The 57,671-nt window shown below is 48.3% G+C and carries 52 protein-coding genes, 1 other RNA gene and 1 riboswitch; of the genes, 35 read left to right on the top strand and 18 right to left on the bottom strand.

The genetic code is table 11. The annotated features are described in order from the left end of the window. Positions 1–65 precede the first annotated feature (65 nt). Both FGT79_RS27965 and FGT79_RS27960 read left to right on the top strand, forming a co-directional pair. Entirely contained in the window at positions 66–359 is a 294-nt protein-coding gene (locus tag FGT79_RS27965; RefSeq protein ID WP_138756130.1) for a hypothetical protein, read from the top strand. 129 nt (positions 360–488) lie between these two features. Beyond that, on the top strand, positions 489–1,724 hold the full coding sequence (locus tag FGT79_RS27960; protein WP_138756129.1) for an EAL domain-containing protein: 1,236 nt from the start codon (positions 489–491) through the stop codon (positions 1,722–1,724). A 4-nt stretch (positions 1,725–1,728) separates the two neighbouring features. On the opposite strand, the gene FGT79_RS27955 is transcribed toward FGT79_RS27960, so the two are convergent. Then, on the bottom strand, positions 1,729–2,241 hold the full coding sequence (locus FGT79_RS27955) for a GNAT family N-acetyltransferase (protein ID WP_138756128.1): 513 nt from the start codon (positions 2,239–2,241) through the stop codon (positions 1,729–1,731). Between the two features lie 107 nt (positions 2,242–2,348). On the opposite strand from FGT79_RS27955, the gene FGT79_RS27950 reads away from it, so the two are divergent. After that, positions 2,349–3,584, top strand: coding sequence for an MFS transporter (locus FGT79_RS27950; RefSeq protein WP_138756127.1), 1,236 nt, complete (start codon positions 2,349–2,351; stop codon positions 3,582–3,584). Positions 3,585–3,721: 137 nt separating this feature from the next. Here the strand turns inward: FGT79_RS27950 and FGT79_RS27945 are convergent, their stop codons facing one another. The 9 genes from FGT79_RS27945 to FGT79_RS27905 all read right to left on the bottom strand — a co-directional run bounded on the left by FGT79_RS27945 (position 3,722) and on the right by FGT79_RS27905 (position 14,172). Further along, on the bottom strand, positions 3,722–5,065 hold the full coding sequence (locus tag FGT79_RS27945; protein ID WP_138756126.1) for an FAD-binding domain-containing protein: 1,344 nt from the start codon (positions 5,063–5,065) through the stop codon (positions 3,722–3,724). Between the two features lie 158 nt (positions 5,066–5,223). After that, entirely contained in the window at positions 5,224–5,700 is a 477-nt protein-coding gene (locus FGT79_RS27940; RefSeq protein ID WP_138756125.1) for a C40 family peptidase, read from the bottom strand. Between the two features lie 3 nt (positions 5,701–5,703). Continuing rightward, positions 5,704–5,855, bottom strand: a riboswitch (cyclic di-AMP (ydaO/yuaA leader). Positions 5,856–6,322: 467 nt separating this feature from the next. Beyond that, on the bottom strand, positions 6,323–6,532 hold the full coding sequence (locus FGT79_RS27935; protein WP_138756124.1) for a hypothetical protein: 210 nt from the start codon (positions 6,530–6,532) through the stop codon (positions 6,323–6,325). Positions 6,533–6,550: 18 nt separating this feature from the next. Further along, complete coding sequence (locus tag FGT79_RS27930) at positions 6,551–7,777, bottom strand: Ger(x)C family spore germination protein (RefSeq protein WP_138756123.1); 1,227 nt, start codon at positions 7,775–7,777, stop codon at positions 6,551–6,553. After that, positions 7,774–8,874, bottom strand: a complete 1,101-nt coding sequence (locus tag FGT79_RS27925) for a GerAB/ArcD/ProY family transporter (protein WP_171056485.1) — start codon at positions 8,872–8,874, stop codon at positions 7,774–7,776. The genes FGT79_RS27930 and FGT79_RS27925 overlap by 4 nt, the downstream gene beginning before the upstream one ends. Before the next feature lie 41 nt (positions 8,875–8,915). Beyond that, positions 8,916–10,421, bottom strand: coding sequence for a spore germination protein (locus tag FGT79_RS27920; RefSeq protein WP_138756121.1), 1,506 nt, complete (start codon positions 10,419–10,421; stop codon positions 8,916–8,918). 178 nt (positions 10,422–10,599) lie between these two features. Continuing rightward, entirely contained in the window at positions 10,600–11,184 is a 585-nt protein-coding gene (locus tag FGT79_RS27915; protein WP_138756120.1) for a hypothetical protein, read from the bottom strand. Positions 11,185–11,313: 129 nt separating this feature from the next. Further along, positions 11,314–12,132 (bottom strand): hypothetical protein, encoded by an 819-nt coding sequence (locus FGT79_RS27910; protein ID WP_246096663.1) that lies wholly within the window; start codon positions 12,130–12,132, stop codon positions 11,314–11,316. A 24-nt stretch (positions 12,133–12,156) separates the two neighbouring features. Beyond that, the gene (locus FGT79_RS27905; protein WP_138756119.1) at positions 12,157–14,172 is read right to left on the bottom strand and encodes a M1 family metallopeptidase; all 2,016 of its coding nucleotides are present in this window, start codon (positions 14,170–14,172) and stop codon (positions 12,157–12,159) included. A gap of 105 nt (positions 14,173–14,277) precedes the next feature. Here FGT79_RS27905 and FGT79_RS27900 point away from each other — a divergent pair, with 105 nt between their 5' ends. The 5 genes from FGT79_RS27900 (at position 14,278) to FGT79_RS27880 (ending at position 18,076) form a co-directional block, all read left to right on the top strand. Continuing rightward, positions 14,278–14,802 (top strand): YwhD family protein, encoded by a 525-nt coding sequence (locus tag FGT79_RS27900; RefSeq protein WP_138756118.1) that lies wholly within the window; start codon positions 14,278–14,280, stop codon positions 14,800–14,802. A gap of 353 nt (positions 14,803–15,155) precedes the next feature. Then, a complete protein-coding gene (locus tag FGT79_RS27895; RefSeq protein ID WP_246096662.1) occupies positions 15,156–15,611 on the top strand; it encodes a sigma-70 family RNA polymerase sigma factor in 456 nt (151 codons plus the stop codon). Continuing rightward, complete coding sequence (locus FGT79_RS27890; RefSeq protein ID WP_138756116.1) at positions 15,608–16,177, top strand: zf-HC2 domain-containing protein; 570 nt, start codon at positions 15,608–15,610, stop codon at positions 16,175–16,177. The genes FGT79_RS27895 and FGT79_RS27890 overlap by 4 nt, the downstream gene beginning before the upstream one ends. Positions 16,178–16,211: 34 nt before the next feature. Next, positions 16,212–17,387, top strand: coding sequence for a hypothetical protein (locus tag FGT79_RS27885; RefSeq protein WP_212758645.1), 1,176 nt, complete (start codon positions 16,212–16,214; stop codon positions 17,385–17,387). Then, positions 17,384–18,076 carry a hypothetical protein gene (locus FGT79_RS27880; RefSeq protein WP_138756115.1) on the top strand — a complete coding sequence of 231 codons (693 nt, stop codon included), beginning with the start codon at positions 17,384–17,386 and terminating at the stop codon, positions 18,074–18,076. The genes FGT79_RS27885 and FGT79_RS27880 overlap by 4 nt, the downstream gene beginning before the upstream one ends. Before the next feature lie 207 nt (positions 18,077–18,283). Here FGT79_RS27880 and FGT79_RS27875 read toward each other — a convergent pair whose 3' ends face one another. From FGT79_RS27875 to FGT79_RS27845, 7 genes are all read right to left on the bottom strand, one after another. After that, positions 18,284–19,312: a GNAT family N-acetyltransferase gene (locus tag FGT79_RS27875; RefSeq protein ID WP_342778549.1), complete on the bottom strand. Its 1,029-nt coding sequence runs from the start codon at positions 19,310–19,312 to the stop codon at positions 18,284–18,286. A 167-nt stretch (positions 19,313–19,479) separates the two neighbouring features. Then, a complete protein-coding gene (gene cyoD, locus FGT79_RS27870; RefSeq protein WP_138756113.1) occupies positions 19,480–19,812 on the bottom strand; it encodes a cytochrome o ubiquinol oxidase subunit IV in 333 nt (110 codons plus the stop codon). 1 nt (position 19,813) lies between these two features. Continuing rightward, entirely contained in the window at positions 19,814–20,443 is a 630-nt protein-coding gene (gene cyoC / locus FGT79_RS27865) for a cytochrome o ubiquinol oxidase subunit III (RefSeq protein ID WP_138756112.1), read from the bottom strand. Beyond that, entirely contained in the window at positions 20,443–22,413 is a 1,971-nt protein-coding gene (locus FGT79_RS27860; RefSeq protein ID WP_138756111.1) for a cbb3-type cytochrome c oxidase subunit I, read from the bottom strand. The genes cyoC and FGT79_RS27860 overlap by 1 nt, the downstream gene beginning before the upstream one ends. Before the next feature lie 62 nt (positions 22,414–22,475). After that, positions 22,476–23,474 carry a ubiquinol oxidase subunit II gene (gene cyoA / locus FGT79_RS27855; RefSeq protein WP_425465050.1) on the bottom strand — a complete coding sequence of 333 codons (999 nt, stop codon included), beginning with the start codon at positions 23,472–23,474 and terminating at the stop codon, positions 22,476–22,478. A gap of 344 nt (positions 23,475–23,818) precedes the next feature. Beyond that, positions 23,819–24,097, bottom strand: coding sequence for a hypothetical protein (locus FGT79_RS27850; RefSeq protein WP_138756110.1), 279 nt, complete (start codon positions 24,095–24,097; stop codon positions 23,819–23,821). A gap of 169 nt (positions 24,098–24,266) precedes the next feature. Beyond that, positions 24,267–26,279 (bottom strand): transglycosylase domain-containing protein, encoded by a 2,013-nt coding sequence (locus FGT79_RS27845; protein WP_425465051.1) that lies wholly within the window; start codon positions 26,277–26,279, stop codon positions 24,267–24,269. 363 nt (positions 26,280–26,642) lie between these two features. Here FGT79_RS27845 and FGT79_RS27840 point away from each other — a divergent pair, with 363 nt between their 5' ends. The 13 genes from FGT79_RS27840 to argS all read left to right on the top strand — a co-directional run bounded on the left by FGT79_RS27840 (position 26,643) and on the right by argS (position 43,133). Continuing rightward, positions 26,643–28,007 carry an FAD-dependent oxidoreductase gene (locus FGT79_RS27840; protein ID WP_138756108.1) on the top strand — a complete coding sequence of 455 codons (1,365 nt, stop codon included), beginning with the start codon at positions 26,643–26,645 and terminating at the stop codon, positions 28,005–28,007. A 75-nt stretch (positions 28,008–28,082) separates the two neighbouring features. After that, positions 28,083–29,024, top strand: coding sequence for a carbohydrate ABC transporter permease (locus FGT79_RS27835; RefSeq protein WP_138756107.1), 942 nt, complete (start codon positions 28,083–28,085; stop codon positions 29,022–29,024). 31 nt (positions 29,025–29,055) lie between these two features. Continuing rightward, positions 29,056–29,886 carry a carbohydrate ABC transporter permease gene (locus FGT79_RS27830; RefSeq protein ID WP_138756106.1) on the top strand — a complete coding sequence of 277 codons (831 nt, stop codon included), beginning with the start codon at positions 29,056–29,058 and terminating at the stop codon, positions 29,884–29,886. 165 nt (positions 29,887–30,051) lie between these two features. After that, complete coding sequence (locus FGT79_RS27825) at positions 30,052–31,413, top strand: ABC transporter substrate-binding protein (RefSeq protein WP_138756105.1); 1,362 nt, start codon at positions 30,052–30,054, stop codon at positions 31,411–31,413. 83 nt (positions 31,414–31,496) lie between these two features. Then, a complete protein-coding gene (locus tag FGT79_RS27820; protein ID WP_246096669.1) occupies positions 31,497–33,233 on the top strand; it encodes a sensor histidine kinase in 1,737 nt (578 codons plus the stop codon). Beyond that, positions 33,211–34,782, top strand: a complete 1,572-nt coding sequence (locus FGT79_RS27815) for a response regulator transcription factor (protein WP_138756103.1) — start codon at positions 33,211–33,213, stop codon at positions 34,780–34,782. Before FGT79_RS27820 ends, FGT79_RS27815 begins: the two co-directional genes overlap by 23 nt. A gap of 92 nt (positions 34,783–34,874) precedes the next feature. Further along, on the top strand, positions 34,875–36,968 hold the full coding sequence (locus FGT79_RS27810) for a 3-keto-disaccharide hydrolase (protein WP_138756102.1): 2,094 nt from the start codon (positions 34,875–34,877) through the stop codon (positions 36,966–36,968). Between the two features lie 49 nt (positions 36,969–37,017). Further along, positions 37,018–37,875 (top strand): hypothetical protein, encoded by an 858-nt coding sequence (locus tag FGT79_RS27805; protein ID WP_138756101.1) that lies wholly within the window; start codon positions 37,018–37,020, stop codon positions 37,873–37,875. Positions 37,876–38,495: 620 nt separating this feature from the next. Beyond that, complete coding sequence (gene speE, locus FGT79_RS27800) at positions 38,496–39,323, top strand: polyamine aminopropyltransferase (protein WP_138756100.1); 828 nt, start codon at positions 38,496–38,498, stop codon at positions 39,321–39,323. Positions 39,324–39,360: 37 nt separating this feature from the next. Beyond that, positions 39,361–40,230, top strand: coding sequence for an agmatinase (speB, locus tag FGT79_RS27795; RefSeq protein WP_076271583.1), 870 nt, complete (start codon positions 39,361–39,363; stop codon positions 40,228–40,230). A 164-nt stretch (positions 40,231–40,394) separates the two neighbouring features. Continuing rightward, the gene (locus FGT79_RS27790) at positions 40,395–40,904 is read left to right on the top strand and encodes a DNA-deoxyinosine glycosylase (RefSeq protein ID WP_138756099.1); all 510 of its coding nucleotides are present in this window, start codon (positions 40,395–40,397) and stop codon (positions 40,902–40,904) included. 79 nt (positions 40,905–40,983) lie between these two features. Next, positions 40,984–41,457: a YwiB family protein gene (locus tag FGT79_RS27785; RefSeq protein WP_138756098.1), complete on the top strand. Its 474-nt coding sequence runs from the start codon at positions 40,984–40,986 to the stop codon at positions 41,455–41,457. Continuing rightward, positions 41,454–43,133 (top strand): arginine--tRNA ligase, encoded by a 1,680-nt coding sequence (gene argS, locus FGT79_RS27780; protein WP_138756097.1) that lies wholly within the window; start codon positions 41,454–41,456, stop codon positions 43,131–43,133. Before FGT79_RS27785 ends, argS begins: the two co-directional genes overlap by 4 nt. A gap of 28 nt (positions 43,134–43,161) precedes the next feature. On the opposite strand, the gene FGT79_RS27775 is transcribed toward argS, so the two are convergent. After that, positions 43,162–44,298: a S8 family peptidase gene (locus FGT79_RS27775; RefSeq protein ID WP_246096661.1), complete on the bottom strand. Its 1,137-nt coding sequence runs from the start codon at positions 44,296–44,298 to the stop codon at positions 43,162–43,164. A gap of 461 nt (positions 44,299–44,759) precedes the next feature. On the opposite strand from FGT79_RS27775, the gene rpoE reads away from it, so the two are divergent. From rpoE to FGT79_RS27705, 14 genes are all read left to right on the top strand, one after another. Further along, positions 44,760–45,332 (top strand): DNA-directed RNA polymerase subunit delta, encoded by a 573-nt coding sequence (rpoE, locus tag FGT79_RS27770; protein ID WP_138756096.1) that lies wholly within the window; start codon positions 44,760–44,762, stop codon positions 45,330–45,332. Between the two features lie 459 nt (positions 45,333–45,791). Next, the gene (locus FGT79_RS27765) at positions 45,792–47,393 is read left to right on the top strand and encodes a CTP synthase (protein ID WP_138756095.1); all 1,602 of its coding nucleotides are present in this window, start codon (positions 45,792–45,794) and stop codon (positions 47,391–47,393) included. Positions 47,394–47,550: 157 nt separating this feature from the next. Then, the gene (locus FGT79_RS27760; protein WP_138756094.1) at positions 47,551–47,949 is read left to right on the top strand and encodes a response regulator; all 399 of its coding nucleotides are present in this window, start codon (positions 47,551–47,553) and stop codon (positions 47,947–47,949) included. Positions 47,950–48,322: 373 nt separating this feature from the next. Beyond that, positions 48,323–49,585 carry a UDP-N-acetylglucosamine 1-carboxyvinyltransferase gene (locus tag FGT79_RS27755; protein ID WP_138756093.1) on the top strand — a complete coding sequence of 421 codons (1,263 nt, stop codon included), beginning with the start codon at positions 48,323–48,325 and terminating at the stop codon, positions 49,583–49,585. A 122-nt stretch (positions 49,586–49,707) separates the two neighbouring features. Beyond that, positions 49,708–51,042 (top strand): transcription termination factor Rho, encoded by a 1,335-nt coding sequence (gene rho / locus FGT79_RS27750; RefSeq protein ID WP_138756092.1) that lies wholly within the window; start codon positions 49,708–49,710, stop codon positions 51,040–51,042. 21 nt (positions 51,043–51,063) lie between these two features. Beyond that, the gene (locus FGT79_RS27745) at positions 51,064–52,317 is read left to right on the top strand and encodes a radical SAM family protein (protein WP_138756091.1); all 1,254 of its coding nucleotides are present in this window, start codon (positions 51,064–51,066) and stop codon (positions 52,315–52,317) included. 143 nt (positions 52,318–52,460) lie between these two features. Then, positions 52,461–52,658, top strand: a complete 198-nt coding sequence (gene rpmE, locus FGT79_RS27740; RefSeq protein ID WP_053373265.1) for a 50S ribosomal protein L31 — start codon at positions 52,461–52,463, stop codon at positions 52,656–52,658. 82 nt (positions 52,659–52,740) lie between these two features. Continuing rightward, on the top strand, positions 52,741–53,160 hold the full coding sequence (locus tag FGT79_RS27735; RefSeq protein WP_138756090.1) for a hypothetical protein: 420 nt from the start codon (positions 52,741–52,743) through the stop codon (positions 53,158–53,160). A gap of 71 nt (positions 53,161–53,231) precedes the next feature. Further along, positions 53,232–53,500, top strand: an RNA gene (gene ffs, locus FGT79_RS27730) — signal recognition particle sRNA large type. A 416-nt stretch (positions 53,501–53,916) separates the two neighbouring features. Next, positions 53,917–55,710: a DNA polymerase III subunit gamma/tau gene (gene dnaX, locus FGT79_RS27725; RefSeq protein WP_138756089.1), complete on the top strand. Its 1,794-nt coding sequence runs from the start codon at positions 53,917–53,919 to the stop codon at positions 55,708–55,710. 25 nt (positions 55,711–55,735) lie between these two features. Beyond that, entirely contained in the window at positions 55,736–56,047 is a 312-nt protein-coding gene (locus FGT79_RS27720; protein ID WP_138756088.1) for a YbaB/EbfC family nucleoid-associated protein, read from the top strand. A gap of 41 nt (positions 56,048–56,088) precedes the next feature. Then, positions 56,089–56,688, top strand: coding sequence for a recombination mediator RecR (gene recR, locus FGT79_RS27715; protein WP_138756087.1), 600 nt, complete (start codon positions 56,089–56,091; stop codon positions 56,686–56,688). Between the two features lie 172 nt (positions 56,689–56,860). Beyond that, positions 56,861–57,100 (top strand): DUF2508 family protein, encoded by a 240-nt coding sequence (locus FGT79_RS27710; RefSeq protein ID WP_138756155.1) that lies wholly within the window; start codon positions 56,861–56,863, stop codon positions 57,098–57,100. Next, positions 57,097–57,360 carry a pro-sigmaK processing inhibitor BofA family protein gene (locus FGT79_RS27705; protein WP_138756086.1) on the top strand — a complete coding sequence of 88 codons (264 nt, stop codon included), beginning with the start codon at positions 57,097–57,099 and terminating at the stop codon, positions 57,358–57,360. The genes FGT79_RS27710 and FGT79_RS27705 overlap by 4 nt, the downstream gene beginning before the upstream one ends. The last annotated feature ends 311 nt before the right edge of the window (positions 57,361–57,671 follow it).

Raw genomic sequence — 57,671 nt, 5'->3', positions numbered from 1 at the left:
AAAATGCGGTAGAATAGTAGAGAGATGTACATGAAAATTGACAATGATAAAGGTGGTAAACGTAAATGGGTGTTAGACATGCAAGGGAATATGCAGATATATTGAAGGATTTGACAGCAGCAGTGGCCGAGATTGAGAACAGCTATACTTTCTTTGAAATGGAGGCGGAGGAGTGGGCTGTACTGCCTGAAGAGGATCGCCATGAGGTCATGGAAGCGTTGGCTGATGATGTTTTCTTCGGACTAGGAGAAAATCCTGTAATTGAAGTAGGTACGGGCGTTATCACTTACAATAATAAACATCATGTGATCGAAGTATCTCAAGATGATAAGGTCACGCAAATTATTAGACTTATTTAAATTCGACATGACTTTAATAATTAGGAAGATTCCTGTCGGATCTTTACATTTATTGTCGACTCTATTACAATGTTACTCAACGAAGAATGACAGGTAACATAACACAGATATAACATAGAGGAGACCGCTATGAAGGAGTGCTCATCATCGCTGCTGCTGCCGAAGGCGCTTGGTTTGGACGGTGAAACGCTAGCCGCATTTTATCAGCCTATTATTGCCATGGATACAAGACGAATTATGGGCTATGAGGTGCTTGGACGAGCGGTAAAGGGTGATTCGGTACGCAGCTTGGGTCCATTTTTCTGCAATGAAGAAATTGCGGAGGAGGATCATATCGTTGTCGATCGATTGCTTCGCGAGCAAGCATTCTCTAAGCTGTCTTTATTGGAAGCGCCGCCAATGCTTTTCATCAATCTGAAGCCTTCTTGGATATACCGCTATGAGGAGAATGGAGAGCTCTATACCTTGTCTCTGCTTGATAAATACGGTATTGATCCTCGGCGAATTGTGATTGAAATTACAGAGGAAAGCTTCCACGGTTCTATGGAGAGACTGCGCAGCGTTGTCGATCTCTATCGCGCTCGCGGCTGCTTAATTGCCATTGACGATGTCGGCAGCGGATTCAGCAGTACGGACCGAATCGCTCATATTCAGCCGAATTTGCTCAAAATCGATATCCATATGATCAAAAAAAGTGCGACGCATGACGGCTATTTCGGAGTACTTCGCTCCTTCTCAGATTTAGCGGAGCAGATTGGGGCATCGCTGCTGGTGGAGGGCGTGGAGACGCGGGAAGATCTTGCACGTTCAATTCAGGCCGGGGCCAGGTACGTGCAGGGCTTCATGTTTGCAAGGGCAGAGCCGGAATTTCGAGACCCAGCTTGCTTCTCGGCAGTCATAGAGGCAGAGCTTGAACAGCATTTGGTGCATTATCTCGGGTCCGAGCGTTACTGGCAGCGGCAGTCGGAGCAGCTTGCCCAGCAGCTGGTCGAGCTTGTGAAGGAAGCAGAGTATCCAAGAGAGAAGGACATATGGATCGAGGAGCTGCTTCCGAACCTATACGATTATTGTATTAGAGTTTATCTATGCAATGAGGATGGCATACAGCTTTCTGCGAATTATGGTCGCGATGCGGATCAATTGTGGCAACGGGAGGATCAATATAGAGGAGCGAACTGGAGCTGGCGTCCATATTTTGTTCCTAATCTGGTGCAATTGAATGAGAACAGAAGGGCCATCGTATCTCGCGCTTATACGGACCTCGACTCGCATGCATGGATTCGAACGGTATCTGTACTCATTGCGCCTGGACTTATTCTATTTATGGATTTAAAAGATTCTGAGGGTGGTTCCCAGCGGCTATAAAGCGCTATGGGAAGTAGACCATGCAATGGCATTCGGCAAAGCCGGCAGGGGTAGAGCGTGAGTAGGTGTCGGTTATTTGAAAGCCCGCTTGCTGATAAGCATGAATGGCCCGCGTATTCCAAGCGATGACCTCCAGGTCAATTTCGTTGCTTGGAGCGCGGCGGATTGCTTCTTTGGCGATAAGTTTTGTAAAGACAGGCCCGAGTCCACGGCCGCAGAGGTCTGGACGAAGCCCGAGTCCAAGTCTTGTCACTCCTGCAATGGGGAAATATTGAGCGAAGCCAATGAGTGTATTCATTTTGTCGAGTACAGCTACATATTGTGAAGCACGAAGGACGGAATCGCCAAATTCGATTTCGTCCTTTTTCATTTGCTCCCAAGCAGGCCAATTATAGCAATCAAACGGAGCTTCATAGCGCCAGCTGCATATTTCTATGGCGTGGAAAATTTCGAGCGGATGTATGGCTATATCGAAGGCATCTCGATTATAATGATTGGAGCTTAATTGATCTGTCATTGGCTTTGCACCTCTGTTTGAATATAATGGCGGGTAATAGGCTGGAAATAGGTTTATTATAGCAGATAGGCGCCGGAAGAGCGTTCGTATATAAGGAGAAAGTGCAAATGAAGAAATTAATTTGGCTGGGATGTTTGTCTTACTTGATTATTGGAGTCGCCCATGTCGTAGGCGGATCTATATTGGAACAGCTTATTGCGCATTATGGTTTAACCTATAAGGATGGCGGACAGTGGATAATGAACCAGTTTCTCGGCTTTCTGGTAGGTGTTCTGCTCGCGCCATCCATTACAGCGAAAGTCGGCAAACGCAGCGCAGTATTGATTGCGATGGGTGTACTCACTCTGAGCGAAGCAGCTTACAGTCTCTTGCTTCCATGGGGATGGATGCTTGCCATTGCTCCACTTGCGGGGCTGGGCTTCGGAATGACGGAGGCGGTTGTAGGCGCCATGATTATTGATATGGCGAAGAACGGGAAGGCATCGGCGATGAGCCGCTTGGAAACCTTTTTCGGAGTTGGAGCGCTGCTTATCCCGATTGCCGCAGCCTATTTGATACAACGTAGCATCTGGCAGGTTTCGTTCCCTATTCTGGCAGCTATGTCTGGCATTACCTTCGTGTTGTGGCTGACGATGTCCTTCGGAGAAGTGGATGACCAGCTTGGTTATATGCCACAGCGGAGCGAGGGAGATGCAAAGCTCGCGCAGGATCAAACAGGCCGAAAAGTAGGCGCTGCAGACGCATCTTTCTTTTTTGGTTATCCGCGAAAGGCATTGCCGTTCCTATTGTTGTCGGCATTATTTTTTATGATTTATGTAGGCATGGAGATGAGCTTCTCTAATTACCTTCCGTCCATCCTTATTGTACGTTCTGATATGGGCGAATCAAGCGCGGCAGCTGCGCTCAGCCTATTCTGGGGAGCCATGGTGCTTGGAAGACTGTTCGCGGGTGTGCTGGCTGACCGAATGGGCTATGCCAAATATTTGTTGATCGCCACTGCTGGTGCATCCGTTATATTTGTTCTAATAGCGTTGATGGGTGGTCTGAGCTGGATGCTGGCTCTTGTGGCATTAAGTGGTTTATTCTTCTCCGGTATATTCGGCATCGCATTGGTTTATGCGAACGAGCTAATACCGGGTATGACAGAGAGAACGACAAGCCTTCTAGTAGCTTTCGGCGGTCTGGGAGGGGCAATCTTCCCGCGTGTGACAGGCTGGTTTATGGACCGTTTCGATGTACAGTCAACTTTATGGTATGTGAGCGGCCTCGTTGCAGGCATGCTGATTCTATTGGTTGCGATGCTGATTATGGGCAGGAAGCAAAGGAAAGCGATAAGCATTTGAGCTTGACCTATACATGTGAATAATTGTAAATAAACCTCCGCGTTTGCTGTTTCAAAGCAAATACGGAGGTTTATTTAATAGTAACGACAAACAAATGTTGCTTGCCCGTTACGATATGCGCGTAAGATTGCAGCTCACTACTTCAGTATCGTTTTATACATTTCGATTGCTCTTGCACGAGATGCTTTCAGATCAACAATCGCGCCGCTTTGTGGCAGGTGAATCTCCTTGTCAGACAAATGATCCAGATGAGGGAGCCAGCGGCGAATGTAGCTTCCGCTAGGATTATGCGTTCGCGACTGCGTCGCGGGATTCATAATTCGGAAATAAGGTGCGGCATCATACCCGAGCGATGAGCACCATAACCAGCCGCCGCGGTTAAGCGTGTTATCGTAGTCGCTTAGATGAAGCCGGAAATACTGTTCCCCAAGCGTAAAGGGGCAAAGCAGGTTTTTAGTCAGAAACATGGCTGTCACCATGCGTAACCGATTGGGAAGCTCACCCGTACGGTTCAACTGCGTAAGAGCCGCATCAATGATCGGAATACCGGTTGCTGCCGTTGCCCAAGCTTCGAAATGAGTATCCGAGAGTGGAGTCAAATCAATGAGCTGTTCATATTTGAAAAAATCATCATGATACATCGCCTGATATAAGTAAAAATCACGCCATGCCAGCTGGCGTATCCAGGTTTCAGAACCAGGCAGGCCTTGGGTAAGCTCATACGCATGTCGAGCAGAGATGGCGCCTGTATTCAGAAATCGAGCAATTCCGCTTGTTTGATCATTCGCATAAGCGTCGCGAACGTCTGGGTAAGAGGCAAGGCCCTCACGCACGAAGTGATCCAGTTTAGCGAATGGCTTAGGTGCAACTTCTACATTGGTGCCGCCTAACGCGCAAACTACAGCTTCTGGAAGTGCGAATGCATGCGCCACCTTATGGTCTAGTTCTTGCAGGGTAGAGAGCTCATGAACGGTTGTGCTGCTCATCGGGCTATAGGACTCCAGTAGAAAGCTGCTCCACATACGATAGAAGGGCGTGAACACTTTGTAGGGCTCCGATCGCCGGGAATACGCCGGGAAAGCTTCAAGATCGGCAAGCGGTGCATCGGCGATTGACATCCAGCGGCGGCCTAGTCCACGAACAGCTTGTCCAATACGGTTATCCCGCTCGCGGGCATAAGGCGTGTAGTCCGCATGGACGACGACCTCTTCGATAGGATGGGCAAGCAGAAGCGCTTCGGTAATCAGGGCAGGATCGCCATAAAGCACATGCAGCTCTTTGTTTGCGTTAGAATAGCTGTGCAGCAAAGAGGCGGCTTGGGCCATGAAGTTGCGTCCGCTGTGACTAGTTAGGCGGCCTTCTCCTATAAGGTTCGGATCTATAATGAGCAAATGAATGCCTGGCGTGTCTTTTCTTCTCATATATTCAAACGCGCGCAAGTCTGATACGCGCAGGTCCTTACGGTGAATAAATAAATACATCGGGTATTTCTCCTTCCTTGAACACGAGATTCTCACGGTCGTATTCCGATTGAAATGAAACAGCAAAGCCGCAAGTCATTTGTCGTGAACGGACAAAAAACTGCGGCTTTGCTGGGTGAGCCTACCTTTGCAGCTCTCAAGGAGCGGAGTAGGTTACTCTAGTTTGCGTCGGCATACGTTTGGAAAGAATCCGCGTCCATGACACGACGTGCAGTCACATAACGGGTTTCATAGTAAGAGGAGTTAAGTTTGTCTGTTACAACGCCTCGGCTGGAGGACGAGTGAGCAAACTTGCCATCTCCGATGTAAATGCCAACATGGGATACGGTGCTGTTATTGCCACCAACTGTGTCGAAGAACACAAGATCTCCCGGTATTAGGTCAGCCTTAGCGACCTTCGTGCCTGATTTTGCTTGCGAGCCGGAAGTGCGTGAAAGTTCGATGCCCATTTTCTCGAACACAAAGCTCGTAAAACCGGAGCAATCGAAACCTTTCGACGTTGTTCCGCCGCTTTTGTACGGAGTACCAATGAGATCATTGATGAATCCGTTTAGTTTTGAGTCTGCGAAAGCGCTCCCCGCTTGGAAAGTGAGGACGAGAACGAGACCCAGGAGTAGTGCAGTAACCTTTTTCAATTGTGAAACTCCTTCCAATGCCGACGAGGTTAGCTGTGGGGTTCGGTTGAAGGTTCCCTATGATTCCTCAGGCGCTGCCAAAAATCAGACGTCGGAATCAATTCACCCAGAGTGGTTCCCCCGTTTCCCGATAGGGAATTAGGCCGTTTTTTATTGCTCTTGAGAATTATTCGATTATTTTCATTGATCTCCTGCCTTTAATTGCAAATTCTAATAATTCTCATGTAACCTTTTGACTATTTCCTTCGTTTAACCGTTTTTTGTGTAAGATAATCGACCATATGTAGTTCTTTCTTACTAAATAAGAATGCTCAATTTCATTAAATATGTGGATACCTTGTAAAATATACCGATTTGTCACGCAGCGAGCTAGCTGTACGGACAAGTCTAAAGTCCCGCAGTGCGCGGTATATGAATGATTTTCAACAAAAGATTAGAAAATTTTCATACAAAAACCCTCGAATGTGATGAGGCTGCTTAACGATTTCTAGCTATCTCATAAAGTCAAAGCCTAAAAAGACGATCATAATTTTCCTCATAGGAGGCATTATGATCGTCTTTTTGAAGGTTTCGATTTCTTGGAGTGCCGACTCTGATAAGTGAAATCTGCAAGAGAGCCCGCTTATTTGTCTAGAAATCCGAGCAACAGGACGACAAACTCAGTGGGGCCTGGGATTTCAGGTAAGAAAAGCAGCAACATGGCTAATAAACATGCGCCAAGTGAGATCGAAATGACAGCATTTTTTTCCTTTTTATGGGTTAATAAACGAACTTCCCACCAAACGATAGTAATGGTAGCCAGTATGGTGCCGAGTGCTGCATATACAATCATTCTCGATGACCCCGCTTGTCATTTATTCCGTTTATCCGCTTGTCCTGGTATCCCTTGCGGATCATTCGATTTCCCCGTTCCGAATATGCGCGTTTGAATAGAGAGGTTGGAGTAAACATTAGGGTAAATCTTCTCCCAGTTTTCTTTATTTTTCGCCCATTCTTTTGCTTGGTAACGTCTGAATGTGAGAGCGTAACCAAAAAAATCCGTTTTTAGCTCCTGTTGTGCTAAATGGAGTACAGGCTCGACCATCCCTTTTATCAACTCGGTCCAAGCTGCTTCAATGTTCTTGAGATTTTTAGAATCAAGCAAGGATAGATTGGTCGAATTCAGAATGACCTGGCCCCTCATTCTGACGTTAATATCCATGGCCCACTTGCCATTAACAACCTTGGGGGTCAAATCGGTAGTGATGTTGGATGGTTGGATTGCGATGAACGTTTTTTCTCCTTCGGGCTTAACCGTAAACACGATGTTCTCAAGCTGATTAAGCATAATGAGCATTCCGATGCTGTTCGGCTCAGCGATGCTTTTAATGTAACGATCATTCTTAAAGAGCGCTAGCCCGCGAACATAGGGCATAGTAGCATACTTGCTCTGACCGAATGCCGAAGGGATAATCTTCAAACGGGATAGGACGGCCGACTTGCTTAAACCATCAATCGATTCGGCTAAATTAAGAACGGTAACCTTCGTACCCAGCTTCATATTGCCCATCTCGCGCAGCACCTCCGCCGAGCTTCGCTCTAGAGGAGGCAGGAGAGCAATGGTTTCCACCGCATGCTGTTCGCTGACGTACACGTAGGCATGCTCTCGGATTTGGGGAAATCGGAGAAGGAAATCCAAATATTGACGTATGCCGCTCGAGGCAGCATCTTTCCCGATGACAATCGCTTCGCAATGGCCCCAAAACACATGCCGGGATAGTTTGCGCTGCAGCCTATTCATCGCCTCGGCAATGTTGTCGCCATCAGCAGTTTGTACCATCGTTACGCTGCTCGGGCTCCCTGCGCTGCCCCCATTTGAACCGCTTGAGCTGCTTCCGCTCTGACGGGGAATAAAAATCTGAACGGATATATGAACACGCTGCTTGTCGGTCACATCAATTCCAGTCGCGAGAATGATAGCCAAATCGTTAATTTCGACCCGATCCCAGCAACCCTGCAGCAACATGGCTGCAGTCGACAAGGATAGGAATAGTGATGCTATCCGAATAAACCGTATAGGAGATCGATTTATCCTCATGCGGATCTCCTCTTGAACCACTTATTTTTAATAGCTCCCGTCAGCAGAAGGAGTGAGGGCATTACGAGCAGTAAGACAATCGTATAGACATTGGCTGAAGTGCCGTACAACTTGACGATGTCCGTTTGACTTGTAGCGACCCAGTAGGTAAATATGACGCATACAAACGATAATGGAAGGACAAGAGAACGGTATGCTTTTAGCTCAAGCCATTCGGCGGTAGATAAAGTGAATACATAAATGAATATCGATATTTTCACAAATATGCCGGCAATCCAAATGGCGATGACGATAGCTTCAAGATGCTGCATGAAATCAGCAATCGAGATGTAGCGGGCAGCAATCATGACGGGGTATTGAAAGCTGTCGGTAAGGTCGCCCATTAAGAACAAACAGACGAAGTTAGTGATCACCATCGAAAGGGTAACAGCAAGTATCGACAACAGGCTTTTATGCAGAGCTTTATGGCGATCATGTACGTACGGCAGAAGGAATGCAAGCAGTATATATTCTGTAAACCAAGCGCCGGGGGCGACAGAACCGCGCAAAGACGGAAGTAATCCTGCCTCTCCAATCGGAAGGATTTGTTCAGGGTGCAGGTCCCTAATTAAAAGAACAAACAAGAACGCGGCAAACAGAATAAAGATGGCAACAAAAATTTGTGCGGTTCTACCGACGACTTCTATACCCGAACGTACGTTAATGGCACAGACAAGGACCATAGAGACAACAATGGCGAATAGCGGAGTTTGGGGAAGAGCACTTCTTACGATGAATTCACCATATTGACGTATAATGACACCTGTAATATGCGGAAGGAACAATAAGTACAGCAACCCAAACAGCTTGCCTCCCCACTTTCCCAGAATGAGAACGCTGCTTTCTATAAGTGTACTCTTCGGATAAAGCTTGCTGAGTCCAAAAGCAACCCACATGCTCATTAGTCCGAGAATAGAAGCCCATATTGGCGAGAGCCACATGTCTTGTCCAGCGTAGGTCATCGTAATGCTAGGCACGGAAAGAATAGATGTAGCAAGAACAGTCGGCACCATAATAATACTGAGCTGAGCTGCTGATATTTTTCCATGTTCAATCATCACGTCAACCCCTGACATCTCTAAATTAGTATAGACAACCACTACCGACGGCGAGTAGAGCCAACTTTATTACGATTTGTTTTCCAAGCAGGAGCACGTGACAATACATCCGTCAACAATTTGGAGGAGCTGGGCGATAGTGGAGACAAATACGGAATTCCGAAAGAACGCAATGCGCATAAATGGATGACAAGAACAATCATTCCTAGCATTAAGCCGATTAGACCAAGTACACCGGCTAAAAGCATGATTGGAAACCGCAGCAGACGAGAAGCAATGCCTGCTGAATAGCGAGGTATCATGAAGGAAGCAATACCTGTCGTAGCTACGACGATGACCATGGGGGCGGATACAATGCCCGCAGAAGTAGCAGCTTGGCCGATGATTAATGCGCCGACTATGCTTACAGCCGCGCCAACCTGTTTGGGCAGCCGAATGCCAGCCTCGCGGAGGGCTTCGAAGGCGATCTCCATAATGAGAGCTTCAACTAAAGCGGGAAAAGGAATTTCCTCTCTAGCTTTGGCTATGCTGAGAAGAAGAACCGTCGGTATCATTTCTTGATGGTAGGTTGTAATGGCAATATAGAAAGACGGGAGAAGCAGGGACAACAAAAAAAATACGTAACGCAGCCATCGAACGAAGGTGCTCATCCATATATGCTGATAATAATCTTCAGGTGATTGCAGCATCGAGAATAAATTAATAGGTGCGATAAGCACAAAGGGAGTTCCGTCAACAATTACCGCGAACCGTCCTTCCAGCAGGTTGGCACATACGACGTCCGGGCGTTCCGTCGATAGAAGCTGAGGGAAGGGGGAAAGTGGTTCGTCCGATATCCACTCTTCTACATAACTGCTCTCAAGGATGCTGTCCGTTTCGATTGAAGCCAGCCTGCGTTTTGCCTCTTCCAGAATGGCAGGGTCCATGATGCCATCCAAATAAACAAGACCAATATTTGTTTTAGTTACCGTCCCAATCTCCATGTTTAATAGTTTGAGTTTATGATTTTTCAAACGTTTGCGAATAAGAGAGATGTTCACGCTAATACTTTCGGTAAACCCATCGCGAGGGCCTCGAACAGTAGACTCGGCACTGGGCTCCTCGATGCTGCGCTGTTCATACTTCTGCAGTCCATAAGAGACGGCTGTATCGCTGCCATCAATTAGAAGAAGCGGCAGCCCAATATTAATGGCTGTAACTGCTTGATGCAGAGAGAGAATGTCCTGCGTTTTCGATAACGGAATGACATTCCGCAATCGACTGACGTGAACAGGCAAGTTATCCGGATATCGATTCAACAGAGGTGCAAGAACGAGATGGTCGAGCTGCTCGGTATCGCATAAGGTGGAAAGATAGACCAGCAGTGCATCAGTCTGATGATTAATCTGAAAAGGATGAAAAGTGACATCCGCGTTGTTATGAAACTCGGCTTTCAACATCTGCTCATTCGTGCTGAGATCAGAGGATAAGGGTGTTGAAAGTTTATCATTCTGCTCCTTCGAACGAGAAGACAGACTTTTCTTTTTTCCAAGTGTATATTTGTTCATCTGAACCCTCGCTTTCTGAGCAGAATAGGATCTCATTATCTTATAATTTCCAGCGAGTGCCTTGACTATGTACAGATTAAATTTGACCAGCAGGTATAACCAGTTCATACAGCACAAAGAAGCCCTCCCAAGGGTCACTATAGATGACAATGGGAGGGCCTCTTCTTTGTGAACCTGTTTATTTGGCGGTGATGACTTTCTCGGAAATGAGCTGCGAATCGCCGTTCTTCTGCTCCATATAGAAACGCAGCTTATATTTCCCGCTGAATTTGAAGTCATACGAAACAAGCTTGGAGCTGAACCAGAAGGTATCCTTCTCGACGAACTCCTTGAAATCATCATCGTCCTGGCTGCGTCTATCTATCGTTGTTTCTTTATCATTAGGGTCCGTAATCGTCACCTTGAATTCCGTAATCGCTACATTCAGATTATCGATTTGCGCTTGTACCAGAAATTTCTGCACGCTTCCCTTTTCCACTTGCCCGAACATGGTTCGCTTCTCGTTCATCATGAACATATGGACGTTAGGCTTCTGGATGATCAGCTTCTTCTCGCTGCCTCTCCATTGGATAAAAGCTTGCAGGGAATCGGATAATGAGCGAATGTTGACGTATACTTTATCGTCTACAAGGAGTCCGTCTTCAAGCGATTGCTTATTATTGTAAAGCAGCGTAACCTTCTGCATTAATTTGTCTGCCGCCACGATCGAACCACCGGCTAAGAGTAAGGTCATAGATAAAATAACTAGTTTTTTACGCATCATTTGCGTGTATCCCCCAACGTATGATTTCTTACATCTATGTATACAATGGCGAGGTCATTTAGTTGCGCAGCGCAGACAAATAAAAAGCCTTCATTCCCACGAGAGTCGCGGTTTGAAGGCTTGTTCCTGCTATAGCTGTTTGGTTTGCAGGCAATCGTACTGTGCAGCTATCGTCCATACCTTCATAAGCGTACGAACGAGGTGGTATCCCTGGTGCAGAATGAGTGCGAAAAGACCAGCCCACAGCATGGATAAGCTTGTTGCTACGAGCCCGGCTGCAGCCCCGATTCCCCACATAATGAGCGAGATCGCTGCATAGGAGAGGAAGTTGCGGAGAGCTCGCCACAGTGCACGGAATATGCCTTCTCCCGAAGCGGCTCCAAGCTGCATGGCGAGGAACAGCAAGTGCAGCAGCGTTCCCCAGAGCAGCCACAAAGCTGCCCCGGGCAGAATGGCTTGCAGCAGCTCGGGTGTGGAGCCGCTCTCCATTAGCGCGTCTAGGGAACGCGGCAGTACATACCAAGCTGGAGCGATGGATAGGATGGCTTCGATCCAATAGAGTAGAACGACCGGCTTCCATTTTTGACGAATCCCTTCCAAGAACCGAGTGCTGCCATCTGAGCGTGCCTGATTGAAAGAATAGAAGAGCCCGGCGTTGAACAGGGGAGTGAGCAGCATTCGAACTGCTAATAGGCCTCCGAGTGTCCATACGTATGGGGAGATGAGATCGGTTTTGAAAAGCTGGAATTGAGCTTCCGTCATGAAAGCTTGAGCCGCGGCATCCGACGGGTAGGCGCCGGGATATCTGCGGAGCAGCGGTGCTACTACGGAATCAATAAAACGGTAGAGAAAGAATCCCCATAGCAGCTGATACAGAAATAATAAGATGATCAGGTAGAAATGCTTGACCGCCAGCTGCCAGCCTTGCTTCACATGTATTTTCATCATTTATCGCTCCTTGAACGCAGTTACTTACCAGCCCAGCGACCCGAGCAGACCTTCAATCAGCTTGACCGTGCCGAGGCTCCATCTCGTTCTCGTAGCTTCGGGAAGCTTGGCCTGCATATAGTTGTTGATGATCTTGTTATCAAGCACATTGCTGTAATTCGGGTCAACCATCGCCCATTCGAGCGGAGAGGCATGTACAAGCTTATACTGCATATGTGATTCCTCGGCATTCCATAGCTTCACAACCTCTGATCCGTCGGTAAATCGCAGGAGAACCTTAATGTCGCCATTGCTGCCGCCGTTCTTTTTGACTAGAACGATAGATTCGTACAGATTCTCGCCATCCTGTGTGATCGGACGGACATGAATAGATTCGACAGAGAAATCTGCCATCTGATTGTCATATACATATTGGCTGAAATAGTCATGCCATTTGTTTTTCGTGACCTGTTCAACGACCCGCTGAAAGTCGGAGGAGGTCGGGTGCTTGAATTTGTATTTCTGGAAATAAGTACGTAGAATTTTTTGCATCGTTCGGGAGCCTACTTGATTCTCGATGCCGATAAGCACGAGCTTAGCGCGTAAGTATACGTTTTCTGCATATTGGGAATGTGTTCCATAAGCCCAAGAAGGCTGCTTGAGTGGAGCAGGATCGGTCATATAGCTGGCTTCGACTCGTAAGTTAGGCTCTACGCCGTAAGTCGTTTCCATTACTTTGTCTTCGGCATAGGACGTAAAGCCTTCATCCAGCCATGCCTCTTCGAATTCATTGGAGGCAACCATACCATACCAGTACTGGTGTCCAATCTCATGAACGACCGTACGCTCCAGGTCGTAGCCAGGATTCTGCTTTTCCGCTGCAAAGGCGGTAACAAGCGTCGGATATTCCATACCGCCGGCACCGTTCGCCCCTTTGGGAGGAACGACTATAGATAGCGTGCTGTATGGATATTCGCCGTACCACTTGGCGTAGCTTGCGAGCGCAGACTTGGCTGCATGCATGTAGCGGTCCTTCAGGGCAGCATGCGACGGATCAAGGTATAGTTTGATACGCACGCCTGGGATGCCTGTATCGGAATAGGCTGTCTCTTCATAGACAAAGTCTGGAGAAGCTGACCATGCAAAGTCATGCACATCGTCTGCATAGAATTGATAGACCTTCATTTGGTCTTTGATCTCGATAGGCTTGGTTTGGAAGCCAGTAGCAGCAACTGTGTAAGCTTCAGGCACTTTAATTCTAACGCTGTATATGCCGAAGTCGCTGTAGAACTCTGAGTTCCCATGGTACTGGTGAACATTCCAACCTTCAGCTGTTCGTCCGCGCGTCCCTGTTGGCTCGTACACGGCAAGCTTAGGGAACCACTGTCCTGCCATGACGAAGTCACCGGAATAGCCCATTCTCGCGAACACTTCAGGCAGCTTGACCTCGAAGCCCATACGCAGCGTAACCGATTGGCCTGGCGTGACTGGCTCTGGAAGACGGATCTTGGCCAAAGTGAAGTCATTACTGTTGCCATCATCCGGCTGCACATATTGCAGGCGCGGCAGCAGGCTCTCGCCATCAATGGTTTCGAGTGTAAGCAGCTTCATGTAGCCACGGCTGTTCAGTGTCGCTTCGTCTTGTCTAAGCTTGCCCCCCGACTCCTTCATGAACGTGGACTGCTCGGAATGAAAAGCATTGGGGTAAAGATGGAAGTAGAGCTCGGACACTGTTTTTTTGCCGGGATTGATCCAAGTTACAGTCTGATCACCATTCAGGCCCTTGGCGTCATCAACCAGATGAACGCTTATATGGTACTCAACGACACGCTTGCTGAGCTCCTGCGGCTTGGGGGTCATAACGGTGTTTGGTTCCTGCACAGCGGGCGGCTTGGCCGATTTCGGGGCAGGGGCTGGTGCTTGCTTGGCTTTAGCGGCGGGGGCGAATGCATAAGTATATTGGGATTGCCAAGCATTCCCGAAGCCGTATTGCACCGATAAGCCGAGCATGACGACTGCGAGTATTACGAGTAAAAATCGTTTGATATAGCGTGGAGTCATTGAACGTTTCCCTCCCGTTGACAAGCATCTAAAGCATGTATATGTTTGCTTTTCGATGATTATTAGCTAAAATGGAATTATTGTATGGGGAAGGTGTGAATACGCATGACGGAAGAACAAGGACAGCCAGTACAGCCGGAAAAAAAGGAAAAGAAATCACTGTCGCTCAACGTAGTGAGCAGCAAACAACATAAAGGCTTCGGTGCGGGAACAATTGATCTAAGCGCCGTATCCTGTATCATTATTGATGACGGAGTCGCTTATATCGATGTTGGTGCGATGCATGCCAAAAGCAAGGTAGAGCGCGGTATTAAGTTCACGCCAAACAAAGAGGATACGCCAAACGGACGCCAATGCTGGATTGTTTGGGTAGCTGTAGACCGTAATGAGGAAGGCTCTTATTACGCGGGCGCAACGGCATGTGAGATGCTAATTGATTCCGAGGCGCGCCGTGGTTGGAAAATTCTAGCTGATCATGTAAACAAGTTGGATCATTCCATTAAGCGTCGCTATAACCTGACGGAGCTTGGTGAAGTGGATAAAGCGGCGCTTCGCAAGCTGCTGATTGAGCATAATTTGGAATGGTGGAACCGCTCGCCGGATGAGCTTAAACAGGCTTTAGATGTTTAATTATTTGGCAGCAAGGCAGGCCTGGATGTAACGGAGCGTACGCATTAATAGTGATTAAGAACCTCATCGTTCGCAAGGGCAAACCCGGCGAAAGATGAGGTTTTTGCGTAAGTGGGCACCGTGCTGCACTACCAAAGGACGGCGATAGCCGTTTCACCTTGGCTTGTAAGTATGAAATTATTTTTAGTGTATGTGCAGGGTAAGAATGACCGGCTGTCGTCTATTAGGTTGGGAAGGGGGAGAGCGACATTCAAGACGAGGATTGGATTAAAGCCGTACAGAAGGGCGGGCCCGAGCATTATGGCCCTTTCGTACAAGCTTATGGCCCTTACATATATAGAACAGTCTTCGCAGTGCTTCGCTCTCCGCATGACGCGGAGGATGTGACGCAGGAAGTGCTGCTGCAAATCTATCGTTCCCTTCCGGATTGCCGATTAGATGGGTTGAAGACATGGATTACGCGCATCGCCGTGAATCGTTCAATTGATTTCAAGCGCAGCAAAGCGCGAAGGCCAGAGGAGCTTGGCGACAGCGATTCGCTAGCGGAGGCGAGGCAAGCGGCGGATCATGCCGGCATGCCTGCTGCCGAGCTAGTTGCGCTGGAGCAGTCAGACCGGCAGCAGGTTCGGGACAGAGTAGATGAAATGCCTGATAATTATCGTGAAGTCGTTACGGCTTACTATATGGAAGATAAGTCGTATGAGCAGATTGCGGCAGAAACTGGACTCGAGCGTAAGAGCGTGGAGTCAAGGCTGTACCGTGCTAGAAGCTGGATGAGGCGCCACTGGCGGAAGGAGGATTTCGAATGAGGGATGAGCATCTATCGCAAGGCCCAATGATTCTATATATAGCTGACAAGCTGACAGACATTGAGCGGTCTGAGATCGAGTTGCATATGGAAGCTTGCGAACACTGTTTGCAGATGTTCATGACGGAGCTGGAAGCGTCTGAGACAGAGGAGCAGGGGGCGGCTTCCGGTGATACAGGCTTGTCTCAAGTGATGCTTCCTGATATGAATCTTATGGAGAAGCGGATTGTCTCGCTACTGCTGGGTGAGCAGCAGCAAGACGAAGCTGTAGAGCCGATTCTATCCACTGCTAGGCAGGAGAAGCGGCCCAAACTTCGGAGCTGGCTGCAGCATCCTGTGGCGCATTATACGATTGCAGCATCGATTACATTGCTGCTGCTGTTCAGCGGAACGTTCTCTTCCTTCTCTCAAAGGCTGGCGCAGTTCGACATGGATGAGAACGCGCAGCAGGCCACGAAGCCGCAGCCGAACACAGGCAAGGACAATCATTCAGAATCGTGGTCGAACCGATTGGTTGATCAAACGGGCACATGGCTCGATGGCTTGAAGGCAGCACGTTTCAAATAATTGAAAATTAGAAATGAGAAAGGATTGAAGCAGCATGAATAAAAGCCCGTTAGTCGCGTTTCTGCTAGCATTTCTGCCTGGTGTCGGGCATGGCTATATTGGACGCCCCGTACGTGCCGTATTGTATGGGGGAGGTTTTTTTGGCTCCTTAGGCTTGCTCTTTCTTTTGGGCGTGATGGGCGGACATATCGATTCTGAGGTTTTCATTTTTTTGATGTTCGCAGCAGCGCTAGTGTGGGGTATTAACATGGTGGATATGCTGTTTACGCTTCTGGTTGGCAAAGGCGTATCGCCGTATCCTAGACATCAGCATCCTCTCGAGCATACAGCCGATCACTTTGGTCCTGCGTTTGTTCCTCAGGAGTTTGAGAATCAGCGGGAGAAATCGCGGACGATTCTGTTCTCCTTCATTCCAGGTTTAGGCCATATGAATATAGGCCTTATGCAGCGGGGGATTACGCTTCTAATCGCCTTTATTGGCTGGTTCGCCATTATTGTTTTTTTGAGTATTATCTTTCATAGGGCAGAGTTGCTAGTTTTCTTGCTAGCCCTGCCTATCATCTGGATTTACAGTATGTTTGACGCCCTCCGTCAGTTGCAAGCGAAGCAGCGAGGCGAGCTTCTGGTAGACCGGGCGATATTCGAGGATATGGAAGCCTATCTCTCATCAGGACGCAAGAGCAAGGTAGTCGCCATTGCCTTATCTACATTCCCAGGCGCGGGGCATCTGTACTTGGGCCTTCAAAAGCGCGGCTTGCAGTTGATGGGCGGCTTTCTTCTAACGGTATTCATTATGGATAATTTGCGGTTATCGCTGTTCATCTTCCTGCTGCCATTATTTTGGTGCTACGCATTCTTCGATGCGCTGCAGCAAACTTCTCGTTACGAGCGGGAGGAGCTTTCGGATGAGCCCGTTCTTACCCAGCTCGTTCCTTATCAGCGTTGGTTCGGATTTGGACTTCTAGGTTTTGGCGTTTATTACCTGCTTGACCGCGTAGCAGTTGAGTTAACCTCTCATATCTCAAGTCAAATGTATAATCAATATATGCAAGTGAAATACATGATTCCAACCGCAGTGGTTGCTTTTATTATGATTGTGGTGGGTTTGCGTTTAGCCTTTGGAAGCCGTGCGCAAGTGGATAAGTTCAGAGGGAAACCGCCTGAGCTCTCGAAGTCATCGCTTGTTAAGCGTGAGGAGGAATCGCATTGAATACGATAAATCAGCCGCTCTCTCCTGAGCCTGCGACTATTCGAGGGGGCAGCGTCCGAACATGGCGCGTAGGCTCGTTATCAATGGGTGTAACCTTGATGCTTATTGGTACGGCGCTTGCTGTGTCTCTATGGCAGGATATTGAGGCGTACGAGGTACTGCTGTGGGTGGCTCCCATTGTATTTATTATGCTGGGAGCGGAGCTACTGCTCTACCTTAAATTCTCCAGCAGTGAGCGTGCAGTTGTTCGTTATGATTGGATAAGTGTGTTTTTTGTAGGTGTTATTGGCATGGTAAGCCTGGGACTTGCTCTCTTGATGTCAACCGGGTTGTTCGATGAGCTGCAGCGAGGACTGCATATGACGGAGCGCTCTGCTTTCGTAGAGTCAAAAACGATAAAGGTTCCTGCAGATATTAGTAAAATTGTTGTTCAAGCATTAGATGGGGTCGAGATTGACCAGACGGACGGGCGAGAGCTTCAACTTCTTGGCCAGATCAGGTACTGGTCCGCAGAGAAGCTGGACCGACTGGACAATAAAATGCTGCAAACAAAGGTTGTCGGCACAACGATGTATGTGATGGTCGGATTGGTTGAACGGCGTGAAGGCGGGCTGTTCTCTGACACGGTAGATGCTGGTTTGACGCTGGTCGTTCCTAAGGGAATTGAGGTTGTAGAAAAAGGACGTTAATGCAGAGCAAGGTACGAATAAAAGGGCTGTCGGCAGGGGTAATAGACCAAAGCCGACAGCCCTTTTCAGTTTGTTGCTGCAGGTAGAGCTGAGCTTTCGTTAAAAGGAGCCTCAGCAGCACATAACTCTTTAGCTACTGCGTCCGACTGCTATAGGTAGAGTAACTGCATAGCGGTATTCCCTACGAGCAGCCTTATCTATCAGTGTTCAATCAGCTGCCTGCGGCTCCAGTTGGTTCAGGCTTGTCAGCACATTCTCCAGCGGCGCAAGGATGCGATAAGAGCCTCGAAGCGGTACATAGCCAAGCTTGCCATTAATCGCAAGAATGGGCTTGTTTAAGGAATCGTTATCGGTGCGAATGTAGGCAGCGCCGTGCTGCCGAGCCAGTTCGATCGCTTTTACCTTCAAAGCAAGTGCAATTTGCCTGCCGCGGTAAGCACGGGCCACGCCCGTATATTCGTGATACATGCCGTTCGTTTCACGATTATGAAGCACATTAGTTACACCCACAAACACGTTTCCGTCCGCAGCTATAATAACATGCTCAGGTGCATAGCCATCTACTTGCAAGTACCATTTGAGCCATTCTTCATAGGCAGGAACTTCTCCCATAAACCCTGGGATGTCGACTAACGACTCCTTGTACAGCTCATAGAGTTTATGCTCGCTTTCGTCGCCAGGTTCATCCGCTAGTGTAAGGATACGCAGACCAAGCTGCTCTGGCATTTGAACAGCCGGCAAGTCTTCTTGGCCTTGAAGCTGAAGAAGCGACTGGAATGCATGGCGTTCGATCGCAAAGCCGCGTTTCACTGCGAACTGCCGTGCTTCCTCATTGTCGTCCCATATTTCTGTAATAAGAGCAGCCGCACCAAGCTTGAATGCCCATTGTGTGATATGGCGCAACAGCATCCCACCGATTCCGCGGTTGCGATAAGCCTCGTCTACAACGAGCGTATTGCACAAATAGCCAGGCTCCGTCCAGGGTGCCCGCCATGACCAAGCGTAGCCTACAATTTTTCCTTGCTCATTAACGGCAGCATGGCGCTCTCTATCGTATCCGCCAAGCAGTCTGTTCTCGTCCATCCAAGTATGTCCGACCTCATACAGCTTCTGATCATCCTCCAGAAGTCGTTCTGCAGTAGTTGGTTCGGACCATACTTGATTCAGCAATCGAGCTAGCTGCTCATAGTCATCCGGTAATTGCAAAGGGCGAAAAATAATGGTTATGTTAATCACCTCATGTTTTAGTTGGCCTTGCTCATATGGCTAGTATGGCATAGGTAAAGCGGCGGTCGAAAGGTAAAGTTTAACTATATCTAATCATGGTCAAATGAAAAAAAACCCGTTCCATCGTCGCAAGGACTGGAACGGGTTTCCTAGTATAGAACGTGCTGCGGTCGTAATTAGCCAACCGCGTTGTATGTCATAATCCAGACCGAACCAGCTACAATCGTCAGCAGGATGACAAGTCCGAAAATAAGCGCCATCAGATTGAAACGCGGCTTCTCTTCATCTCGGATGTGCATGAAGAAAATGAGCTGCACGGCAAACTGCAGGACGGCCATGATAAGAATGAGCACGATCGTTGCTGTTTTGCTGAGCAGGTCATTCATGACGACTACGAGTGGAATAATCGTGAGAATGATAGAGAGCAGGAAGCCGATGACATAGGACTTCATCGATCCGCCATGGGAGTTGTGCTGTGCCTCATGACCATGTGAGTTGTGGTTCGACATCCTACATCACCCCCATCAAATAAACAATTGTGAATACGAAAATCCATACGACGTCCAAGAAATGCCAGTACAGGCTGACAATGCTGACTTTGCGTTTCGTGACTGGACTAATACCTCGACGTCCGAGCTGTATCATGAGTGCAATCATCCAGACAAGTCCGACGGAAACGTGAAGACCATGCGTTCCGACTAGAACGAAGAATGCAGACCAGTAGGCACTAGTACCGATATTCGCGCCTTCATGAACCAAATGGATAAACTCGTTAACTTCTAGGAAAATAAAGGAAGCACCTAGCAAAGCGGTAATAGCAAGCCACAGAATCAACCCGCGCTTATTGCCCTTGTTCATCTCAAGCACCGCAATACCGCTCGTAAAGCTACTTGTAAGCAGGATGAAGGTCGAAATAATGATCCCGTTCATCTCAAGCAGTTCTGCACCCGTCGGGCCTCCGTCTGTATTAAGACGAAGGACGACAAAGGTCGCAAATAATGTACCGAATAGAATAACATCTGTTATAAGAAACAGCCAGAAGCCGAACATTTTCATCGATTCTTGATCGTGATGCTCCTCATGGTGACCGTCGCCGTGTCCGCCATGTGCCCCTGCTGGATTGGATACTGCATGTGCCATTATTTAGTCCCCCTTAATGCGGCTTCCGTGCGCTCGATCTCATCTACCGGGATGTAATAATCGGTATCATAGGAGAACGAACGAACGAGCATGCAGATAGCTACACCGATTAGACCTGGTATTGCCATCCACAGCCAATCCCATACGAAGCCGAAGCCAGCTACGAACCAGCAGAGCGACATAATAAAAGGGATACCGGAGTTTTTAGGCATATGAATCGGTTCAAGCTTCGAAAGTGGCTTGGCAGGCTGGCCGTTTGCAATACGCTGCTTCTCTTCCCACCACTCATCTTGACTTGTCACCTGCGGCAAGCGGGCGAAGTTGTAGAGTGGAGCAGGAGATGGAATGGACCATTCCAGTGTACGGCCATCCCAAGCATCGCCGTCTTTTTCTTTCTTGAAGAAACGAATGCTATGGGCAATCTGCCACACTTGGAATATAAACGCCATACCCATCAAGAATGCGCCGACAGTCGATACAACATTAAGCGGCTGCCAACCCATATCGAAGTCGTAGGCGTTGAAGCGGCGTGTCATACCCATTAATCCTAGAGCGTATTGCGGCATGAAGCAGACATAGAAACCGATATTCCAGAACCAGAAAGCCCATTTGCCAAGACCTTCATGCAGGCGGAAGCCGAACATTTTTGGCCACCAGTAGTAAAGACCTGCGAAGTATCCGAACACAACGCCGCCGATCAGTACCTGATGGAAATGCGCGATCAGGAAGTAGCTGTTATGGAACTGGAAGTCAGCAGGTGCTACGGATAAGAGGACACCGGTCATCCCGCCGATAACAAAGCAAGGAATGAACGCAATTGTCCACATCATCGGAGTCGGAAACGATAATCGACCGCGATACATCGTGAACAGCCAGTTGAATACTTTAACCCCAGTTGGTATAGCAATGAGCATCGTCGTCAATGCGAAGAACGCATTAACATTGGCGCCGGAGCCCATGGTGAAGAAGTGATGCGCCCAAGTAAAGAACGAGAAGAAGCTGATGGACATGAGGGCGAATACCATCGATTTGTAGCCAAACAGCTTTTTCTTAGAGAAAGCTGATACGACCTCAGAGAATATACCGAAGGCTGGTAGAATGACGATATATACCTCAGGATGTCCCCACATCCAGATGAGGTTGATGTACATCATTGGGTTGCCGCCGCCATCGAGCGTGAAGAAGTGGGCGCCCAGATAGCGGTCAATGAACAGTAGGAACAATGTAACGGTAAGAATCGGGAATGCGAACATAATGGTAATACATGACGATAGTACGGACCAGACGAACATTGGCATTTGCATAAGCTTCATGCCTGGCGCACGCATCTTGAGGATGGTGACGACAAAGTTGATACCCGTTGCCAAGGAGCCGATTCCTGAAATTTGAATACCCCAAATATAGAAATCTTGACCAAGACCTGGACTGCCTGAGAGCTCGGAAAGTGGCGGGTAAGCCAGCCAGCCAGCGTCCGGCGATCCGCCGATAATGAATGATACGTTGAACAGCATCGCTCCGAAGAAGAACATCCAGAAGCTCAGAGAGTTCAGGAACGGAAAAGCTACGTCGCGGGCACCAATCTGGAGCGGTACGACGATATTGAATAAACCAAACATGAGCGGCATCGCCATAAACAGAATCATAATGACGCCGTGCGTCGTGAATATCGCGTTATAATGCTCAGGATTTAGAAATTCTAATTGCGGTGCGGCTAGTTGAACCCGCATGAGCAGCGCATCAACGCCGCCGCGGAACAGCATCAGGATGGATGCAATAATATACATGATACCGATTTTCTTATGATCGACGCTCGTTAACCATTCGGTCCAGAGCCAGCGCCATTTTTTGAAGAAAGTAAGCACGAATAAAATCGCGACAAGCGATAAGCCGATGGACACCTGAGCCCCTAGAATCAGCGGATCACCAGTAACGAAAAATTCGGATGCGAATTGTTTAATTTTGTCTAACATGAGGGATCCTCCTAAAAGTTTGTGGCACAAACTCGCTTCTTAAACACTCGCTTGTTGACGGGTTAATGGCCCGCATGAGCATTTGAATCCGTATGGCTGGCATTGTGGTCGTGTGTCTCTGCTGCATCTGCCGGAGCAGTGTTTGAATCTGTTGCCTTCGTATCAGCAGCTTCTGACTCGGCACTGCCATGATGCTGGTGAGCACCGCCGCCGCCATTTATATATTGCATGGCTACTTTATGGAACAAGCCTTGCGGGAAGCTGGAGAACAACTGCACGTTAGAGACACTTGGCTCCGTCAGTTGCTCAAAGCCCTCCGCGGTAAGAGCAGGTGATGTAGCCTTAACTTCATCCACCCAAGCTTTATAATCTTCCTCCGAGGTGGCATCGACCTTGAACGTCATCTTCGCGAAGTCTTTACCCGTGAAGTTTGCCCCTGTGCCGAAATAGGTTCCTTGCTCATCGGCTTGCAGGTAGAGCGTCATAGCCATTCCGGACATGGCATAGATCTGGCCGCCTAGCTGTGGAACCCAGAAGGAATTCATCGCTGTATCAGCTGTAAGCTGAAACTTAATCGGAACATCCTCAGGTATTTTAATGTAGTTGACAGTCGCAATGTCCTCATCAGGATATTGGAACAGCCATTTCCAATCCAGTGACGTTACTTGAATCGTGATAGGCTCTTTGGCTGATTCAATTGGTTTGGATGGCTCAAGCGCATACGTGTATTTAACGGTAACGATTGCCAGAATCACAATTGCTACAATCGGAATACCCCACCAAGTGATCTCGAGCTTCGTGCTATGCTCCCAGTTCGGCTTGTAGGAAGCTTTGCTTCCGGGCTTATCGCGGTACCGAATGACAATAATAGCTGTCAAAATCAGTACGGGCACAATAATGACCGCGCATAGGATGGTTGAAAAATAAATCAAATCTTTCTGAGACTCGCCGATTGGCCCCTTAGGATCGAGCACTATAAACTGCTCGCCGCAGCCGGAAAGCAAAACGGCCATTAGCATAATGAATACGGGTGTCAGCACACGAAGAAACGGTCTCATCATCAGTTCAACTCCTCAAAATTACTGCTTACGACTACAATAGCAGATCTTCAAGCGAATAACTGCGGGGTTAACAATTACGTCAATAATTCGTCTTTATTCTGTAATAGAAAGTTCACGGCTTAGACAACTGTTAGCTTTAGGAGCGGAACTTGCAGGATTTGCTCTTCCTATCATTACCCAAAAGGCACGTTTTTGTCTCATGGCAGCAGCAAAATTCATGAACAAAGAGGAACAAGCATAAACCTGTCCCTTCTATATATAAATAGACAGCTCCGCTTGGCAATAGCCGTGCGGAGCTGTCTAATTTAACGAAGCGTTATACAGATGTTACTCAGCGTTCGATCCTAATTGTCCGAATGATTCGACGGTGTTTCTTGATTAAGGCGAGCATGGACGAGTCCAATGGCTGTGCCAATGACATAAATATGAACACTGCCGATTAGGAATCCGATGCCGACCATGAGCCCAACATTGCGATCGCTGAAATGGCTAAGATTAACGAGGCTAAGCACAACGCCAATAGCTAAAACGACCCATGCAATTACGGTCATTGCCTTGACAAGACGCTTGACATCTGATTTTGAATGTTGAACTTGGCTAATTGTTGCTGTTTTAGTTGTCATATTGAACACTCCCGATCAATTGTAAGTGTTTTCTTATCTTTACTATAACACAACACCACCATTTGTTCAAAGAAATTTCACTTTTTGATCATAAATCAGACAAAAGTATGCGCAGGCGGCTAAATAGGCAATTCGCGACAGACCGCAAGCACGGCAGTGTGCCGCTCCATTAGTCTGTCCACCAACGCTTCAAATCAGTCCACCAACCGCCAGCTTCTTTGTTCCCATCTTTGCGATCATCGTCGCCGCTCTCGTTTGCTGCTGCGGGCTTGCCGCAAACCTCGGTAGGCTCGGTTCCACTCAGAAAGGTTTCCAAACGTTTGCTAGGACAGTCGCCGATCGCAAGCTTTCCGCTGGTCGGTTCAATATATAAGTTGACAACGCCGTCCGGAATGGGAAAGATCTTTGGCGGTACGCTGGCCAGTGTTTGTTCCGTGAATTTGGCGAAAATCGGTGCTGCACGATAGGCTTCGGCAACGGTAAGTTTGCGGTCCTTGTCGTATCCAACCCATACGGCAGTGGCTAGTTCAGGTGTGTAGCCAACGAGCCAGGCATCCGCTGGCGTAGTGCCCGTTTTTCCTGCTACAGGTCGTTTAATAATAGAAGAAACACGATGAGCGGTTCCTCCTTCATCAAATACGCTCTCGAGCAGGCTGGTCATGACATATGCCTCCGCAGGGGTAATAACCTGCTCGGCTTGCTGCTTTGCTTCATATAATACCTGTCCTTTTCGATCCTCGATGCGAATGATCGCTGTAGGCTCAATCTGTAGACCACCGCTAGCAAACGTACCGAAGGCTGATGCCATCTCGAATGGGCTCACTGGAGAAGTGCCTAGTGCGAGTGAAGGAACAGGCTGCATAGGACTGTCTATGCCGAGCTTTCGTGCCGTTTCAATCACCTTATCCGCCCCGACGGTCATAATCGTATTGACAGCATAAATATTGTCCGAGCTAGCCAGCGCCTGCCGCATGTCGATCAGCTCATTCACATATTTGTCGCCGTAGTTACGAGGCTCATAGGTTTTCCGGCCTTCGTCGTAGGTGAAGATGGTTGGTTCGCTTTTGTATTTGGTGACCGGCGACATGTAGCCGCTTTGCAAGGCCGTTAAATAGAGAAGCGGCTTAAAGGAGGAGCCGGGCTGGCGCGTTTGGGCAAAAACACGATTAAATTGATTTTTCTTATAGTCTCTACCGCCAACCATCGCTTTAATATATCCATTTCGAGGATCGATTGCGATGAGCGCGGCTTGCTGCTCGGAGTTCTCTGGTATTCCTTGCGCAATGACCTCTTCAGCGGTCGATTGTGCCAAGGGATCAAGCGTTGTATAGATCGTTATGCCGCCCTCATTCAATAGATGCTCATTAATTCCGAGCTTATCGACGGCAATATACCGAATATAATCGCGGAAATAAGGAGCAAAGCCTTCATGCGAACCAGTCCCCAGTGTTTGGAAGCTGAGAACCTCGGCATAGGCAGCATCGGCTTGCTCAGACGTAATGGAACCTCCCTCCAGCATCGCTTGCAGAATGGTGAGCTGCCGATCTTTTGCATTTTTCATATTGAGGTAAGGGGAGTAGTATTTGGGTCCTTTCGGAATGCCAGCCAGCATGGCACTCTCTGCCAGCGTCAGCTCGGAGGCATGCTTGTTGAAATACATCATGGACGCCGCTTCAATACCATAAGAGCCGTGCCCATAATAAATTTGATTCAAATACATTCCTAGAATCTCGTCCTTGGAATAGCTCATCTCCAGTTGAACGGTATACATGGCCTCTTTCATTTTGCGCTGCCAGGTTCTCTCGTGTGTAAGGTACAAATTGCGAGCGAGCTGCTGGGTTAGTGTGCTGGCTCCCTGACGTTTGGATAAGCTTTGTACGTTGACAACGACGGCGCGCGCCATGCCCTTCATATCAAAGCCGCGGTGATCGTAGAAACGTTTATCCTCAATGGCCAGTGTTGCGTCAATGACGTAGTGGCAGATGTCGGAGAGCTGAACGGAACGGCGGTTCTCTCCTGCATGGAAAGTATCGATGACGTTCCCTTGCAGATCTATCATCTGTGAGGTTTGGCTGATTGCGGCAACCGGAAGCGATTGCGTGCGCAAGTAAATGAGTGTGCCTGACATGAGGAGAATCAGCAAGCAGAATGCGGCAATTGACCAACGGAGCCATCTTTTCATTTTTAGAATAGGGGAAAGGAATCTTTCAGATAGGATGGGGAAAATGGACCGACGCCATATTGTGGCCTGCCGTTTGGATGATTTGGTCATGGAGCGGGCTCCCTTCCATACATAACTTTACTCTTCCTTAGTATGGAAAAACGGATAGCTCCCTATTCATAGGCGCTGCGTATCTACACAAATATTTGTTTGATTTGGGTATTTCCTGCATGCCTCAGGCGAGGTCAAAATAATACACGAAAACGTGTATGAAACCTATACCGTCAAGCGGGAAGCCGATTGTTACAATAACTATGAAGCGATAAACAACGCGGTGTAATTCATGGAAACAGAGATATACAGACCGAAAAGAGGATGGTATACATGGAAACTTATGTAATGAAACAAAGAGAAATATCGTTAGACGAATCCTATGACGTCATCGTTGTCGGCGGCGGGCCGGCAGGCTGCACCGCAGCTGCAGCCGCAGCTCGTGAAGGTGCGCGCACACTATTAATTGAAGGAACGGGCAGCCTTGGCGGCATGGGTACTTCCGGTCTGGTTCCAGCCTGGTGTCCTTTCTCTGATAAGGAGAAGATGGTCTACCGAGGCCTTGCCGCCCGCGTCTTTGAGACTTTGAAGGCTCAAATGCCGCATGTCAGACCGGATGCGATGGACTGGGTTCCGATCGATCCCGAGAAGCTCAAAGTTGTGTATGACGAGCTCGTCACAGAGGCTGGAGCGGACGTATTATTCCTAACCTCGCTAGCGCAAGTGGAGACGGATGCGGAAGGCAATATCACGGCATTGGTCGTGCTCAACAAGAGCGGATTGCAGGCATACCGCGCAGCAGTATATGTCGATTGCACAGGTGACGGTGATGTCGCGGCATGGGCGGGTGCTGAGTACCACAAGGGAGACGAGGTGACGGGTGATCTTCAGCCTGCCACACATTGCTTCATCCTCGGCAATGTGGACGAGTACGCTTATTTAAACGGGCAGCTTCTCTATGCAGGCAATCCGCAAAGCCTGATTCACGAAGCCTTCAGATCAGGAAATTATCCGTTGATTCCAGATACGCATCTATGCAACAATCTCGTCGCGCCTCGTGCCGTCGGCTTCAACGCCGGTCATCTCTGGGGTGTTGACAACACGAATTCGAAATCGGTGTCAGGGGCGCTTATTCAAGGACGGCGCATGGCTGCTGCTTATCGAGACATGCTGGCTGCTGAGCATCCGGCTGGCTTCAGCAACGCCTACATTATGAGTACAGGGACGTTAATGGGCACCCGCGAGTCACGCCGCATTACCGGCGACTATATCCTGACGGTGGATGATTACGTCGAGCGCAGAAGCTTTGAGGATGAGATTTGCCGCAATAGCTATTTCATCGATGTGCACGGTACGGAGAAAGAACAGAAGAGCGGCAGTGCGCCTAGCATTGAACTGTACGGTCCAGGCGAATCGCACGGCATTCCCTACCGTTGTCTTACACCGCGCGGATTGCGCAACGTGCTCGTAGCTGGCCGTTCAATCTCATGTGAGCGCAAGGTGCTCGGCAGTGTGCGTGTCATGCCGGTATGTCTGGCGATGGGCGAGGCGGCAGGTATCGCAGCAGTGCTGGCAGTCTCGGGCAATCAGGGAGATGTTCATGCGGTTGATGTCCATGTCCTGAGGAACCGTCTGCGTGAGGAAGGGGCTTATCTGCCAGCGTTTCCCGAAGAGCCAGCTCGATCTTCTAGAGCTTGAGCCGCAAGTTATGCTATTTCGAAATGCTAATATGACTGCCATTGCATGTACTTAACGATAGGAAGGGAGTATCCCATGATAAACGAACAAGTCGAACTTCGGAAAGCGGCATCCGTACCCCCAAGAACCTATTGGAACCGCAAGCGGCGTGAGGCGCTTGCCGGCTGGCTTTTCATTGCTCCTGAGGCGCTGGGCATGCTATTGCTGGCCGTGTTTCCACTCGGATTCAGCCTTTTCCTGAGTCTGACCGAATGGAACCTTGTCGGCGGTCTGTCTGCCATTAACTATATTGGTTTGGATAATTTCATTGCACTGTTCCAGGATAACTTATTTCTTCGTGCCCTGAAAAATAATCTGTTGTTCGCGCTCGGTACAGTGCCGATAACGATGATACTGGGCGTTGTGATGGCCGCGCTGATCCATAAGAAGCTATATGCCAAGAGCTATTTCAAAGTGGCTTTTTTCATACCTTATATTTGTTCCACTGTTGCGATCGCAGCTGTCTGGTCTGCACTGTATCACCCGTCGAAGGGACCACTGAACCAGTTTCTTGTACAGCTTGGCCTGTCGGATCCACCGCGCTGGCTTGTCGATACGAGCTTCTCGCTGGTAGCCATCATGATTATCTATATATGGCAGTTGATAGGCTATCAGATCATTATCTTCTTGGCAGGCATGACGAATATACCGGATGAGTTGTACGAGGCTGCGAAAATCGACGGAGCGAACGGCACCCAACAGTTTAGATTAATTACCCTGCCGCTGCTGGCGCCAACAACCTTCTTCGTGGCGATTACGAGTACAATCTCTTCCTTCAAGGTGTTCGACATGATTAAGTTCCTGACGAACGGCGGGCCCGTACACTCCAGTACAGTCATCGTTTATCAAATTTACGAGGAAGGCTTCAAAAATTTCAGAATGGGGTATGCCTCAGCAATGTCGTGGGTGCTGTTTCTGCTTATTCTCCTCGTCACTTCGATTACCTGGATAACGCAAAGCCGAAAGGTCCATGCTTGACCCTATTGAGACTTAATGGAGGCCCGCTGTGATGAAAAAAATACAAGTAAGCAATTTATTGTTAACGCTGCTCTTTGCCGCGCTCTCTCTATTTTTTCTATTGCCGCTGTTCTGGATGCTGTCCGCTGCCGCCAAGACGGAAAAGGACGTATGGACGTTTCCAATTCAATGGATTCCGGACCAATGGAATTTTGTCCAGAATTTCAAGGCGGTCTGGCTGGGTGATGTGTCTTTCAGCCTGTTTTATATGAATTCCTTGAAAATCAGCATATTGTCTACAATCGGCACGATTCTGGTCTGTTCGATGGCTGGTTATGCGCTTGCCAAGCTTAATTTCAAAGGAAAAGGCTTGATTTTTAGCTTGATGATGGCATTTATGATGATTCCCGAGCAGGCGACCCTCGTTCCGCGCTATATTATGATTAAAGAGATGGGGCTGTATGACACGCATACCTCGCTTATCTTGCTCGGACTATTCTCAAGCTACTTTACGTTTCTGCTGCGTCAGTTCATGCTAAGCATCCATAGTGATATGCTCGAGGCTGCTGAACTGGACGGCGCTGGATTCTTTCGTGTCTTCTGGAGTGTTGTCCTTCCGCTAAGTCAGCCTATTCTGGCGACCGTGGGCATCATCAAGTTTATCTGGACGTGGAACGATTACCAAGGTCCGCTTATTTTCCTATATTCAAACGACCTGTTCACGATTCCGCTCGGCATGCAGTTCTTCAAGGAGGAGTTTGGAACCCGAATCTCAGTCATGATGATGGCTTCCTTGTCGGCAATCGTTCCTCTGCTGGCGCTGTTCCTGTTGCTGCAGAAGCAGGTTATCAACGGGATTGCCATCGGCGGTGTCAAGGGCTGAGGATGAACAGATGAACGCCGCTTCCTGCTGTAAGATGATTGACCTGTGAGGCGCGTACATGAAGTCAAAAATATCCACGTATTAACCGCAATACGATACACGGTACTTAGATTCCAGCCATTATATAATGAGCCTGCAGTGATCATCTAATTAGGGGGATTCAACTTGAAGAGAGCATTAGCTTTGCTTATCAGTTTGATCATTATTGTACCGCTTGCAGCATGCGGAGGAAACAACGGCGGCGGACAGTCAGCCAGTCCATCCGCTTCTGCGGGTACGTCAACCGCGGCGACGGAATCGGCCGATCCGGCAGCGAAGTCCAAGATCAAATTCTACACCTTTAAGGCCAACAAGCCAGAGGAGCCTACTTTCCAAGCGGTCGAGGCGTATAACAAATCGCAAGACAAAGTGGAGGTAGAATATGTGTCGCTTGTGCAGAACAGCGACAGCGTAGAATTTTTGAGCAAGCTTGACGTGCTAATCGCTGGCGGCGAGGTTATAGACGTCTTTATGACGGGCAACGAAGAGACGCTTATGGAGCGCGCGTCGCGCGGTGTGGTAGAACCGCTTGACAGCTATCTAGAGGCAGAAGGCATTAAAGCTGAGGATGAATACTTTAAAGTGCTCAAGATGGATCAGAAGGTCTATGGTCTAATGAACAGCGTTACGCAGTGGTTCACGGTCTTCAACCGCGAGCACCTTGAAGAAGCAGGGCTTGCGCTGCCGGAGATGGGCTGGACCTGGGATGACTTCCGTACGTATGCCAAGAAGCTGACTACTAAGGATCACTATGGAACCTATTTCCACACATGGGGTGAATATCCGAACATCATAGCCTATACCGAGCGCTCCAATCCCCAGCTCAGCGACGATTTGAAGCCAGTATTTGATGATCCTTCTTTCAATTACTTCTTTAATCTGCGCCGTGCTATGGAGAAGGAAGACAAGAGCGTAGAGCCTTATGCTGACGTATTGGCCGCTAATTATCATGTGCTGCAGCAATTTTTTGCCGGCAATGCAAGCATGCTGGCTGTTCCGAGCTACGCCGTTCGGGCTGGTCTGAACTTGGAGAAGTTCCCGCATGATTTCCAAATGGTATACGCACCGCTGCCGCGTTCGGTGGGTGCTGCAGATGTAGGCATGACGAATATTTCCAGCGGCGGTCTTGCGATGGGAGCCAAGTCGGAAAACAAAGATGCAGCCTTTGACTTTATGCGTTGGATGACAATGGAAGCCTACAAATATACGCAGGAAATACCGAACCTCAAGAACGTGGACGGCACTGCACTGCTCAATACATTTTTTAGTGAAAATACAAATTTAATCGATATCGAGTCCTTGGCCAAAACGTTATTCGATCCACGCAACAAGATGCCTGACAGCTTCAGCGTTCCTTATGGAAGTGAGCTTAAGAAAATCGTTGAGAACGGATTTGCCAGCTATATGCTGGACGATCGCAGCTTCGAGGAAGTCCAGAAGGAAATGTCTGCTCAAGTTGAGAAGGTCGTTCAAGCGAATCAGAAATAAAAGTTGACCGAGCAGCGGCAGCGATGAGATATAATAGAAAATAAACAAAAATCAGTGTGAGGATGGATGTCAGCTTGGATTGGATGAGTCGATTTTCTTTCTATCGCAGACTGCAGTTTTCTTTCATTATCTTTATCCTGCTGCCGTTCATCGCGGTCACCTTCTGGTCCTACTCTTCCGTAGGGAGTAATGTAAGCGACAAGATGACCCTTGCCAGTCAAGAGACACTGAATGTCATTGCTAACCAACTGGAGAAAACGATCGACGGTATTTCCTTTGCGTCGGTCTATTTCTCTCAATTTTACGATTCAGACGTGCTCGAACGGCTGCGCGGCTTGAAGGATGCGGAGAGCTTTGCAAATTACGAGACTTACGCGCATCAAGAGAAATTGAAAGCGATTGCAAGCATACTCTCCATTCAGTCGCTTGACGTCAATGTGGAGATTCTTCTCGTTAATAATCATGACCGTGTCATCATGTCCAGCCAAAGCAGACCCGTCTTTACAAAGCTGCCGTCCGGGCTTCAGGAAGAGATAGGCAAGCTTGACCCCAAGGAGCTGACTGAGCTTCATTGGTTCGCAGATGGTGAGGACGGAGCATTGCCAGATACGTATTATGCGGTGCGGTTCATTGTTGATCCGCTTGATCGCGAGCGGCTGGCTACCCTGTTCATTGGCATCCCTGCCGACTATTTCCGCGGTCTGCTGGATACGGGCAATCCGGCCGTCTCCATTACGCTGTCCGATCGGTCGGGCACGCCGATTGCAAGGCATGATGGCAGCAACTCGGTATCATCAGGCAGCCTACTGACAAGCAAGACGGTCCTATCGAGAGTAGGCTGGCAGTTGGAGAGCCGCATGCCGCAGAGCTCCGTGGTCGGACAAATCAATAAGGAATTTTTAGTCTCCATCTCGCTTGTAGGTTTATTCTTCCTATTCTTCCTGATTCTATCTATGCTCTGGGCCAGGCAGATTAACAAGCCGATCAGTCTGCTAAGATCAAGCGTCAAACAATATGTTGGCGGCAACCGGGTCGTACGCATCCCTGTGCAAGGCAAGGACGAAGTAGCGGTATTGTCAGCAGCCTTTAATCAGATCCTCGATGAGATGGATGAACTGCTTCGGCGTATGGAGAATGAACAAGAGGAGAAGCGGCTCCTGGAGCTGCAAGCCTTGGCTGCGCAGATTCGGCCCCACTTTTTGCTTAATACGCTTAATTCGATCAAGGTCAATCTTCTGATGGCGGGCGACGACGCACATGGCGGAATGATCGACTCGCTGATGAAGCTGCTGCGTGCCTACGTCAGGGTAGATGCGCCGCTGGAGCTTGCTGAGGAAGTCAACATCTTGGATAGCTACATTCAGGTGATGCAGATTCGCAATCGGCTCGATATTCGCTTCGCTGTTACGCTGGACGAAGGCTTGCCGCATCTATCTCTGCCACGGCTCTTGCTGCAGCCGATTGTGGAGAACGCTATTATTCATGGCTTCTCGGCTCGTCCCGAATTTCCGATTATCTCGTTGTTTGCCCGCATAGCAGGTCGGATGGCGGAAATTGAGATTCGTGATAACGGTCGCGGGATGTCTGGAGAGGCTATCATCAGTCTGAATCAACGGCTGCTGGACGCGGAGTCCAACATGCCTGCGCAGGAGAAAAGCGTAGGGCTCGTCAACACCGCAAGGCGATTGCGGGTGCTCTATGGCCACCGTGCGCGCTTGACGGCTGCCGAAGGTGAGAGTGGCGGCATGAGCTTCATCCTGCAAATTCCGATGCAGAGCAGAAAGGAGGCGGAGCACCATGATGAAGATCATGCTTATTGACGATGATGTCCCGATGCTGGAGTACGTCGGCCGGCTGCTGGACGAATCGAATTTGGGTCTGGTGCTTGTTGCCTCAGCTTCTGCGAGCGAGCAAGCGCTGGAGCTATTCAAACTCACCGAGCCTGATATCGTCGTGACCGATATTGGCATGCCAGGCATGGATGGGCTTGAGCTGGCCGAAGCATTTCGGGTTATTAATCCTGAGGTGAGATTGTTATTTCTAACTTGTTATGAGGATTTTCAATATTCCAAGCGGGCCTTTCAACTGGATGCGGACGATTATATCATCAAGGATGAGCTGTCGGCGAGGCAGCTTGCGACCAGTCTGGACAAAGCGATACGTCGCATCAGTAGTCGCCGCGAGCTGTTGGATCGCTATACGCTGCAGCAGGATATGATGCGGCACAAGGAAGCGTTGAAGCAAAGCTTTCTCAAGCAATTGCTGGCCGGCAGCAGCGAGAAGGAGCTGCTGTTATTCGGAGAACGGCTGGGCATCTCATGGAAGCTTCCATATTTCCAGCATGCTGTGCTGCATATCGACGCAGCAAGTGCTCTGGATCGCTATCGGCAACAGGATCTGCCGCTTATTCATTTCGCCGTTGCCAATATTGCTTCCGAGCTATCGGCGGGCACGGGAATGACGGCGTTACCTAGCGGGCAATCGGATATTTATATTATCTCGAACGTCGATAAGGCAGTCGGCCTGGACGATTCACTTCAAACTTATCTGACGAGGGTTGGAGAGAAAGCCCATCAGTATTTGAAGGTAGAGCTGAGCGGCGTGTACAGCGGGAATGCGTATCCCTTTCATCAGATTGGTGCTTCATATCACTCCTTGATGAGCCGCTGTGACAGTGGATTCTACGTTTCTGGAGCATTTGCCCTGGTACCGGAGACGCCAATCTGCTTCCGACAGCCCTCCGAAGGAAGAGGTGACAAGGAGCGATCGCTGTTATCACTGGGCTTCTCCGAAGGCAATATGTCCTTATTTGATCTAGCGGTTAACGGTTTGACCCAGCAGGCGGCAACGGAGCAGTTGAACCCGCGTGCGGTGAAGGAACGATTGGCCGATTTGGTGCGTCAGTCCGCTTACGAGACGAATACCGAAGTGGAGGATGGCTTCTACGCGCTTATAGGTCATGCCTTTACATCAGACGAGGCGGCACGGTTGGCGAAGCGGGAACTGCGCAATCTGCTCGGACAGCAGTTCAACGGGTTTCAAGCAGGGAGCGAAAAGGATATTCGACTACAAGCCATTGATTTATATTTAGAGGAGCATGCCGACCGAATGGTTACTTCTTTCGATATGGCGGCACATTTGCATCTTAATGCAAGCTACTTCTCGCGGTTTTTCAAACGGCTGGCAGGTGTTAATTTCACGGACTACGTTAACCAATATAAGATTAATCTCGCAATCGCTATGCTGAAGAAAGAGCATGAAACGGTTGAGAATGTAGCGTATACGATCGGCTTTTCGGATCGTGCATACTTCTCCAAGGTATTCAAGAAGTACAGCGGCAAAAGTCCTAGTGAATACAAAGGACAATAAGAAGAGCAAGGGTGCCGCTCAGGCATCCTGCGCTTTTGCTTTTAATGAACTAATTGGAGGGTACCATCCATCTGACTTTAGGAGGCATATTTATGAAAGCGCTCTTATTCAAAATTTCGTTGCTGATTATCGTTATTTCTCTTTCAGTTGTCACACCAGGTAGTCCTATTCGCACGAAAACGGTGGAAGCCGCAGGCACAACTTATTATGTGGATGCTACCGCAGGGAACGACGCTAATACAGGAACGAGCAGCACGAATGCTTGGCGAACACTACCAAAGGTGAATAGTACCATTTTTAGTCCAGGAGACAGAATTTTGCTCAAATCGGGTTCGATTTGGAACAACCAGTATTTGGATCTACAAGGCTCAGGGACGAGCGGTAGTCCTATTGTGGTCGATAGCTACGGTTCGGGTTCTAAGCCGCTCATTAACTTTGGGGACACCGAGGTGGAGGGAGACGGATTCGGTGTCAGGCTTAAAAACGTCTCCTACTGGGAGATTAACAACCTAGAAATTACGAGTGGACAGCATGCGACCGACCGCAAACGAAGCGGCATACTGGTGCTCGGAGAAGGTACAGGAGCCGGAGCATTCCAGCATATTTATATTCGAAACAACGATATTCATGATGTTTTTGGTACGAATCGTAGAACTGGAGGCATTAACTTCTATGCGCGGGGAAGCAATTGGATGCCGGAGAGCACCTGGGATGATGTGCTGATCGAGAACAACACCGTGATTAACGTGGCGGATACAGGCATTCAGGTCATGACAGATGCTTTCTTTAACGCTTCTTGGACGCACAAGTTCAATGCCTTTACGAATGTAGTCATTCGCGACAATTATGTTGAACGCATTCACCGGGATGGTATTCTCGTACGTTCGTCCATTTCTCCGCTGATTGAATACAACACGACCAATGAGATCGGTGTTAGCAGCGACGTCAATACGTCCATCGTCAGCTATTTGGACCCGATCTACGTCGTGGCCGCGCAATGGGCATATGCGACGACGGGAGCTGTGTTCCAGAACAATGAAGCTTTCAATACAAAAGTCATTAACGGTGATGGCCAGGCGTGGGACTTCGATATCGATGTGTACAACAGCATCTATCAATATAATTTCAGTCATCACAATGAAGGCGGAGCGCTGCTTGTCATGAACAATACAGACGGCAACATCTTCCGCTATAACATCAGCCAGAACGATGGCGATGCGTTCGGAACCTTCGATTTGGTCAATAACGGGGGCAACCTGTACGTATACAACAACGTCATCTATCGAACTAACGGTACGTACAATCTTTTAACTGAGGGCAGTAATACAGGTATGGCTTATTACAGCAATAATATCTTCTATAATATGGGCAGCGGTAATTATGAAGTCGGTCCGAATGTTCAATATGACAGTAATTTGTTCTATGGAGCCAATACAGGCACCGCCAATGATCCTAACAAAGTGGTAGGTAACCCTCTCTTTGTGAATGGAGGGGGTGCATCGAGCTTCGCAACCGCCGATGCTTATAAGCTGAACCCAGCGTCTCCCGCCATTAATAAAGGTAAATCCATCACAGGCAATGGTGGAAGGGATTTCTTCGGCAATCCGTTGTACAATGGCATCCCTGACATTGGTGTGCATGAATACACAGGATCAGTTCCAGTTCCTGTAACGTTGTTCTCAGATACCTTCGAGGATGGGAATGCTAACGGCTGGACGACAAGCGGCGGCAGCTGGGCCGTGCAGAGCGACGGGACGCTCTCCTATGTACAGAGCGCAATATCGGGAGAATTTATTGCTTACGCAGGCGATATAGCTTGGACTGATTACAGTGTAGAAGCAGATATTAAGATCATTTCTAATGGTGGGAACGCCGGCATTTTGTTCCGTTATCAAGATGCGAATAACTTCTATATGCTGCGTCTGAACGATACGAGTAATACCGTTGATCTTTATAAGAAGAAAGCGGGAACGCTTCAGTTGCTGACAAGCGCATCCTCGCCCATTAGCGCAGGGCAGTTCATTCGGCTTAAAGCTTCGATAAGCGGCGGAAATATAACAGGCTATGTGAATGGTACGTGGGCACTTACTTGGGCCGGTAATCCGGCGGAGCTGCAGACAGGCAAAATTGGACTGCGGAGTCATTCGACCCTCGCCTCGTACGATAATGTACGAGTGTTTCAATAGTTAAGTCTCGAGCCAATCTGCATAAAGTGGAGGGATAGGGGAAATGTGGTTGATGAAAAGTCGATGCCGAGTTCTTCACAAGTCTAGTTCGAGGAAGGGTGCAGCAGTTGGCAATCTTTCGGCTGCTGGTGCGTCAGGAGTTGACTTGGTGAAGCCACGCAGCGATTCTGGAAGTTGGGCATTGTTTTTGTGCATGCCTCTGTTATTAATCTTGTCGCTTCTGTTCACCGCTTGTTCTGCTGCACCAGCAGCGATGCATGCGGGAGCAGATGCGGATGGGGACAACGCATCGATATTCTCACCTCTGCCCGTGTCCAATGCAGAGAAGCCGTCTGAAGTATCTGCTTCTGTTGTTGCATGGATCAATAGCGAGCCGATTACCATTGGGGAATGGATGCCCCGTATGCTGGAGCTGCGCAGCGTAATTGCAGCCGAATGGGCACCGTCTTCAGGAGATGTCAACTCGGACTCATTCTGGTATCAGGCTCAGAAAGGACAAACGCCCATGGAGGCCTTGCAGAAGCTCACGCTGGAGCGGTTCACCGAAATCAAGGTGCTGCAGATCGCTGCGAGAAATGCCGGCATCGCCATGGATATCAGCTATCAGGCGTTTCTAGCCAATCTGGAATCGGAGAACAGCGAGCGTAAGAGTCGCGTGGCTAAGGGTCAAACCATTTATGGTCCTAAGCAGTACAGCGAGAAAGTCTACTATGCCTATACGATTGCGAACATGGTGATCAGGTTAAAGGAACATCTGGGGGGGGCTGGCGATGTTGTTGGATCGGTATCGGGTCAATCGCTCGCTCACGATGCTTATGAATCTTGGCTGGCAGAGCAGTTGAAAGCAGCCAACATTCAAATCAATCCGCCAGTTTATTCGCGTTTGCTGCTTACAGGGTTGCCATAAGCTGCGGTAGACATAACAATTGTGCAGCGCAAATAAAGCTATAAGGAACGGTCCTCTAGTAAACAGGGGGAACGTTCTTTGTCTTTTGGCAGCATAAAGTATAGCTATGAATGAAATAGAGCCAGGTTGGATTCCATTCGATTTGGTTCTATTTGTATGTAGCATTTTTTATATTCGTTTATACTATATAACCTTCAGGTTGCTTCTATATAAAGTAGTCGATAATATTCGTTTGTTCAATCAAGAGACGACGGAAGAAAAGATTAAAGAAGCTGCTGAGAAAGCTTGTATCCATACCGAAATTGGGCAGCTTGAATATGGATATGAGACAGAGATTGGTGAACGGAGGAAGTCATTTGTCAGGTGGTCAAAAACAGCGCTTAAGCTTATCATGTCTTTTTGTAAGAGATCCCTTGGTCAATATGATTTTATTAACGATATATCTATGCACTCATATCTTTGCACAAAACGGTATGGTTGAACATTCGATTATAGAGGCTGCAAAGAATGAGAGGTTTGAAAAACCTTAATAAAACGTATGTCATAGAGTACTTGTAGTGATTGGGAAATTTGCATATAATACAGTTTGAACGATTGAAGGAAAGAAGGGATTTTACGACATGGAATTGTGGTATACGGAAAAACAAACGGAAAGCTTCGGCATTACGGCGAAGATTACGAAAACTTATGTAAATGAACAAACGGATTTTCAACAGCTTGATATGATCGAAACAGAAGAGTTTGGAACAATGCTCGTGCTTGACGGCATGGTTATGACTACAGTTAAGGATGAGTTCGTATACCACGAGATGGTTGCGCATCCTGTTCTTTTCACGCATCCGAACCCTGAGAACGTGCTTGTAGTAGGCGGCGGCGACGGCGGCGTCATTCGTGAAGTAATGAAGCATCCGAAGGTGAAGAAGGCTGTTCTAGTCGACATCGACGGTAAAGTAATCGAGTACTCCAAAAAATACTTGCCATCCATCGCTGGCGAGCTCGACAACCCGCGTGTTGAAGTGCTTGTGAACGACGGATTTATGCATATTCATGACCATAAAAATACGTATGACGTCATCATGGTTGACTCCACAGAGCCGGTAGGTCCTGCTGCCAACCTGTTTACGAAAGGCTTCTACCAAGGTATTTACGAGTCCCTGAAGGAAGACGGTATTTTCGTTGCACAGACGGATAACCCTTGGTTCAAGGCTGATCTGATCCAAAGCGTGAACAAAGACGTGAAGGAAGTATTCCCGATCGTTCGTGTATATGGCGCCAACATTCCAACATACCCAAGCGGCCTATGGACGTTCACAATGGGCAGCAAGAAATACGATCCGACAGCTGTTGACGAGACAGCGATTCCTGAAATTGATACGAAATACTACACGTCGCGCCTTCACAAAGCAGCATTCGTGCTGCCTAAGTTTGTTGAAGATCTCATTAAGTAATTAGCGGCTACGTTATAGAAGGAGAGGACAAGCCCTCATGAAATTGGATCAAAAATATTCCGGCAATGTCTTCATTCTGAGCTCGGATAACTATGAAGCATCCAAAGCGGTCATCTACGGCATGCCGATGGATTTCACAGTCAGCTTCCGTCCAGGGTCGCGTTTCGGCCCTCCACGCATCCGCGAAGTATCAATCGGACTTGAAGAGTACAGTCCTTACCTAGACCGCAGCCTTGAGGATATCGAATATTTCGACGCTGGCGACCTGTTGCTTCCTTTCGGAAACGCTGCGCGCAGCCTCGAAATTATTGGTGAATTCGTACGGGGCGTGCTGGACGATGGTAAAATCCCTGTTGGACTTGGCGGCGAGCATCTCGTTTCATGGCCGATCTTCCAAGAGGTGTACAAGAAATATCCTGATCTGGCGATCATCCACTTCGACGCTCACGCGGATTTGCGTGAATCATACGAAGGTGAGCCATTGTCGCACTCTACGCCGCTTCGAAAAGCAGCTGGCCTAATGGGTGGCCAAAACATCTACCAGTTCGGTATTCGTTCAGGCTCCCGCGAAGAATGGCAATATGCGCGTGAGAACATTAACTTCCACCCGTTTGAGGTACTGGAGCCGCTGAAGAAGGTGCTTCCGGAGCTTGAAGGCCGTCCTGTTTATCTGACGATCGATATTGATGTGCTTGATCCTTCTGCAGCGCCTGGCACAGGTACAGCAGAAGCGGGCGGCATTACATCGAAAGAACTGATTGAATCGGTTCATGCAATCGCTCGTTCCGGTGTGAACATTGTAGGCTTCGACCTCGTAGAGGTAGCGCCAGCATATGATCCAACAGAGCAAACACAGATCGTAGCAGCTAAAGTCATTCGTGAGATGCTGCTCGGATTTCTCAAATAGTCACGGGTCACACCAAAAAGGCTTCGTCCCTTGCGGGAAATATTCCGCTAGAGGCGAAGCCTTTTTCGAAATAAAGGACCGAGTAAGGCGGATGCAGAAATGCGGATTAGGCTAATATTAAAGGATAATGATCTGCATCAGAAGCCAGCGAAGGAGATAATCGTATGCGCATTTATTCATTTCCGCCAGTAATAGATGAGCACGCACGCGTGCTCATCTTAGGGACGGCGCCGAGCGTGAAGTCGCTTGAGCATCAGCAGTTTTACGGCCACCCTCAAAACTTCATGTGGAAGATCCTCTATCGGTTGTTTAACGAGTCTGACATGGACCCTGTGTATGAGCATCGGCTTGCCTTTTTGAAGGAGCACCGCTTGGCACTATGGGATGTGATCGAATCCTGTGAGCGGGAAGGCAGCCTTGATGTGAATATTAAGAACATCATTCCGCAGAAGCTGCCTGAGCTAGTTGCGAAGTATCCGTCACTCTGTTGCTTCGCTTTTAATGGGAGCAAAGCTTACGATACTTTTCATACCTTTTACCGTGGTCATGAAAGCTTCAAGGACATTGCTCTCATCAAACTTCCTTCTTCAAGCCCGATTCCGACTCCGCGCATGAGAACGCTTGAGGATCGCGTAAGCGCATGGAACATTATTGTGCCCTATGCCACAACTTAACGATGCTCTAGCGTTGAAATTAAAGAACTTCCTGTATATAGTAGTTACATAAGATTAGACTGATAACAGGAGTAAGATAATGAGCGATAGCAGGAAAGTGCGAATGACATTGGAGAGCGTGCAGGATGGAAGCTCGCACCTTCACACTTATAGGGGCGAGTGGTTCCGTAAGGAGAAATCAATATTTATCCGTTACAGCGAGCCCGCTGCCTTGAATGAACCGGATGCCGGAGAGGTGCGTACGCTGCTGAAATACAGGCTAGACGAGCTGTCCATCGTGAGGCGCGGCGTTATCGAATCGGAGCAGCTGTTCGTGCAGGGGCTTCGGCGGACAGGACGCTATCACTCTAGCATGACTTCGTTTGAGCTTGAAACGGACACGGAAATGCTTTCCATGCAAGTACCGGATGGTAAGGGTGGTAGTGAAGAGGCTGCCGTATTGCCTACAGAGCTGCCTTTTACACTAGAGTGGAAATATGAGCTTCATGTTGGTGAACAAACTTCGGGCCGTTTTCATATCAGGCTCCATATACAGGAGGAAACAAGCGAATGAGTGCAAATGTATTGGAAAACATGTACGAGCAGGTTAAGGCAGCTATCGCAGATGCTGCAGTAGCGGCAGGTCTTGCGGCACGGGAAGAGCTTCCCGCTTTCGTTATAGAAGTGCCTAAGGACAAATCACACGGCGATTTGGCTACAAATGCAGCTATGCAGCTAACTAAGCTTGCGAAGAAAAATCCTCGTCAAATCGCAGAAGCGATCATTGCGAATTTGGATACCAAGAAAGCTTCGATTCAATCGGCTGAGATTGCAGGTCCCGGCTTTATTAACTTCCGAATGGATAACAGCTACCTTTACCCCGTAGTTGCAGCCGCGCTTGAAGCTGGCGAGAACTATGGTCGGACGCTGGACGGCAATGGCAAACGTGTACAGGTGGAGTTCGTAAGCGCAAACCCTACTGGCAGTCTGCATCTTGGGCACGCGCGCGGAGCAGCCGTCGGCGATGCTTTGTGTAATGTACTGGATTACGCGGGTTATGAGGTTACACGTGAATACTATATCAACGATGCGGGTAAGCAGGTAGAGAATCTGGCTGTTTCAATTGAAGCCCGTTACCGTCAAGCGCTCGGACAAACAGCTGAAATGCCGGAAGACGGTTATTATGGCGAGGATATTATCGGATTCGCTAAGCTGCTTGTAGAGCAAGAAGGAGATAAGCTGCTTGCACTTCCTGATCAGGAACGGTTTACGTTCTTCCGTGCATTCGGTTTGGAGCGGGAACTCGACAAGATCAAGCGCGATCTGGGCAGATTCCGTGTTGGCTTCGACGTATGGTACAGTGAAACCGCACTCTATGAGAGCGGACAGGTAGAGCAGGGCCTTGAAGCACTGAAAGCGACGGGGCATGTCTATGAGGAAGAAGGAGCGACTTGGCTCTCCACAATGGACTTTGGCGACGACAAAAACCGCGTACTAGTGAAAAATGACGGCTCGTACACTTATTTGACACCGGATATTGCGTATCATCGTGACAAATACGGACGCGGCTTCGATCAAATGATTAATATTTGGGGCGCTGATCATCATGGCTACATTCCGCGCGTCAAGGCGGCGATGGAGGCGCTCGGCAACGATCCTAAGAAATTGACCGTTCTGATCGCACAGATGGTTAGCTTGTTCCAAAACGGCGAGAAAATGAAGATGTCGAAGCGTACGGGGAAGGCTGTTACGATGCAGGATCTGATGGACGAAGTAGGCATCGATGCAATCCGTTACTTCTTCTCCATGCGGAGCATGGATTCGCATCTTGATTTCGATATGGATCTTGCCATCTCTACCTCTAACGAGAATCCGGTCTTCTATGTACAGTATGCCCATGCACGTATTTGCAGCATATTCAGACAGGCAGAAGAACAGGGCATAATGCTGAAATCGGCGTCAGACATTGATTTCAGCAAGCTGACAGCAGAAGGCGAGTTCGACCTGCTGCGCAAAATTGGCGAGTTACCGCAGGAAATCACGGAAGCTGCCGCACAATATGCACCGCACCGTCTTATCCGCTACGTATATGAGCTCGCTTCCCAGCTCCACAGCTACTATAGAGCGGAGCGGGTGATCACAGAGGATCTCGAGCAGTCTCATGCCCGTCTTGCCTTGCTGGCTGCTGTTCGCATCTCGCTTGTGAACGTGCTGCGCCTAGTTGGTGTATCTGCGCCCGAGCGAATGTAGGATACCGCTCATGAAACAAGCCGTGGACTTATGCTTTCTCCACGGCTTGCATCATACGCATCACATCGAGCTCGCCGATTGTTCGGCGGGCTTTGCTGCCCCTTAAAGGCTGTACAGAGCGTTTAATAATACCCTTAATCTCGGTTGGCGTAAGTCCAGGTTTATGCGCGAGAAGCAGCGCGATCGCTCCGCTAACATGCGAGGTAGCCATCGAGGTTCCGCTCATTTCGTTATATTTGCCGCGCAGCCACGCGGAAACGATTTTGTCGCCGGGCGCATAGACATCAATGTACGCACCTCTATTGCTGAAGGGAGCGACGCGGCGGAGCTTGTTGGTTGCGCCTACCGCGATCGTCTGCGGATAGCGTGCGGGATAGTCGACAAAACGGCGCTTTCCATCATTACCAGAGGAAGCGACAATAATAATGCCTGCATTATGAGCGTTGATGACAGCGCCGAGCAGTGCCTTGCTTCTCGTTTTCATGCCGAAACTCATGTTAATGACGTCCACGCGATTGCGGATGCACCATTCGATACCGAGTATGATGTCGGATACGAAGGCGCTCCCATTATGGTCGAAGGCTTTTACGGGAGAAATTAATGCACGAGGCGCGACGCCAATCATGCCCTGAAGCTGGTTAGCTGCCGCTATCGTGCCAGCGATATGCGTGCCATGGCCATTATCATCATGCGGGAGCATGCTGCGGTTCAATAGGTTAATGCCCCTAGAGAGCGAATGACGAAGATCGGGATGGCTGAAATCAGCCCCCGTATCGATCACGCCAATCTTAATGCGATGGCCAGTTGTTGTTCCCCAGGCAAGCGGTGCTTTGATTTGGTTAACGCCCCAAGGCACACCTTTATCTACGACAATCGATTTTTGTGAAGAGGAATGAACACTGATTTTGCAGTCTTTTTCGATCCAAACCCGGCCAGAGAATCGCTCAAGCGTCTCCTCGGGGTGCAATCGGCAAGCTATTCCGCGAATGCTGGGCATTTGTCTGATGCTCTTCTGTGGCGATGACGATGAAGTGATCTGTGACAGCTGCTGTAGGAAGTATCGGTAGTCGCTCGCACGCTGGAAACGGATGATTCGTTTCGCAGTCGTTCTGTCCGTGCAAGCCATCGTATCCTGCAACAAGCGGATAAAAGCGACGGTGTCCAAACTTGGCTTCCCCTCCCGATGGACCATGCTGAACTATTGTATGACCGAGCGTTCGTTATCGCATGAGCAACTTGCCTTTTTTCGCATAATTAGGCAGCAAACCGTGTCAAAATCCGCCCGCGGACATACGATGAACAAAGAGTTCTCAGGGACTCTTACGACCAAGGTGCGTTGCCTCGTGTCATGGCCGGTCGGATACAGTCAAAGCGGAAGGATTATCCTTTCGCTTTTTGCATTTAAGTCCAAGCTGTGCAGGCCTGGCAGAGGCCGCTTGCTTTTTTGGAGGAAATAGGTTTTACTATACTTTGACTAGCGTAATCGACGGATGCCATCCTATGGCAGCAGCCACTCGCCCTGCAATGAAGTGTGAGCGCTGTATATGAGGAAAACGTACATGGTTCTTGCATTTCTAATGGAATGAACGCGTACATAATTTGATTGGCAAGAGAGGATGTGTCCATATGAGCAGCAGCAATTTTACGTTAAAGCTGGATCCTGAACGTATGAAGGAAATGCCTATGGTCGATTTGGCCTTTGAAGTGCTGAAAGCGGCTAATACGCCTTACTACTATCGCGATCTAATGATGGAGATCGCTAAAATACGCGGTCTTAACGCGGAAGGCGTCAATCAGTTCATCGCACAAGTGTATACGGAGATCAATATTGATGGTCGATTCGCTTGCGTTGGCAGCAATATGTGGGGATTAAAGCGCTGGTATCCAGTTGAGCGCTCCGAGGATCCTGTAGGCAATGCGAAGCGTACTCGTATCATTAATGATGATGATGATCTGGAGGACGATGACGTGTTCGCGGATGAGGAAGAGGATACTTACGCGGAAGCGGAAGAGGACTACGATGTATTCGACGAGGACCGCGAGGACTTCGAAGAAGCAGAAGCGGAAGAAGAAGTGGATGAGGAAGTCGGCATCGATGACGAGGAGCTCGACGAGGAAGAAGTCGACGGCGAACTGGAAGCGGATGACGATGATTCAGATGATGAAGATTTCGAAGAAGATGAGAGCGACGATAAGTAAGCTGCAAGTGTCTTGAACGGCAGGCTTGCGCTCTTTATTCCAGCTCATAGGATTACTGCTGGCAGCAATTAACAGCGGCGGTTGAAGCATCCTGTCGGTTTAGCTTGACAGGTGCTGCAAGCGCAGAGTAAACTATCTCATGGGCTAAAGATTCGGTTAACAAATAATGCATACAAGCGTGAACGACTGATGCCGTCATATTCGAGGCAGCCAGCGTGTAACGCGGCGAAATATAAGCGCAGCAGCATGCACTACGGATGCTCCTTATATTTCTATATATGCCAAAATGGAAAAGTGCCCCGTTGCTACGGGTGTCACTTTTTTTGTTTGTGAGGGATGGGTCTGTAGGAAACATTCCCACAAACTGGATGGACGATCGGAGCATATCCGCATCCATGTTTATCGAGTAAATGGGCAAACCTAAACATTAACCATAGGAGCTTGGAGGGTATCATCACAGTGACCAAATATATATTTGTAACCGGCGGCGTCGTGTCGTCCTTGGGCAAAGGGATTACAGCAGCTTCTCTCGGAAGATTGCTTAAGAACAGGGGTCTTAAAGTAACGATTCAGAAATTCGATCCATACATCAACGTGGACCCGGGAACGATGAGTCCATACCAGCATGGAGAAGTATTCGTTACCGATGATGGTGCAGAAACGGATTTGGATCTAGGCCACTACGAGCGTTTTATCGACATTAATCTATCGAAGAACAATAACGTAACATCCGGCAAAATCTATTCCAATGTCATTACCAAAGAACGCCGCGGCGACTATTTGGGTGGAACAGTTCAGGTTATTCCGCATATTACGAATGAAATTAAAGATCGTGTATTCCGCGCAGGTAAAGAAGCAGGCTCTGACGTTGTTATTACGGAGATTGGCGGTACGGTAGGCGATATCGAGAGTTTGCCATTCCTAGAAGCGATCCGTCAAATCAAGAGTGATATCGGCCGCGACAACGTGATGTATATTCACGTTACGCTTATTCCTTATATTAAAGCTGCAGGCGAAGTGAAAACAAAGCCTACTCAACACAGCGTTAAGGAATTGCGCAGTATCGGCATTCAGCCTAACGTGATCGTTTGTCGTACGGAACATCCGCTTGCTGATGATTTGAAGCGCAAGATCGGCTTGTTCTGCGATATTGATGCCAATGCTGTTGTGGAATGCCGTGATGCCTCAACGTTGTACGAGGTTCCATTAATGCTTCGTGAAGAAGGTCTCGACGAAATCGTTGTTAATCATCTGAAGCTAAAAGCAGATCCGCCAGATATGCGTGAATGGGAAGAGCTTGTTAAGCGTGTGAAATCGCTGCACAAGAAAACGGAAATCGCCATTGTAGGCAAATACGTTGCGCTGCATGATGCATATCTAAGTATCGTAGAATCTCTGGAGCATGCAGGTATTGCATCAGATTCAGAAGTGAAAATTCGCTGGCTGCATGCCGATGAGCTGACAGAAGAGAATGTTCATGAACAATTGCAAGGCGTTCACGGTATCCTTGTGCCAGGCGGCTTCGGCGATCGCGGAATCGAAGGCAAGATTACAGCAATCAAGTATGCGCGCGAGAAACAAATTCCGTTCTTCGGTATTTGCTTAGGCATGCAAGTGGCAGTTATTGAATATGCTCGCAACGTCGCTGGACTAGCGAATGCGAATAGCTCCGAAATTAACTCGTCCACTCCTTATCCGGTTATTGACTTGCTTCCGGATCAGAAGGACATTGAAGATATGGGCGGCACGATGCGTCTGGGTCTATACCCGTGCAAGCTGAAAGCGGACACGCTTGCTGCACGCGAGTATGGCGATGAGCTCGTCTATGAGCGCCACCGTCACCGGTATGAGTTCAATAACGAATACCGCGAAACGATTGAGAAAGCAGGCTTGACGATTTCTGGTACATCACCTGACGGTCGTCTTGTTGAAATGGTTGAGATGGCGGATCATCCTTGGTTCTTGGCTGTTCAATTCCATCCGGAATTCACATCCAGACCGAATCGTCCGCAGCCATTATTCCGCGGATTTGTACAAGCTGCACTCAGTTATTCAGAGTAATGAATCGTCTCTTTTATTTATGATATATTCTTTAACAACTCCTGATAAGTTTTTCTCATCACGAGAAGGATTATATACCCACTTTAGCGAATATATTAACGATTATGGAAGAGTTGGCCATTTTTGTAGCTAAGCTCATTCGCGGGGGGATTTGGAGTTGGATAAGAAGAAAGTATTGATCGTTGATGATCAGAACGGTATTCGCGTATTGCTAATGGAAGTTTTCAGCAGCGAGGGCTATAATACGTTCCAAGCGTCTAATGGCAAGCTGGCTTTGGAAATCGTGAAGAACGACGCTCCCGATCTTGTATTGCTGGATATGAAAATTCCAGGCATGGACGGTTTGGAAATTTTGAAGCATGTGAAAACGATCGATCGTAACATTAAAGTCATCATGATGACCGCATACGGCGAACTTGATATGATTAAAGAAGCGACAGATCTCGGCGCATTAATGCATTTTACAAAGCCCTTCGACATCGACGAGATGCGAATTGCGGTTAATATGCAGCTACGCGGAGGAAACTCTACAAACCGCTTTGCAATAGGTTCTTAATTTAGACAATAAAAACGGCATCGTCGCTTGCTTAGAGGCGGTGTCGTTTTTTCATTTCCTTGGGCTTTGGAAACAAGCGTTACTATTTCAAGAGCCATTATGGTATAATGGCTCAGAATGAAACGAGTATCCTTGATTTAATTCATGGCAATGGCAATGTTAAATACTTGCACGAAGCATAGATGCACGACCGGGTCGCGACGCGACAGATTCATTACCCTAGAAGCTTTTTGCTTGTGTGTAGACTGCATGCAAGCGCAATAACAGGAACAAAGGAATAAAACCGCCTCAAATGGGCAAGTGGTATAACACTCGCTTGCTTTGGCGGTTCTTCCTTTATTCTCTTCCAATCTACGGGAGGAACTATAATTAGATGGAGAAATTAATGATACGAGGCGGACGGCCGCTTCGCGGGACTGTTCAGATTAGCGGGGCAAAGAACAGCGCGGTTGCGCTAGTGCCTGCAGCAATATTGGCAGAATCAAAAGTCGTGCTCGACAATTTGCCTATTATAAGTGATGTAGCCGTTTACGGCGAAATATTGCAGGAGCTTGGCGCTGTTGTGAAACGTGACGGGGATATGATGCGCATAGATCCTTCGCAGCTGGTATCGAAAGCTATGCCTAATGGGAAAGTTAAATTGCTTCGCGCTTCTTATTACTTGATGGGCGCTATGCTTGGACGGTTCGGAGAAGCAACGATTGGAATGCCAGGTGGCTGCAACTTTGAGCCAAGACCGATTGATCAGCACATCAAAGGCTTTGAAGCGCTGGGTGCAACGGTTACGAATGATCATGGTTCTATTCGGATCTCAGCGAAAGAGCTGCGCGGCGCAAAAATTTATCTCGATGTATCCAGTGTGGGCGCCACGATTAATATTATGCTTGCCGCTTCTAGAGCCAAAGGTTTAACGATTATCGAAAACGCGGCAAAAGAGCCTGAAATTATAGATGTAGCCACTCTCCTCAATGCCATGGGCGCAAAAATCAAAGGCGCAGGAACTGAGACGATCCGAATTGAAGGGGTCGATCGGCTTCATGGCTGCCGCCATTCCATTATTCCTGACCGAATCCAAGCTGGTACGTATATGATTGCTGCTGCAGCAACTCGCGGCGATGTTCTTATTGATAATGTTATTCCGAAGCACTTAGAGGCAATGACCGCTAAGCTTGAAGAAATGGGCGTTCAAGTGATTGAGATGGATGAGTCTATTCGCATCATCGGCGGACCGAACTATTCATCGATAGATGTGAAAGCACTGGTCTATCCAGGCTTTCCTACAGACCTTCAATCTCCAATGACAACCCTGCTGACGCAAGCAAATGGAGTCAGTATTCTAACGGACTACGTGTACGGTACAAGGTTCAAGCATGTGCCTGAGCTCTCGCGCATGGGCGCTAACATTCGAGTTGAAGGCCGCTCAGCTGTCATTGAAGGCGGCAAGCTGAATGCAGCCAAAGTGAAGGCTGCTGATTTGCGCGCAGGTGCAGCATTGGTTGTAGCAGCATTGACGGTAGAAGAAGGCGTTACTGAAATTACTGGCGTTGAATATATTGACCGAGGTTATGATAATCTAGTAGAGAATCTATGCCGATTAGGTGCTGAGGTGTGGCGTGAGACAGAAGCCGTATCCTAATGAAGAGGAAGCAGCGGACGCCGTGGAATAGACGGCGTTTAATTCGGCAATGATGATTAATCAATCCTGTGATTTTACTAGAAAACGAAATCATAATGAAAATTGAATAAAGTGGTGAGAACATGACAGACCTTCAGATCGCGGATCTAGAAGAGATGAAGTTAACTGATTTATACAAATTAGCGAAGCAGTTTCAGGTTCCCTATTATGGAACGCTAAAGAAAAAAGAATTAATATTTGCTATATTGCGTGCCCAAGCGGAGAAGAGCGGCCTTATGTTTATGGAGGGCGTACTTGATATTTTGCCAGAGGGCTTCGGATTTCTACGGCCGATTAACTACTTGCCAAGCAAGGAAGACATCTACATATCTGCATCGCAGATTCGTAGATTTGATTTGAGAAGCGGCGACCTTGTATCAGGCAAATGCCGTCCACCCAAAGAAAATGAACGTTACTTCGGTCTGCTTCAGGTGAATGCGGTGAATGGCGAGAATCCAGAGACGGCATCAGAACGGCTGCATTTCCCTGCGCTTACTCCTCTTTATCCAGAGAAGAAACTGGTTCTGGAGACGACATCGTCTAAGCTATCCACACGCATGATGGACTTACTTGCTCCTGTAGGGCTTGGACAACGTGGATTAATTGTTGCTCCGCCTAAGACAGGTAAGACATTGCTGCTCAAAGAAATTGCTCACAGCATTTCAGAAAACCGTCCTGATATTAAATTGTTTGTCCTGCTGATTGATGAGCGTCCCGAAGAAGTAACGGACATGCAGCGTTCTGTAAAGGGTGAGGTTATTGCATCAACCTTTGATGAGCTGCCGGAAAATCATATTAAAGTAGCAGAGCTTGTGCTTGAACGGGCGCTTCGTCTTGTGGAGCACAAGAAAGACGTCGTGATCTTGATGGACAGCATCACCCGTCTTGCAAGAGCCTACAACTTAGTTATTCCGCCATCCGGTCGTACGCTTAGCGGAGGTATTGACCCTGCAGCGTTTCATCGTCCGAAACGGTTTTTTGGTTCTGCACGTAACGTCGAGGAAGGCGGCAGCTTGACGATTCTGGCAACTGCGCTGATTGAAACGGGTTCGCGTATGGATGATATCATTTATGAAGAATTTAAAGGTACGGGCAACATGGAGCTTCATCTCGACCGCAAGCTATCTGAACGTCGTATTTTCCCGGCGCTCGATTTGCGTAGATCAGGTACAAGGCGCGAAGAGATGCTGCTTACGAAGGAAGAGCTTGAGAAGGTTTGGGCCATCCGCAGAGGCATGACAGATACGCCGGACTATGTTGATAATTTCTTGAAAAAATTGAAGGACAGCGAGAATAACGAACAGTTTCTCATGTCTTTAGATACAACGGTAGAAACGAAACCAGAGCGTTCTGGTATCAAAAGCAGCTCGTCAACGACCAACAGGCGGCCAACGCCTAGAACAACGCACGGATCTTAAGGCCGCAGAGGGGAGAACAACATGAATCTCGTATATGCGGATGAGAATGGCAATGTATTTGACCATCCTGATTTTATAGCACTTGGAAGAAGCGGTGATATGATTGTAGAAATTATGGAGGAGGAATTGATCCCTCTCCCTAATGGCGCTACATTGGTGAGCCTGCCCTTCACTAGGCCGATTGGGCTTAATCCAGACTCGGGTGAGATGCAGATGCTGCCTGGCAACGCGCAAGCCGTAGGCGCATTGCTGCCCCAAGGCTTTACGCGGTTATGCTTGCCGGGTTATGTAAAGGCGGATAAGAACGAGAAGCTGCCTTTGTTTGGCTACACAGCTGTAGTGTGGAAAGATGGCGGTTTCTATGTTACGGCGGAGCAGTGTGATGATCCAGAGAGATGGGATCCGCTCAACTGCGACCGCGGTGAATTAGGCGTTCAAGTCGAGCGCATACTTGCCAAATATCCCGAAAACCGACTGTACAAGCACTTGTCTAATTGTGCTTTGGGCTATGAATGCTTAACCTCTTCCAATACGTTTCTTGGGAGATGGGAGGGTGCTGTTCCGGTTTCTTATTCTTGTAACGCCGGATGCTTCGGCTGTATCTCGGAGCAACCTGACGATAGCGGTTTTGTCGCACCGCAGACGCGCATGAACTTTAAACCGACCGTTGATGAGGTTGTCGAGATTATGCTCGAGCATCTGCGCGAACCGGAATCCATTATCAGCTTCGGACAAGGCTGCGAAGGTGAACCTTCGACGCAAGCAAGAATAATCGTTGAGGCGATGAAGCGTGTGCGCAGCCAGAACGCAATGGGCTATATTAATATTAATACCAATGCAGGTTTGACGGATTATATGCGGGCCATCGTTGATGCAGGACTTAACCTCATGCGGGTAAGTACGATAAGTGCGCTCGACGACCATTATAACGCCTATTACAAGCCCCGCGGCTACACGCTCCAGAACGTGGAGAAATCATTGAAGTATGCATCCGATAACGGGGTATACACCTCTATCAATTATTTGATATTCCCTGGTGTTACCGACCGAGAGGAAGAGATTGAAGCGATGATTGGATTCGTGAAGAGAACGGGCCTTAAGCTTATTCAGATGCGGAATCTGAATATCGATCCTGAGAGCTACTTGGCCATTATTCCTAAGGCGCAGGGGGAAATCTACGGCATGAAGCAAATGCTTGAGATTTTCCGCGAGGAGCTGCCGGATGTCGTGATCGGATCGTATACGCATGTTCCACCGGCCGCATTGCGAAGGTAAGCATCATATTTCCGGATATTTGAGCAAATATTAACATATGAGCGATTATTCATTGCAACTGCAAAAGAGTTCATGCTATAATCCGAGATGTGTGATTTAACTCTGGGTCCGCATGCGACTCAGGGCAGAAAGAGGTGAACGAGATGAAACAAGCTATTCATCCGACATACCACATCATTACAGCAACTTGCGCTTGTGGAAATTCCTTCGAGACTGGTTCGATTAAACCGAGCCTTCGCGTAGAGGTTTGTTCCCAATGCCACCCGTTCTATACGGGTAAGCAAAAGTTTCTGGATGCTGGCGGCCGCGTCGATCGTTTCAAGAAGAAATACGGAATTTAATCCATTTAATCGTTCCGCCTTTATTTGGCAGAATACAAGAGCCTCCCTCAGCCATCCTATTGGTTAGAAGGAGGTTTTTTGATTGGGAAAGAAACGAATCATTTCATGGATGCAAAGATCGTTTTGCCAGAAGTATTCCGCGTGGTTGTGTATATTGACACTCGCCATCGCGCTTTCAGCATGCGGAAGCAATAAGCAGGATCAGGCGAAAACGTATGGTAACGACGGTTATATGGGCTATTCCAACAGCAATCCAAACCTGCCTAACCGTCTTCAGTATCTTAACTATAATGCGGATGGCAATATGATTGAACAGGTACTTGAGCCTATTGCCGGTATACAGAAAACGCGTATTTATTTCAACGGAACAGCTCTTCATGTTAATTTGGATGTAGATGATTCACTGTCCGATGGACAAGTCGAGCAGCTGCGAGCAAAGGCACAATCCGTCGTTCAGTATAATATGCCGCGATATAGCGTTCATGTGGAAGCCAAAAGATAATAAGAGGCAAATTATTATCAAAATATTGTACGAGTTGCGCTTTGTGCTCGAATCGGCTATACTTATTTTTGCCGTGCTAGATGGGGAGGTAGCGGTGCCCTGTAACTCGCAATCCGCTGTAGCGAGGTTGAATTCCTACTTGAGGTTATGTTGATGTAGGGTCTTGGCACTTGCGAGCAGTGTTGACAGTTGGGTCCTCCGCAATGGACGTTTGTGAACCCGGTCAGGTCCGGAAGGAAGCAGCCATAAGCAAATTAGTTCATGTGCCGGGGGAGTGCCTGACTCGAGCTGTAGTGCAAGGATGTCGCTTGGGTCTCATATATCAGGAGTAGGTGCACGGTACTAAACATTTTCGCAATGATATTTTTTAATTACAGAAGCAACACCTGGTTACGCTGTTCGATGCTTTAGTCGGAATTAGCGGAAGCAGGTGTTTTTGTTTATTAAATATAGGAGAGGATATGACATCGCGATCCTTTCATTTTATTTCACAGAATGAAACGCGCCGCGCCGCCAAAGGACGGCGACAGCCATGTCACCTTAAAATATAAGAATGTATAAGTTTGTTTGCTTATAAAGGGCTTATATTTCACCGTCAAAGCTACTTCAGCGTCTTAAAGGACGCCGAAGGTGTTTTTGCTTGAGCATACGATTTTGGCGGTTAAAAGAAAGTTTTGATTGCTACATAGTTGTTGTATAATAGGGATGCAGCAATTATTTATTGCAATAAAAGGCAACATGAAAGGAAAGGTCTGCGTGTCACATATCGCTTTATACCGTGCCTGGCGTCCGCAGACGTTTCAGGACATGGTTGGACAACGGCACATTATCCAAACACTGCAGAATTCTATTCGTGAACAACGAGTATCGCATGCTTATCTGTTTAATGGACCAAGGGGAACAGGCAAAACAAGTGCTGCTAAAATTTTAGCGAAAGCGGTTAACTGTGAACGAGGCCCTGCTGCAGAGCCATGCAATGAATGTGATGCTTGCATAGGGATTACCGCGGGACATATTATGGATGTCATTGAGATTGATGCAGCTTCCAACCGTGGAATTGACGAGATTCGGGATATCCGTGACAAGGTGCGCTATGCGCCATCGGAAGTGCGGTTCAAGGTTTATATTATAGATGAAGTACATATGCTCACGGCTGAAGCGTTCAATGCCTTGCTCAAGACGTTAGAGGAGCCGCCGGGTCATGTGATCTTTATCTTGGCGACGACCGAACCGCATAAGCTGCCTGCCACGATTATCTCACGCTGCCAGCGTTTTGATTTCAGACAGGTTTCACTGGAAGAGCAAACTGAGCACTTGATCAAGATTTGCCGGGAGGAAGGCATTGAGGCTGATGAGGATGCCATTGCCTATATCGCAAGGCTATCCGAAGGCGGTATGCGTGATGCGATTAGTTTGCTTGAGCAGGTTTCTGCTTTCGCTGATAACCGTATCACGCTTGAGGCTGCGGTCGATGTGACAGGCGGCATGGCCGCTGATCATTTCTATCAGCTGGCTGAGGCTGTCAAGGATCGCAATGTGTCTGCAGTGATGCCCCTTGTCGAGAGCTTGATGCAGGCAGGCAAAAGCGCGGACAAATGTCTCGAAAACTTGATTTATTATTTCCGTGATTTATTAGTTATGAAGCTTGCTCCACAAGGCGGCACAGCAACGGAACGTATTGTTGATCCGCAGAGGTTCAAAATGATGGCTGAAGCCTTCACGCCGGCTAGGCTGTTCGCTATGATTGATACGCTTAATCGCTATCAGGTCGAACTGAAGCATGCTTCACAACCGCAAACATTATTTGAGGTTGCACTCATGAAGCTATGCACGCTCGGTGACGATCAAGCTGCTGCCGGTGCGGCTGCTTCAACTGCTGAACCGACCGCTTCTAATGGTGCGCAAAGTGCAGAAGTTGGGCGACTGCGGCAGCAGGTGGAGGCGCTTGAGCGAAAACTGGAGCAGGCAATGCAGAATGGATTGACTGGCGGTGGCCAGTCATCGGCTGCAGATCAAGCGGCGAGCAAGCAAGCAGCGCGTACGAATGCAGTTCGTACTTCATTCGGCGCTGCTGGAGGGGCAACGCGAACCGTAAAGCTTGATCCTTATTTGGCAACTGCAGGCAGTCCTGAGTTTAATCAAATCCGTATGAAGTGGAATGATGTGCTGCAGGGCGTGAAGGATGCCAAAATAACCGTTCATGCTTGGTTGAAGGACGGAGAGCCAGTTGCCTCGGCGGATGATGCTATTCTCGTTGCATTCAAAAATACAATGCATCGAGAAACGACCGAAAAACCTGCAAACCGTGATATTATTGAGAAGGTTATGCAGGGTGTGCTGGGAGGATCGTTCCGAATTGTAACGGTCATGATGAAAGACTGGCAGGCTGCGGCGCAAGGAGCGGTTTCACAGAAGAGTGAGACGCTTCAGCTTGAGCATGAGTCTGTTGGTTCCCCTCTTACTCCTCAACCATCCAGCAGGCCAGTGTGGGTGGAAGAAGCCGTTAAGCTTTTTGGCGAAGATTTGGTCGTTGTGAAGGATAAGGATTAAATACTAATTGATGAGGTGAATGGAAATGAACAATATGAACCAAATGATGAAGCAAGTTAAAAAAATGCAGGATCAAATGATGAAAGCACAGGAAGAGCTTGAAACAAAAACGGTTGAAGGAACGGCAGGCGGCGGTGTCGTAACCGTTTCTGCGAACGGCCATAAGAAGCTGCTCAACATTACGATCAAGCCTGAAGCAGTAGATCCGGAAGATGTAGAAATGCTTCAAGATCTCGTTCTTACAGCTGTTAACGATGCACTTGCTAAAGTAGATGAGTTGGCAAACAAGGATATGGGTAAATTTACAGGTGGAATGAAGATTCCAGGATTGTTCTAAGAAGCAGCCTTGCTTCCGTTTGAAAGGAGCTGTACCCTCTTTTGTATTACCCCGAACCGATAGCGAAGTTAATTGATGCTTTTACGCGACTACCAGGAATTGGGCCCAAAACGGCCGCCCGTCTGGCTTTCCATGTGCTTCGAATGAAAGAAGACGACGTCATTGATTTTGCGAAGGCGCTAGTAAGCGTTAAGCGTAACTTGTTCTATTGCTCGGTTTGCTGCAACATTACTGATACAGATCCGTGCAGGATATGCCAGGATAAGTCTCGCGATCAATCGATCATTTGCGTCGTCCAAGAATCAAAGGACTTAGTGGCTATCGAGCGGATGAAAGATTTTCAAGGCCAATATCATGTTTTACAAGGTGCAATCTCTCCTATGGAGGGAATTGGACCGGATGAAATTCGTATTGCAGAGCTGTTGCGAAGGCTGAGCGATGAGCGTGTACAGGAGCTTATATTAGCTACTAACCCGAATATTGAAGGCGAAGCGACAGCTATGTATTTATCCAGGCTTATTAAGCCATTTGGGATTCGTGTGACGCGTATTGCGCATGGGCTACCAGTTGGCGGAGATCTAGAATATGCCGACGAGGTTACACTATCTAAAGCGCTTGAAGGTCGGAGAGAAATCAATTAGCCATATCGTTTACGCAAGCGGCAGACCGATAATCATTCGGGCTGTCGCTTTTGTTGTTCCAAGTTATGGTGAGAACTGTGTTTTCCCCGTTCTATTCCGTAGTCCAAGCCTATACATATAGTTAAGGCTTGCGAGTACGCTGAGTAAATGGGAGGGGATCGGATTGGTCAATATGCAACATGCTTCGTCTGAGAAAGATACAGCACATAAGGAAAAGCTTCGTTTGGAAATAGCGGAGGCGCACCGAGAATGGGAAAGCGCGAATCGCTTTTTTGACTATGCCGTTGGCAATGATCAGATTGATTATGCCATTCATTGCATCATTACAGCTGAAAAAAGGTACGAGATGCTTCTTCGTACAGCAAAGCGTGCGGGCGAGCAATGGCCGGCTTGGGGAGGGATAGGAAGATGAAAGCAGTCTGGTTAACGGTATTTATCGCTTCATCATTACTACTTGCTGTTGTATTATTGAAGAATAAGTGGTCCTGGGGTATGGTTAGGCGCTTTACGCTGCACCTTGTTTTGGCGGCTGGATTGTTGTACGTTCTGAACTATTCAGGATTGTTGCCGGGTATGTATATTCCGTTGAATCCCTTTACTATTGGTACGGTTATTGCTTTAGGTGTTCCTGGTGTTGCTTTGATCACGGCGCTTCAGTGGGTTGTCGTATGAGGAGTTTGTAAAAAGGTTTGCATAAAAGGTTGACTCGGAAGTGGTTTACATGCTATATTATTTCTCGCCCCAAGAGTAAGTGAACAAGCATTAAAAAAGAAATAAAAAAAACACTTGCATTAACTCGGGCACATGTGATATATTATAAAAGTCGCCAATGAGACACGCGGACGACAAGCAAGAAAAGCTTGCTCTTTGAAAACTGAACAACGAGTAATAACTGCCTCGCAAATTCTTCGGGATAAGCGAAAAAGCGATAAAAAAGTAATGAGCATTTCAAACACCAATTTGGAGAGTTTGATCCTGGCTCA

It is taken from the genome of Paenibacillus sinopodophylli (genome assembly GCF_005930355.1).
GTDB lineage: Bacteria > Bacillota > Bacilli > Paenibacillales > Paenibacillaceae > Pristimantibacillus > Pristimantibacillus sinopodophylli.
Note: the sequence above shows the minus strand (reverse complement) of the source record. Positions and strands in the feature narration are given on the sequence as shown.

What these genes read in the sequence shown, in the direction of transcription:
- FGT79_RS27965 (WP_138756130.1), top strand. Translation starts at nt 66, where the DNA reads ATGGGTGTTAGACATGCAAGGGAATATGCAGATATATTGAAGGATTTG.
- FGT79_RS27960 (WP_138756129.1), top strand. Translation starts at nt 489, where the DNA reads ATGAAGGAGTGCTCATCATCGCTGCTGCTGCCGAAGGCGCTTGGTTTG.
- FGT79_RS27955 (WP_138756128.1), bottom strand. Translation starts at nt 2,241, where the DNA reads ATGACAGATCAATTAAGCTCCAATCATTATAATCGAGATGCCTTCGAT.
- FGT79_RS27950 (WP_138756127.1), top strand. Translation starts at nt 2,349, where the DNA reads ATGAAGAAATTAATTTGGCTGGGATGTTTGTCTTACTTGATTATTGGA.
- FGT79_RS27945 (WP_138756126.1), bottom strand. Translation starts at nt 5,065, where the DNA reads ATGTATTTATTTATTCACCGTAAGGACCTGCGCGTATCAGACTTGCGC.
- FGT79_RS27935 (WP_138756124.1), bottom strand. Translation starts at nt 6,532, where the DNA reads ATGATTGTATATGCAGCACTCGGCACCATACTGGCTACCATTACTATC.
- FGT79_RS27930 (WP_138756123.1), bottom strand. Translation starts at nt 7,777, where the DNA reads ATGAGGATAAATCGATCTCCTATACGGTTTATTCGGATAGCATCACTA.
- FGT79_RS27925 (WP_171056485.1), bottom strand. Translation starts at nt 8,874, where the DNA reads ATGATTGAACATGGAAAAATATCAGCAGCTCAGCTCAGTATTATTATG.
- FGT79_RS27920 (WP_138756121.1), bottom strand. Translation starts at nt 10,421, where the DNA reads ATGAACAAATATACACTTGGAAAAAAGAAAAGTCTGTCTTCTCGTTCG.
- FGT79_RS27915 (WP_138756120.1), bottom strand. Translation starts at nt 11,184, where the DNA reads ATGATGCGTAAAAAACTAGTTATTTTATCTATGACCTTACTCTTAGCC.
- FGT79_RS27910 (WP_246096663.1), bottom strand. Translation starts at nt 12,132, where the DNA reads ATGATGAAAATACATGTGAAGCAAGGCTGGCAGCTGGCGGTCAAGCAT.
- FGT79_RS27905 (WP_138756119.1), bottom strand. Translation starts at nt 14,172, where the DNA reads ATGACTCCACGCTATATCAAACGATTTTTACTCGTAATACTCGCAGTC.
- FGT79_RS27900 (WP_138756118.1), top strand. Translation starts at nt 14,278, where the DNA reads ATGACGGAAGAACAAGGACAGCCAGTACAGCCGGAAAAAAAGGAAAAG.
- FGT79_RS27890 (WP_138756116.1), top strand. Translation starts at nt 15,608, where the DNA reads ATGAGGGATGAGCATCTATCGCAAGGCCCAATGATTCTATATATAGCT.
- FGT79_RS27885 (WP_212758645.1), top strand. Translation starts at nt 16,212, where the DNA reads ATGAATAAAAGCCCGTTAGTCGCGTTTCTGCTAGCATTTCTGCCTGGT.
- cyoD (WP_138756113.1), bottom strand. Translation starts at nt 19,812, where the DNA reads ATGTCGAACCACAACTCACATGGTCATGAGGCACAGCACAACTCCCAT.
- cyoC (WP_138756112.1), bottom strand. Translation starts at nt 20,443, where the DNA reads ATGGCACATGCAGTATCCAATCCAGCAGGGGCACATGGCGGACACGGC.
- FGT79_RS27860 (WP_138756111.1), bottom strand. Translation starts at nt 22,413, where the DNA reads ATGTTAGACAAAATTAAACAATTCGCATCCGAATTTTTCGTTACTGGT.
- cyoA (WP_425465050.1), bottom strand. Translation starts at nt 23,474, where the DNA reads ATGATGAGACCGTTTCTTCGTGTGCTGACACCCGTATTCATTATGCTA.
- FGT79_RS27850 (WP_138756110.1), bottom strand. Translation starts at nt 24,097, where the DNA reads ATGACAACTAAAACAGCAACAATTAGCCAAGTTCAACATTCAAAATCA.
- FGT79_RS27845 (WP_425465051.1), bottom strand. Translation starts at nt 26,279, where the DNA reads ATGAAAAGATGGCTCCGTTGGTCAATTGCCGCATTCTGCTTGCTGATT.
- FGT79_RS27840 (WP_138756108.1), top strand. Translation starts at nt 26,643, where the DNA reads ATGGAAACTTATGTAATGAAACAAAGAGAAATATCGTTAGACGAATCC.
- FGT79_RS27835 (WP_138756107.1), top strand. Translation starts at nt 28,083, where the DNA reads ATGATAAACGAACAAGTCGAACTTCGGAAAGCGGCATCCGTACCCCCA.
- FGT79_RS27830 (WP_138756106.1), top strand. Translation starts at nt 29,056, where the DNA reads ATGAAAAAAATACAAGTAAGCAATTTATTGTTAACGCTGCTCTTTGCC.
- FGT79_RS27820 (WP_246096669.1), top strand. Translation starts at nt 31,497, where the DNA reads ATGAGTCGATTTTCTTTCTATCGCAGACTGCAGTTTTCTTTCATTATC.
- FGT79_RS27815 (WP_138756103.1), top strand. Translation starts at nt 33,211, where the DNA reads ATGATGAAGATCATGCTTATTGACGATGATGTCCCGATGCTGGAGTAC.
- FGT79_RS27810 (WP_138756102.1), top strand. Translation starts at nt 34,875, where the DNA reads ATGAAAGCGCTCTTATTCAAAATTTCGTTGCTGATTATCGTTATTTCT.
- speE (WP_138756100.1), top strand. Translation starts at nt 38,496, where the DNA reads ATGGAATTGTGGTATACGGAAAAACAAACGGAAAGCTTCGGCATTACG.
- speB (WP_076271583.1), top strand. Translation starts at nt 39,361, where the DNA reads ATGAAATTGGATCAAAAATATTCCGGCAATGTCTTCATTCTGAGCTCG.
- FGT79_RS27790 (WP_138756099.1), top strand. Translation starts at nt 40,395, where the DNA reads ATGCGCATTTATTCATTTCCGCCAGTAATAGATGAGCACGCACGCGTG.
- FGT79_RS27785 (WP_138756098.1), top strand. Translation starts at nt 40,984, where the DNA reads ATGAGCGATAGCAGGAAAGTGCGAATGACATTGGAGAGCGTGCAGGAT.
- argS (WP_138756097.1), top strand. Translation starts at nt 41,454, where the DNA reads ATGAGTGCAAATGTATTGGAAAACATGTACGAGCAGGTTAAGGCAGCT.
- rpoE (WP_138756096.1), top strand. Translation starts at nt 44,760, where the DNA reads ATGAGCAGCAGCAATTTTACGTTAAAGCTGGATCCTGAACGTATGAAG.
- FGT79_RS27755 (WP_138756093.1), top strand. Translation starts at nt 48,323, where the DNA reads ATGGAGAAATTAATGATACGAGGCGGACGGCCGCTTCGCGGGACTGTT.
- rho (WP_138756092.1), top strand. Translation starts at nt 49,708, where the DNA reads ATGACAGACCTTCAGATCGCGGATCTAGAAGAGATGAAGTTAACTGAT.
- FGT79_RS27745 (WP_138756091.1), top strand. Translation starts at nt 51,064, where the DNA reads ATGAATCTCGTATATGCGGATGAGAATGGCAATGTATTTGACCATCCT.
- rpmE (WP_053373265.1), top strand. Translation starts at nt 52,461, where the DNA reads ATGAAACAAGCTATTCATCCGACATACCACATCATTACAGCAACTTGC.
- FGT79_RS27720 (WP_138756088.1), top strand. Translation starts at nt 55,736, where the DNA reads ATGAACAATATGAACCAAATGATGAAGCAAGTTAAAAAAATGCAGGAT.
- FGT79_RS27710 (WP_138756155.1), top strand. Translation starts at nt 56,861, where the DNA reads ATGCAACATGCTTCGTCTGAGAAAGATACAGCACATAAGGAAAAGCTT.
- FGT79_RS27705 (WP_138756086.1), top strand. Translation starts at nt 57,097, where the DNA reads ATGAAAGCAGTCTGGTTAACGGTATTTATCGCTTCATCATTACTACTT.